We start from the raw sequence: 55,683 nt of genomic DNA, 5'->3' as shown, positions 1-55,683 counted from the left end.
AGATGATCACCATCCGCACACTGAAACAGTCCCGCTTTCATAAGAGGCCCATTCTCCAGATCAATACCCGCTTGAATGTCCGTTGCCTTGGCTTCCACAACCTGCCCGGTGTGTTGCTCCTCCTTGAAGTCGAACACATCCAGCGTGAACAGCCCGCCTTCCTGAATCGCTCGGTTCCGTGCGCTGAACCCTTGTTTCGTCTTACGGAATACCATTCGCAAAGCGTCATGATGCTCGGCCAGCTTTTGCAGTACATGTCCTGCCGTTTCTTCGTCGAAGCGTTCCTTCCGGTACAGCATCACCGACTGATTGAAATGATGTGCATCCACAAAAGAGCTCTCGAAAAACCATTGCTGGATCGGCGTCAGCACTGTTTCACCCGTTATTTCTCCTTGATCAATGGTACGTCCAATGGTTTTCACATGCAGACTGAGCTGTGAGATCGTTGGATATTTGAACAAATCCCTGATTTCCAGCTTGTATCCGGCTTGATGAAGACGCGAAGATACTTGGATGGACTTAATCGAGTCCCCACCCAGCTCAAAGAAATGATCGGTTACCCCAACGCGATCAGCGTTCAATACGGCTTGCCATACATCGGCAAGGGTCCGCTCCACTTCATTTCGGGGAGCAACGTACTCGCCTCCAATTAGTGCATTTCCTTCTGGGACAGGCAAAGCCTTTCGGTCAATTTTGTCGTTCGGTGTAAGGGGCATCCGTGGAAGCTGAACGAAATGCGCCGGAATCATGTAATTCGGCAAGTTTTGCGCCAGCGTGCTTCTCAGTTCACCTAGTGTAAGCGGGTGGCTCGCGACCAGGTATGCGCACAGTTCTTGACCGCTTTTGCCTTCCCGTGCCATCACGATTGTCTCCTGCACGGAGTCAATCTTCAGAAGTTGCTCTTCGATCTCTCCAATCTCGATTCGGAATCCACGGATTTTCACCTGATGGTCGATCCGGCCCAAATACTCCATATTTCCGTCTGGGAGCCAGCGGGCGAGATCTCCCGTACGGTAAAGACGTTCTCCCGGTGCAAACGGATGTTCCACGAACTTCTCTGCTGTTAGCTCTGGTTGGTTCAGATAACCTCTCGCAAGCCCCACTCCCGCAACGCACAACTCACCTTCCACTCCTGGAGGTACAAGTTGCAGTTGAGCATCCAAAATAAAAATCTGGTGATTCGCCAGTGGCCGCCCGATCGGAATCACTCTGTGTTCCGACTGCTCCTCGTCTGCATCCCAAAGTGTCGTAACAATGGATGCTTCAGTAGGGCCATAAGCATTGAAATAGTGGACCTTCGTTTTCCACTGTTGCACGAATTCGGCTGATACCGCCGAGCCTCCGGTTACGAGTTTCGTTAAACTAGGGAGGCGATCCGGGTTCAAATAAGCGCTGTACGTCGGCGGCAAAATCGCCGCTGTAATTGCATGCTCATTCATATAAAGTTCGAACAAACGGGTGTCGAGAATCGTTTCGGCCGTAGGAATGTACAAAGTCGCACCAAAATAGAGCGCTTTGAACATTTCCCAGCAGGATGCATCGAATGACAGGCTGGCGAATTGAACAATTCGGTCTCGCTCCGTAATACGAAGCCTGTCTGCGAACATCAATTTCAAGCTTACCAAGCCCCGATGCTCCAGCATAACCCCTTTGGGTTTACCTGTTGTACCTGACGTATAGATGACATAAGCAAGGTCATTCGGGCCGCTAGATGGCTCCAGGTTCGCCCCATCGTTGCTATAGGAGTTCTCGTCATCCAGTGCAAGTACAGTCCCTTTGAAAGGTACCTGGTGCATCAGTTCCCTTTGAGTTAGCAATAGTTGCGCGTTAGAGTCCTCCAGAATGTAACGGATTCGTTCTTCCGGGTATTCGGGATCAATGGGCACGTAAGCACCGCCAGCTTTTAGAACTGCCAAAATACCAACAACCGTCTCCAGCGATCGCCTTATCATCAAGCCGACCAATTGATTGGGTAACACGCCGACGGATCGAAGCGTTCTCGCCAGCCGGTTGGCCCGTTCATTCAACTCCGCATATGAAAGTTGCTGATTCTCAAAAACAACTGCTGTTGCTTCTGGCACCCGCTGTACCTGTTCTTCTACGAGTTGATGAATTGTCCATTCCCAGGCATAGTCCTGCTTGGTATCGTTAAAGCTTTGGAGCAATTGAAATCTCTCATCTTCGGACAACATATCAATCTTCACGATGTCCAGTTCCAGCTCGTGGAGACCCACAGTTAGCAAGCTGTTGAGATGACCAACAACCCGAGTCATGAATTCAGAATCATATAAATGCTCGTTGTATAAAAGAGCTAGCTGTATTGTCCCGCCGGTTATGCTGAACTCAAAAGAACAATCCGTGACCGCATATTGTGCGATTTCATCCGTATGTAGCTCCTTGAGAGAGACTAGTGTATGGATGATGGGCTTCCCGTCCGCATATTGTAGGTCCAGCTTCTCTGTCATTTTCGAGAACGGAATATGTTGATGCTGAATCGCTTCCGGTAAGGAAGTCCTCAATTCACTCAGAAGTGTTTTAAAAGTCGCGCCCGCCGAAAACGAGTTTTTTAATATGACAGTATGATTAATGGATCGGCGCTGTTCCGTTTTTTTCGGTACAACTGGCATACCAACCAAAATGTCGGAAGCGCCTATATATTTATATAAAAGTGACTGAACACCAGCAAGCATAATCATAAACGTTGCCAGCGGAGCTCCCTTACTCATTTGCAGGACACGCTGCGATGCTTTCTCTGAGAGCGAACCACTAATGGTTGTCATCATGGGTCTTAAAGGGCTTTGAGTTTTGCTGTAAGGCAACCGCGTCAAAATATCATCATCACTACCGAGTTTTTCGTTCCAAAACAACGTTTCTTTTTCAAAAGCCACCTGGATCGTTCCCCTCTCTTCATCGGTAAAAGCAATCCGGCAGAGCCTATGCCGAAGCAACGCTCCCCGCCTTTTCAAAATGTGACAACAATAGCAATGGCTTATGCCAAATCACCGCTTTGCTTGTCCAATCGATCGCATATGACAATCTTCTGCCTGGCAACTGTCCCGAACGACTCCCATGCTTGAAAAAATATAAAGACATCGTTTACGCAAAAGGCGCAGCTGTTACTGGCTCCCTTGCTTCAATATGTTTACTGTGAACACGGCCGTCCGAAAACGGACCTTGAGTTAACCTTGGATTCGGAATTGGAATTAGAGGTGGACAAGGGAGGTTCCTCCCATTGATGTAAGACGTGCTGTAGGATTCCAGTAGGCCGGCAGGAAATTAGCCGTACCTCCGGATTTAGCAACGGAGTTGCCTTGATCAAAACCTATGTTAAGGGGCATGGATACACTCTATGTACGATTAGTGCATTCCCCCGCAGTCCCGATGTGGATAAGTCAAGATCAGGCTGCGGGGTAGTGATCTTTTCCCGATGATTACATGTGAAGATGGTATTTCATGAGACTCCCAAAAATGCTCTTTATTCGATGAATGGTTTAGCTCTAGGATTAGCAGTGAATTCCCATGTTACCTGACGGTACCAAGGAATTTCTCAGTGGAATTCCTATAGGAGCAAAACATCATCTGAACACCAGTGCCGAGCAACCCCTCAAAGAAATTTCCATTCCTATTGTCGGAAGTGCCTATCCGTTTGCCCAAGCTTAGGTCGTTACCAGCAAACGCTGGGCCTCTTGAGAGATTACCTGCTGAATACTAGACTTGATAATATTGCAACCAGCAGCCAGATTCTCCATGGAAACAGTTAGCGGAGGCATGATTTTCAAGACAAGGTCCCCTCTGCCAGCCCTTTCAATAATAAGTCCTTTCTCGAAACTGATCTCCGACATTCGCTTCGCCCCTGCTTCATCCGTGAAGCCCGAAACGTCAATGCCCCAGATCAGGCCAATCCCGCGGATGGTGATGGATGGATGTAGAGGTTTGATTTCTTTATCAAGGAACGAGCGCACGAACTCTTCCTTTTGCTTCACCTGTTCTTCCAAATCGGCTCTATCCCGGAACTCAAGAGCAGCCTTGGCAGCCACAAAAGCGAGCTGGTTGCCGCGGAAGGTACCGTTGTGTTCTCCTGGCGTCCAAAGATCCAGTTCAGGCTTCAAGAGCAGAAGGGACATTGGCAGGCCGTACCCGCTGATCGACTTTGACAGGGTAACAAGATCCGGCTCAATCCCCGCACGTTCGAAGGAGAAAAATTCACCCGTTCGACCGCAGCCGACTTGAATCTCATCGGTAATGAGCAGTATATCGTGCTTGCGGCAAATCTGTTGCAATCCACGTAGCCACTTTACGTCAGCGACATGAATGCCGCCTTCAGCTTGTACCGTTTCAAGCAGAATGGCAGCCGGTTTATCGACTCCGGAGTGCGAATCATTCAGGATATTCTCGATGTAACCGAGTGTATCCATCTCTGCGAAAGCCCCACTCGGGTGTGGTATGAATGTAACTCCATCCAGAGGAAGTCCCGCACCTTCTCTCATCGACTTGGAGCTTGTTGCCGAAAGGCTACCGAGTGACATGCCGTGGAAACCACCCATGAATGCAAATATGCCAGTTCTTTTCTTCGCCTTGCGTGCAAGCTTAAGTGCCGCTTCCACCGCATTTGTGCCCGTCGGACCGCAGAATTGAAGCTTGTAATTCAGCTTCTTCGGCTCCAGGATCCGCTCCGAGAAGCTCTGGATGAATTCTCGCTTGGCCATTGTGTACATATCCAGACCATGCATAATCCGGTCGGATGTCAGGTAATCGAGAATCCGCTCTTTAATATAATCGTTGTTATGACCGTAGTTCAGTGCTCCAGCACCTGCAAAAAAATCAATATATGCTCTTCCATCCTCAGCATATAACAGGTCTTCCTTGGCCCGGTCGAATACTACCGGAAAGCTTCTGCAGTAAGATCTTACGTTAGATTCCAGCTTTTCAAAAATGCTCACGCGCTTCATCCTCCATCGTAATTGGGATAAGGTTAGCTTCATTCTTTCTGAACCTTCTGGCGTCATCGAGCAAAACATTCTCGGCTGTCATTTACCACAATCGTCGGTCCTCGCATGCCGGCTTGCTGGGTATCCAGTGGACTGGTCTCTCGCACACAGCTTGGGTATGTATAAAAACCCACCAATTCTATTTTATTGCATAATTGGAAGGTCGACCTGGGTAGAATTATATCAAATTTCCAAAGAATGTATAGTAAAATTTTGGTTAAATTAGGTCTTTGAAGTATAAAGTGTTAATATTTCGCCTTAAATTAACACAATTAGGAGCATTACAAGCACAGTTTGTCATCTTTCGAGGAATTAAATAGGGGAAAAAGTCCAAATCACTGAATACCATTAATGGTATATATTACCTTATATATTCTCTGTCAAAATTTTGATTCCTTTCACTTTACAAAAATTTAACAAAATTATCCTAAATCACTTTCGTTAACTTATGTAAGCAGAAAAATGTAAGAAATTATAATGAGCGTCTAAAGAGTGGGACGTTTACAAATGCTCATGTAATAAAAACTTGGGACCCTGAAAGGATTCCAACGTCTTTCTTTTTAAGGTAGAGTGGGTATTTATACTTTTCATTTTAACTTTAATTTTAATTTACTTTTGTTTTGTAAAGATTAGCAGAGTTGAAAAATACATCGTTGTCGATTTAACAACTATTTTACGAAATACATTTGCTTGCAATTTCGCGATACGGAAGTTAATCCCTCTTCTTCGTTCGGTCCCTTGCATTTTCATTATGACGAATAATCAAGATTGCATAGTATATTTTAGAGAACTAAAAAAGGGAGCCACGAGTCAATCTCTCGGGCTCCCTTTTCGATCTTAAAACCATTTATCATACATTTTAATTCAACACTCTGTTACTGGTTCATAACTTTTTATCACTGACACTCTTGTTTGTTCATTCAAGCCTAGATTTTACTCAACCGTTACACTTTTCGCCAAGTTACGTGGTTTATCGACATCGTGACCCAGAGCGAGGGAAGCGTAGTATGCCAGCAATTGCAACGCTACAACAGACAGAGCTGGGCTTAGAAGCGGCAATGTCTTAGGAATCGCAAACGCTTGGTCAACGGATTTCAGCAATGGAGCTACGTGCTCTTCGTAGGTAATCGCCAGAACGTCCGCACCACGTGCTTTTACTTCTTTGATGTTACTTACCGTTTTCTCCAGTACGTTCTCCTGTGTTGCCAAGGCAATAACAGGGATACCGTCTTCGATCAGCGCGAGTGTACCGTGTTTCAACTCACCTGCAGCATATGCTTCAGAGTGGATATAAGAGATCTCTTTCAGCTTCAACGAGCCTTCTTGGGCTACCGCATAATCGAGACCACGGCCGATGAAGAAGAGATGTTGATGTTTGGAGATTTGCTCCGCATATCCTTTAATCGCATCTGCCTGCTTCAGCATGGATTCCACTTGCTCAGGCAGTGCTTGCATCGCTGCCAATGTATGTGCAATCTCATCCTGAGTTTGTGTTCCACGTACTTGTGCAAGGTATAGACCAAGCAGGTTGAACGCGATCAGCTGGGAAGTATATGCCTTAGTGGAAGCTACGGCGATCTCAGGACCAGCCAATGTAGCAATCACATCGTCTGCATCACGTGCAATCGAGCTACCCACAACATTTGTAATCGCCAGTACATGCGCACCGTTAGATTGAGCTTCACGCAGTGCTGCCAGCGTATCTGCTGTTTCACCGGATTGGCTCACGACAATTACAAGCGTATCTTTGTTTACAATTGGTGAACGGTAACGGTACTCGGAAGCTACATCCGTTTCAACCGGAATACGAACCAATTGCTCAATCACTGTACGTCCAACCAGACCTGCATGATACGCCGTACCACATGCAATAATCTGAATGTTACGAATGTTTTTAATTTGCTCTTCCGTCATTTTGAGCTCAGGAAGCTGCACTCTTTTGCCTTCATTGTCGATGCGGCCCAGCATTGTATCACGATATGCTTTTGGTTGCTCATGAATCTCTTTCAACATAAAATGCTCAAATCCGCCTTTTTCCGCGGTTACTGCATCCCAATCGACACGAATCATTTCCCGAGAAATAAAATTGCCCTCAATCGTCATCAATTCGACAGCATCATGTGTCAATACAGCCATTTCACCGTCATTCAGAATGTACACATTACGTGTATGTTCCAGAATTGCCGGGATATCGGAACCAATGAAGTTCTCGCCTTCACCAACACCAATAATCAATGGACTAGCTTGACGCACAGCAACGAGTTTCTCAGGCTCATGCTCTGTCAATACACCCAGTGCGAATGCACCACGCAACAACGTGATCACTTTTTGCACAGTTTTAACAATATCACCATTGTATTCACGTGCAACCAGGTGAGAAATGACTTCTGTATCCGTCTCGGAAGTAAACGTGTGACCTTGAGAGATCAGCTCATCCTTCAGCTCCAGATAGTTCTCAATAATACCGTTATGCACAACGGAGAACTTCTGGCTTCCATCCGTGTGTGGATGGGAATTCTCGTCCGAAGGTTTACCATGCGTTGCCCAGCGAGTGTGTCCGATACCGGCATTACCTACCAGCGGAGCACCATCCAGCTTTGCTTCAAGGTTCGCCAAACGTCCTAGAGCTTTAGTGATTTGCAGACCTTGCGGTGTAAATACAGCGATCCCTGCAGAGTCATAACCACGATACTCGAGCTTTTTCAATCCTTCGACCAATACCGATTGAGTGTTCTTATTACCAATATATCCAACAATACCGCACATAATTTAGTTCCTCCGTTTGTATATGAATACTGTGTCTGGAAGAGAAACAGGCAGAGGTGGACGTATTGGAAAATGATAGATTGCTTACCGTATCATGAATATCATTTCCTATTCAGTTATCAATGATCAGAACGGCCATCTGCCGTCCCGCTGTGTTCATGCTCTATTACGAATGCAATCATGAATGTACATCATTTTCCCGTCCGCGCACTGTTTACGCTCTTCACGCACATTCATTTTAATTTTTATCTGATCCTCTGCACCTACCGGCGCGTTGTGTGGACAGTCACCCATCCATTTTCCGCGATCCGGTTTACGGCTCTGGTGCATCACCGGGAGGTCCCCGCCGAACAATCCGAACACCTCCACCTCGTCAGCTTGATTGCCGTCCATGTTTACTATGCTCTCTCCTGATTAGCAAAAGAGACATCCATCAACATGCGTCCCGCGCAACTCCAAGCTCTGGCGCTTGTGTAACTGTAACCTTACAATCCTCACTTTCCGTGTCTGAATGACGACTCCACTTATTATATGCACCTTAAGTCCATTTTGCAATGGAGCAAAGTACCTGTAACCATTTCAGCATATTTACCCACGCTCCTGGCCAAATAATCAGACCCATGGTCTTACCCAGCCAGGACGCAGGAACAATGAATCAATCGTTAAAATATGGAATTAAATCCGCTTCTGTATAAACATATGCCAAGAAATCAATTTTGTGAAAAATAACACTCAAATCGCATGACAACAGGCTTTTTTCAGTAGACTATACCAGTTCTTTTTGCACAACATCTGCAATCTGGGATACGAACTGCTCTAGCTCATCTTTATCTGGCCCTTCAGCCATAACACGGATCAAGGACTCGGTACCCGATGCACGAACAAGCACACGACCATTATCCCCCAGCTTTTCTTCTACTGCAGCGATTGCTTCCCCGATGGCGACATTTCCTTCGTATTTGCTCTTGTCTTCAACACGGACGTTAACCAGCACTTGTGGGTACTGTGTCATGATTGCTTTCAACTCACTCAGCTTTTTACCTGAAGCCTTCAATGTGTCGACAAGTTGAATCGCTGTTAGCATGCCATCTCCCGTTGTATTGTAATCCAGGAAAATAACGTGACCCGATTGTTCGCCGCCCAGATTATATCCTCCACGACGCATCTCTTCCATCACGTAGCGGTCACCAACAGCCGTTTTGGCCGTTTTCAGCGCAAGCTTCTCTGTTGCTTTGTAGAAACCAATATTACTCATAACGGTAGACACCACCGTGCTGTCTTTCAACTTGCCTGCCCGATTCATCGCGTCTCCGCAAATGCACAGAATAAAGTCACCATCCACCTCGGCACCTGTTTCATCAATAGCAATCAGACGATCGGCATCCCCGTCAAAAGCAAGGCCAAGATCCGCTTGATGTTTCAGCACCTCTTGCTTTAAATGCTCCGGATGAGTCGAACCGCACTGCTCGTTAATGTTCAGACCGTTCGGCTCAGCGCCAATGGCAATAACTTCAGCACCAAGCTCACTAAATAATTTTGGCGCCAGTTCATATGCTGCACCATTGGCACAGTCGAGTATAATTTTGAGACCAGAGAACGACTCAGATACGGTTGTTTTCAGATAATCCAGATAACGATAGCGAGATTGCTCATCCATCGTCACGGTTCCAAGACCTGCACCAACGGGGCGTGGCAGTTCATCTTTTACAGCATCCATCAGTTCTTCAATCCGGTTCTCCGTCTCATCTGACAGCTTGAAGCCATCTCCACCGAAAAATTTGATGCCGTTATCCTCAACGGGATTGTGGGAAGCCGAGATCATTACACCCGCGTCTGCTTTGAGCAAACGAGTAATGTAAGCGACACCTGGAGTAGACACAACGCCCAAACGAATAACGTCGGCACCAATAGACAACAGACCCGCTACGAGTGCTGATTCCAACATAAGCCCGGAGATTCGTGTGTCCATACCGATCACTACTTTAGGTCTTTCCACTCCACCTGCAAGCACATAACCACCACAGCGTCCGATGCTGTACGCCAGCTCCGCCGTCAACTCTTTATTCGCAACCCCTCTGACACCATCTGTACCAAAATATTTACCCATGATCTAACTCCTTCTATTTCATCATATATGAGCACATCAATATCATTTTTAAATTTTAAAATAAAAAAATGCATAATTACGGTTACGGATTAGAACCAGATTTACTACCGTTGTTGTTATTACTTGTATTGTTGTTTACACTACCACGACTGGTTGATGAACTTCCCTGCTGGCTTTGATCCTGCTGTTCCGTATTCGATTCGTTTGGCTCTTCTACAGGATCCGTGTTTGGCTGTCCATTCTCAACTTCAGCTGGTGATGGATCTGGCCCTGATGGATTATCTTCACCTTCACCCGAATTTTGCTCAGGAGGAGCAGTCGCATCTTCCGCTTTCTCACTGATCTTAACCGTAGCACTTAAATTATTGGATGCCTCATCCAGCTTGGCAAACCGGGGCAAGTCAGCTTCCAGTTTAATCTCATGTGTGCCCACACCAAGTCCCTGGAGATTGGCCGTAAGCTTGATGTCATCACCACTTAGACCTTCAAGCATGCTTCGTGACCCGCTTAGCGTAATGTTCTGCCCACCACTTTTTGGAGTAACCAGCTCACCCTCCAGCCCGTTTCCCACACCCGTTAAATGAATCGGCACGTTGGGAAAGACTTTGGTCGTTTTTTCCACCTCATCATATGGGGACACCGTTACCTTGATCTGAATCGAACTAGGCTCGATTTTCTCAGAACCAGAAGGCGGCGTCAAGTCCACGTTAACTGTAGAGGTACCAGACTCCGCAAATTGCGTAAGATCAAGAGTAGCTTGGTCGTAGGACTGTATACCTGCAAGTGCTTCCTCACTCCCATAAATCGAGACTTCTTTCACGCTCGGCTCGACCGATGAGAGCACCAGACCCTCCGGTAACTGTCCTGAATATTTGATCCTCAAGGGAACTTTTGTGTAGGGCTGATTGACTGGTACTCGTACTTCAACCGTTTGGGGTGATATAGTTGCATTCTCGATGAATTTACCCTCGGCATCATATGCCTGAAGCTTCACTTTTTTCTGAATTACATCTTCCTTCGCATCTTTCACACTGACACTGCCCTGAACACTCGCTACAGCATCAAGCTGTCCTTCCGGCAAAGTTACCTTAACCGGAGCAGAAGGCTCAACCACGGGCGTTCCAGCCGTATATCCAGCCGAAGGCTCTCCTTCGGGTACAATATTCACGTTAAACGATTTGGTGCCCAATTTCTCCACGTTCACCGTCACCATGGACGGTTCCATGCTGACCACTTCAACACCGGAAGGCAGATCAGGTACAAGCGGCAGTGTATTCGAACCATCCTTAACCTGACTCAAATCAACCAGAACCTTATAATCATCATTAGTAAAAATTGATGTCAGCATCGAACGCTGCCCTTTGATCTCAAGTCGCACCTCATCTGTGCTAAGTGACGTAAGAACATAAGCATTACTATCCAGCCCGTAAGGCTGAACAGGCACAGTACGCTCAACGACCTTGCTGGATATCCCCGTTGTAATGGTTGGCGTTGTTGGTACCTCATCCAGATGAATCATGAACCAGAGAAGCAGGCTCACCGCCAGTGCAAGTATTTTCGCAAAGTTATTGTTGTTAAACCATTTATCCATTGTTACGTCCCCCCTTCCGTTTCCAGAAGGTTGACCATGCATTCTTTTTGCTCAAATTGGAGGTTGGACGCAATTCCTCATACAGCTTCGCAATCAGCGACTCTTCCTTGATATCACGAACTACCTGTCCGTTCATCGCCAGTGAAACTTGCCCTGTCTCCTCCGAAACAACCAGACAGATTGCATCGGCCACCTCCGTTATTCCAATCGCCGCACGATGGCGTGTTCCCAATTCCTTGCTTATAAATGGATTTTCGGATAATGGCAGATAACAAGCTGCTGCAGATATTTGTTTTCCTTGTATGATGACTGCCCCATCATGGAGCGGTGTGTTGGGAATAAAAATGTTAATCATCAGTTCAGAACTGACAAGAGATTGCATCTTGATCCCGGATTCCGTGTAGTCATTCAGTCCTGTTTCACGCTCGAAAACGACAAGTGCCCCAATTTTACGGCGGGACAAATAATTAACGGACTTAATAATTTCACCAATTAACACGGTTAATTCTTCATCACTTGCGGCGGCTGAGCGTCCAAACAGTTTACCACGACCCAATTGCTCCAAACCACGACGGAGTTCCGGCTGGAATATGATAAACACTGCAACAACCCCAAACGTAAACATCTGGTTCATTAGCCATTTAAGTGTATACAAATTTAGCCATGTGCTTAACGCCCAGATCAACACAAGGAACAAAATTCCTTTCAGAAGCTGAACCGCGCGTGTACCTCGCACAAGCAAAATCAGTTTGTACATTATATAGGTAACGATCAATATATCGATAACGTCCTTAATGGACTCTTTCCACGTTAAGTCAGCAAAATAATTCATAAGCCAGCCCCCGCTATCCCATTGATGAGTAAACTCTGATCTCATATTAACCATTCGGGATTTTGTATAATCCCTTCTTCGCATTTATTCAATGCTTATCTATATGTAGTATGTTCTCATTACTATCTAGGTTATAACGTTACCGTTCAGGTTGCAAGTTACTCCAGTCACAAACTGCATATAAGCTTCCTTTTTGCACTTTTTCTGTCATTTAGGCAATAAAAAAAGAGTACCCCACGCAATTCGGAGGTACCCTGCTTGGTATATACCCGTGAAGGTTTACCCTCACTTAGCGGTAAGCCACTTCATTTACCATATTGGTTATTTTGTACCAAAACCAGTCCAGCGCCTGATCAATACTTTTCACCTGACCTGAGACGTGCGCTGTAGAAGCTTGAAACAGTTGTCCGTCGATGACCGTCAGATTGCCATTCACATCTCCATATACCTGAGCGGTTCCATTCTCTATCGTAAGATCGCCAGCAACTGACTTACCTTCTGGAACAATAACCGTGTTGCCTTGAATCACGAGCTGATCCAGACTGTTCCCCTTAACGACCATTTCGTTGTTCTGATTCCAGAAATTGAAGGCGCTAAAGAGCATCACGACCAAAAAGAAGGCTGCCGCCGTCAGCGCGGGGTGTCCTTTGACCCATCTGAGCCATACTTGCTGTCTCTTGGGCTGTGGCAGAGCATTCATAATTCGATTGGTCAGCTCATCCGAGGCAGACGGTGAATAGTGTTTCATGGCAAAGAGTAGCATTTCCGTCTGTTCCAACTCTTTAAAGCGCATGCGACAATCCGGACAGATCAACAAGTGGCTTTTCAATTCAGTCTTCTGTTCCGGGGACAACGACTCATCCAAACATTCATGCATTAAAGAGACGGCCGAGTTGCAATCCATATGAGAGCCAATCCTTTCCTTAGACACTTAGTCCATGCACCTGCAAAAAGCATGCATAAGACTTGCATACATTTCATACGCACCCGTTTCAGATATGTTTCAAATTATTTTGCCCAAAATTACGAGTGATCGTGGTTATAACTTATATTCTAGCTTTTTGCGCAGAAAATCACGGCCCCGGTGCACCCTTGTCTTGATCGTTGTTACGGGCATACCTGTGACATCACTGATCTCCTGTAATGACAAGTCCTGTAAGTATCTCAAAACCATAACGGACTTATACTTGGCTGGTAAGCTATCAATTGCCTCACGGATGAGGGTTTGCGTCTCGGAAAGCAGTGCTTCACTCTCCGGTGTTCGATCATCACTCGGAAGCATCGCATAACCGTCAGATCCTTCCTGATCATTCAGCTCAGCATCAAGTGAATAGGAAGGTTTCTTTCTACGTAACCGGTCGATACACAAATTTGTTGCAATCCGGTAAATCCATGTCGAGAATTTCTGATTCGGATCATACTTTTCCATATTTCGAAACACACGCAAAAACGTCTCCTGAACAACGTCCTCTGCTTCGTGACGGTTGCTCAGCATCCGATATGCCAGATGAAACAGCTTGTCCTTGTATAATTCAACGATTTCTGCGAAGGCTCTCTGGTCACCCTTGAGTACCAGCTTCACAAGCCTGTTCTCCAAATTGTCCACCCTGATTCCCCCAGACATGCTGATGGGTCTTCCGTCTTCTGATACCCGTCCACACTTGTAATTCACCAATCAAATCGTAAATCAACTTTGGTCAAAAATCAAGACTGTATGTCAAATATGCTCCAAAAACAGTAAAAACGGGAACTCCAGTAGGAGTCCCGTCTAGTCTCACCTTTAAAAAGGAGAGATGGATATATATTTTGTTGCATAAATCATTCACCATATAAATGGTGTGAATGATCACTGATCAAACATCAACCTGTATTCCGCAATCCTGCTGCAATACCATTAATGGTCAACAATACTTCCCGAAGTAGTTCGGTATCATCCTCACCACGTTCACGCATGTCACGCAGTTCACTGAGCAACTGTACTTGCATGTAGGAAAGTGGATCAACATACGGATTACGCAGACGAATTGATTCCTGAATTACCGGTACATCATCCAGAATTTCAGCCTCACCCGTAATTTTCAGGATCAGCTCTTTAGTCAGCTTGAATTCAGCTTCGATCTGACCATAGATACGATCACGTGCCTCTTTGTTGGAGGTCATCGCCGAGTATTCTTTGGCAATTACAAGATCTGCTTTGGCAATCGCCATCTGCACCGTATCAATCAGCGTGCGGAAGAACGGAAAGTTAGCATACATGTCTTTCAGGACGTTCAGGTTTTCCTCTTTGCCCTGATAGTAACTTTGCAGCCCCGTACCTGCCGCATACCATGCCGGAAGCAAGTAACGACTTTGGGTCCAGGCAAATACCCAAGGAATCGCACGCAAGTCTTCAAACTTGTCACTGCCCTTCCGTTTGGATGGACGTGAACCAATGTTGAGTTCACCTACTTCTGGAAGCGGCGTAGACTCCTTAAAGAACGTGAAGAAGTCCGGGTCACGGAAAATGAGATCCTGATACTTCGTCAGTGACACTTCCGAGATGTCTTTAATAATCTCATCCCAAGCTTGCTCAGACGCTGACTCTTGCGGCTCCAGACCATTCAAAGCCGCTGTGATTAGCGCCGAAGTAGCCTGCTCCAAACTGCGGTAAGCAATTCCTTGGAGAGAATAACGAGATGAAATAACTTCACCTTGTTCCGTGATCTTGATCCCGCCGCCAATCGTATGAGGAGGTTGCGCAAGAATACTACGGTTCAGTGGCATGCCGCCACGTCCGAGCGCTCCGCCGCGTCCGTGAAAGAACTTCAGCTTCACACCATGCTCATTGCCCACAGCCGTAATCGCGTTCATCGCTACGCGCAGTTCCCAGTTTGCCGTAACTACACCGCCATCCTTATTACTGTCGGAATATCCAAGCATAATTTCGTGTAACTCATTACGTCCAGTCACGCTTGCACGATATATAGGTAAGTTAAACAACCGTTGCATAATTTCGGATGCTGCATGAAGGTCGTCAATCGTTTCAAACAATGGTACAGCTTGCAGTGTAGAGATCACTTCACCGTTTGCGCCTTTGGAGAACAAACCAACCTCTTTGGCAAATACCATCACTTCAAGTAGATCACTTGCTCCTTGTGTCATACTGATCAAGTAACTCGTGATACAGCCTGTACCGAATTCATTCTGTGCACGCTTAATTGCCCGGAAGACATCCAGACACTCTCTCGTTCCTTCCGTGTACTGATGATAAGGAGAAGTAAGCGGTCTTGGATCATCCAGCAAACGAGCAAGCAAATCGATTTTTCCGTCTTCTGTCAGACGGGCGTAATCATCTACAATATTCATTTTCGCCAAAATTTCCGACATTGCACTTTCATGCTCCTTGCTGTGCTGACGCACATCCAGCGCTGCTGTATGGAAACCGAACAGCTCTACCTGACGAATCATTTTGCGAACGGTTGTATCCGCTACATAGTCAGCAAAATGGTGACGCAGGCTGCGGTCGATAATTAACAGATCATCAATCAGGTCCTGAGCATTTTTATATCGATCCGGCTGACCTACCTTGTTCTCATCAAGAACATTATTCAGCTTGGCAATCATGTAAGCCAGTTTAATGCGATACGGCTCTTTTTCATTACGCCAAATGTCCACTTTTTTCAAAGCAACACAGTTGCGATCCTGCTCAATCGACTGCGCCAGTTCATCCGAGATATGGATGATGTTGGTGCTGAAGCTGAGATGACCCATAAGTTCAATCATAATCCGCTGATACTCACGCAAAGCTAGCTTGCGTTGCATGAGAAGCGTTTGCCATGTTACATCTGAAGTTACCGATGGATTTCCATCCCGGTCTCCACCAATCCAGGAACCGAACCGCAAATACGTCGGCACATGCCAGTCATGGTCTGGATAAAATTTATTCAGGCAGCGTTCCAGCTCCTGATATACATCCGGAAGTACATGGAACAACGTTTCATGAAAGTAATACATCCCGTTTCGCACTTCATCGAGTACGGTCGGCTTGCGATCGCGTAGCTCGTCTGTCTGCCAGAGCGTAATAACCTCATTCAAAAGTTTCTCACGCAGTTGTTCACGTTCACGCAACGTCAGCGTAGGATTGTCCAGCAGCATGACATCTTCTGAAATCCGTTTATGAATATCCAGAATAACCCGGCGCATCGCTTCTGTCGGGTGAGCTGTCATCACGAGTTCCAGTGATAAATCATCTAGAATCTCCTCTACTTCGGTATGAGACAATCCACGTTCTTTTAAGTCCTGCACTGCCTTTTCAATCGAACCTGGCTGTACAGCATCTCCTGCAGAACGCTCATAATCCCGTTTACGCCGAATCCGATGGTTTTGTTCAGCAATATTAACTAATTGAAAATAAATTGCGAAAGCTCGAATAACCTGATGACGATTGTCCGAGTCTAATTCCTGGATCATCGTTTTGAACTCTTCATACAGTTCTGGCAAAAACTCTGCACGCAACGATTTGCTCGTTTCCCGAATCTTCTCAACGACATCTAGAAGCTCCGTGCCGCCTTGATGGACAAGAACTTCTCCGAGTATGTTGCCCAGGAACCGCACGTCTCGCCGAAGCAGGTTGTTGGATTGGCTTTTGCTGGCGGTTACCATAGTTTCAGTCATGCTTATCCTCCCATCTGATCGTTCCATTCGTACACGTAAATTTGACACCTTCATAACATCATACAATAAAATGGTACGAAAATCTTTATTTTTCTACTAGTAAAAATGGGGATTATCCCCGAAATACATCACAAAAACACGCTTTTTTATTCATTTTCTTATTCTGCTTCTATGAATAGCCATATGCTGTCGCATGATACCTTTTTCACGTACTTTTTACACCTTGGACGTCTCATAACTAATCTAAAAAATTCATAATTATGCAGTCTGATTATTTTAGGTTTGAAATACGGAAGTAAGCTTTCAATTCTCCAGCTTTAGCTCTCATTGATAAACAGACGTTCCAAAGAAACATGACCGGCAAAGCAAGCTTTTGTATACTTTACCACACTGACGTAATGAATTAAAGAGAAATTTCGATATTCTAACACTTACCTTTGTCTTTCGGCTTATTTCTTATGTATTTCACGGCAACTTTGTTCGTCCCCCATAACTTAACACTCCGCCTGCTACATAATGTTCTTGTGAGTTTGGGCAGATTACTTGATAGTTCGTACAACATAAAGGAGGAGTTCACATCATGAAAAAAGCCACAACTATTATTGCTTCTATGTTAGTTGTTGCCGCAATGGCTGGTTCTGCAGGTGCTGAAGGGCATATGAACAACGGAATGGATACCAACGGTTCACGTGTCAAGTCTTATCAGAACAGCAACTACATGGACCGTACAAACAGCAACTTGAACATGAACATGGATGGTAACTATCGTACGAATGGTGATTACCGAAACAATGGGGATTACCGCACTAACAGTGTACGTACAAATGCAGCTACAACAACAGACCGCGACAACGGAATGGACTGGGGATGGCTTGGTTTGCTCGGGTTGCTGGGACTGGCCGGTATGCGTAAGAGAGCAACAGATCATCACGAGCGTTAATTTATTGATGTTTTTGTAAAAAAGATCTTCGCTACTAAGCTGGTTATCACTGACCTTTAGCGTAAAGCAACTATAAGAGAGCCAACCCCTTTGTGTGAAGCGATACACAAAGGGGTTGGCTCTTGAATACATACAAGGCAATCTGTGCCTCAGATCGCCCCTTAACACGACATATCAACATCTCAGATATATTATAGAATATGCAAAAAAAAGTCCCTGCTATAAATGCAGAGACTTTTTTTGAATCAGTAAGCGGGTGATGGGAATCGAACCCACGCTATTAGCTTGGAAGGCTGATACTTAGCATAGAACACGCATCACTGATACGAAATAAACAGCATATTAAAAGGAAGTTAAATTTCTTCAAGCACGATTAATACGCATATGACGAATATGTATTACCATCAACGGACACCAAAAGGACACCTATCACAGAGTACATAACCCGCATTTATTGTAAAGTCTATATCGTCAATTCCCCTCCCCACTGCCTTGGTTATTTTCCCTGCCATTCTAGTTGATAACTTCCCTGGATCATTTTCAAATTCTATCATCCTCTGTTCTGTTACGCCTATAAGCCTAGACATTTGTTCTATAGTAAAACCTGCTTGTTTTCTCGCTTCTGCAATTCCAATCCTTTTACCCTCACCCATGATGATAACACCCCTTTTTGTCTTTTGATGAGAACTTGTGTTCTTATTTTAATTTAGTTTTCCTGTATTTTCAATATAAAGCAGAATTACCGCCATACTCTTTTACAGTTATTTTCTCTGTGCTATACTCATTTCGATGATTAGGAAATATTTAGCTTAAAAGGAGCGTAATCTTTGAAAGTCTCCCGCGGGAGATGCCGAATAGATATTCTACTCAAAGAACGCGGATTGAAGCGGAGAGATCTAGTGAACGCCACTGGTTACAGCCGACACCTTATATCCAACTGGGCAAACAATCACGATAAAATGTCTGCAGATGCGATGCTTACTGTCGCGCACGCCATCGGCTGCCAAGCTGAGGAACTCTACGATCTTATCTTTGAGTGAGCCGTCGGCTCTCCCCCGGGATTTTTGTATGGTTAAGCCATACAAAATATTCGGAAAATTAATGTTTATCATATGAAAATAATACCTTTTTCCTAAGACTGTTTGTGTCGTAATGTGTCGAACGTCCCGAAGGTAAAACTTTACATCTCTAAACTTCATGAAACGGCTCATTAACTTTGTAGCAAAGATATACCTATCATCATACACGGAACACACGTTCCTGTGAACCGATATCATATTGTCGAATACATTCTACATTGTATAGTATACTTATACTCTCAAGGTTGTTTTTTGGGATGATTTAGGGATGGTTTTCAGCATTTTTCTAGACGAGAGGAATACACATCTATGAACCTATACAGAATGGAAATTATGGAAAACGGGTTCTCTCTTCACGTTTTCTATAGTGAGACTGAGGATAGAGGGCTTAAACAATGCAAAGAGTATGCGTCATCGTTTCAGCGGAAGGTTAGTAACATGGAAATAAAAGTCATTATCCAGAAGAGGGACAAGCAAGCGAATAGATGGAATTATAAAGGCGTGCCATTCGAATATTATAAAACCCTGACGAAAAAACCTTTGAAGCCGAAAGAGAAAAACCCACCGGAATGACCTGGTGGGTTCAAAACTTCATTCATATGGTCTATACTTCTCACGCAACTCTTCCGCCTCTCGCTTCCGTTCCTCAACATCTGATCTGAGAAAGAGACGAACTGACCCGGACTCTTTAATTGGAAGCAGCTTCTTACGCTTCACCAGTGAAGAAAGGTTCTGCTTTGATCCACCAAGCATTTCCACCGCTTCGCTTGCTGTTAGTACATTCTCTTGTATGATGCGGATCAGATCGTCCCGTTTCATCAAATCACCTCATAAGCAATATTACGATTGTAGCAACACTGAGCCCTAAAGAAAGCAAGCTAAGAAACAAAGTCACTTTAGTTATTCTTGACATACTCATGATTATACATGCTCCCTTCGCGCTATGCTATAATAAGGGAGAGAAAGAGAAGGAACTCACACGGTCGGCCTTTGGGATTAACCGACCGTGCTTGCCCTCAAGTCCCGCCTATCGGCTAAGGACTATGATGAGGTTGACTACTGCGGTGACTAAGCTGACGATGGCCGTGAGAAGCGTAACCAGCTTGTCTACCGGGAGTTCCTTTTTCTTTCTCTTTCTCTTTTTTCTCTTCATGTGCTCACCTCCTATATATAATATACCATACCTATTTACCTAGGTCAATAGGTATTTGCAAATATCTATGCTATTCTTGAGTGATTTTTGACTCCTCAAAGTTGAGGGGTCGAATTACAAGGATGAACGCAAAAAAGGCCCCGCCAGCTATATACTGGTAGGGCCTTTGATATTCCCAAGCGTTTGGGATTATTCCTGAGTTGCTTCGATCTGTTTGAGTCGCTTATCCAAGTCAGTGACATCCCCGTTCACCTGAGCTAACAAGGCCAGTAAATTCTTCCTGAGCCTGTTCACCACGATTCCAGCTTCTTCCCTTGTTATGGTCGCCCCTGGACGTGTGCCGTCGAAATATCCGTTGGCTGTAACCTCTTCCCATGTAACTGCTGCCCACGGGCTGACAATGTTGATATCCCTTTCTGGCACTGGTTGTGTCACTGGCTTATCCCCCTTCACTGGTTCATTCTTCTTTGAATACTTGGCCCGTAACTCTGCAACCGTGCCGTCAAATTCGTTCAGATCCACCGCACCGCTAATTCCGTCAACCTTACGATTCCCCCGTGGCAGATAGCCCCCTGCTGATCCGTCCGAATATTGCCAGAAGTCCCAACGAGTCCAACCAGATGCGTCAGCAGGCGTTTGCGCGCTGTAGCGTGCAATCCATAATGGGTAGCCGCTCAGACCGCTGAAATTGTCAATGAATGCGGGGTAAGTGTAGACCAATGGCTTTACCCCTGTCAGCTTATGAATCTCTTCCAGGAACGTCTTGGCTACTGCGGTAATCGTCGTTTTGCTGTAGCCTTTTTTATTGGACTCATAATCCATAACTGGTGGTAGATCGAACACGCCGATCCCACCAGCATCCTGAATGGCTCTGTAGAAATTCTGTGCTTCTGCCTTAGCTGCTTCCACACTCCCCGCCGAATCATCCACGTAATGGTAAGCACCGATCAGAAGGCCAGCCGCTTTAGCATCCTTCACGAATTGCAGGAACTTTGATGAACGAAAGGACTTGCCTTGTGTGGCCTTGATAAATACGAAGGAAATCCCATCCGCTACCACCTTTTTGAAGTCGATATTTCCGTTATGATGTGATACGTCAATGCCCTGTGCATTGCCCTGTTTACGCGTCTGCATCTGTACCAGCTCCCTTTTTCGTCTGCTTCACCAACTGATTACCATAGACAGCCACAGCGCCCACTAGAACGCCCTGTACCACGCTCTCGACGCTCAGGCCAAGCATCAGGATAGAAAATACAATAGCCACACCAGAAACGATATAAATAATAGTCCAATCCTGCACCTTCGGCGTCTTCTTGAGAACGTACCCGATCACCCAGCAGGCTGCCAATACGATCAGCAACCTACCATCAATTAATCCCTGAATGATATCCCATTCCACAATTACATTCCCCCTAACTTAATAGCTGCCCACACCGCCGTAACGATCAGGCCAGTAACACCAGTCAACACCGCACCGTACACTGTGCGTTTGAGCCACTTCTGATCCTCATCATGTTTGTTCAAACGGGTTTGCGAATCGACTGAGTTGCGCTTGGCTTCATGGGCCACATCGGCAATTTTTTTCAATTCGGCTTCAAGCTCAACACTTCGGATTGCCACTTGCTGTGCTGTCTGCAAGGCTTCTTTGGAAACGTCCCGCACTTCTGCCAAACCTGGAGCCAATGCCGCCAGCGGCTTTAGAGCTTCCTCGATCCGCGCTAGTTGAACCTTTAAGTCCACAATCGTATTTACATCCTGAACCTGCATGTCGTTCACACCTCCTGCTCCTGTTCCCATTCGTCAATCCCCCATCTCTCTCTGTATATGGAAAAGCCCTCTGACCACTCCAGAGGGCATAAAAATAGCGCACTACTTGGGTACGCCTGTTACACGATATTTCCGTTTTGGTCCATCTCTGCCGCTTCCAACGCAGCAGCCACCTTCTCCCGGCTTCCTACTGGCACTTGCTCCAGCTTGATCAATCCTTTATGAATCATCATTACGTATACAGCTAACATCGTCTCACCTCCCCTCATGAGTGCTACAGCCCAATGAATCAGTAACCTAGCAAGCTTAACCCTCATCTGGTGTCACCACACTGAGCACAAGCATGTGTAACTCCATAAGAGCAAGTTGATTGGCATTGCTCTCTTGTGCTAAACGTTTGTTCTCGGCTTCCGATTCTGCCAGCCGTTGTTTTAATAGATCAAGTTCGGACGGTTCTTCTGGCTTCGGTTTTGTCAGCTCGTCAATCTCTTCCTGACTTAATCCCTCAGTCCATAGGTCAGGAAAAGTTTCCTGTACTGCGTCCTGGTATGCTTCCCATGCCGCCAAATCAAAGCGCGGGTGAAACAGGCCAGCCGGAACCGGCACACCAACCAGATACCCCGCAATCGCTGGCTCAACCTCTTCCTCCGGGGCTTCCGGTTGCTCGATCAGATCGGGATCAAATACCACAGGCTCAGGCTCCGCATAAAAAGGGACGACACCACTAAAGGTATCATCCACCAACTCGTCCTCTATATAGAGTCCGTCTGTATTTACTTTAGGTACGGCTTTCATCGCTCATCACTCCTTTATTGTTCAGCTAGGTAAGCTATGCCACTGAGACTTATCCACTCAGTCCCAAAGTTTGAAACGGTAACATCACCGTTCGAACCTATCTGCACCCAACATTGCACGGTGTTAGAGGTGTTGGATGATAAAACACCTATTTGCAGATTGGATGCTGGTCGATAACCAATGGGCAATTTTGCTATTGTTCCATTTACAACAGCTTTGGGTAGTCCCCTAAATACGACTAATCCATCAGTTAACTTTTTGTATTGCAATGATCCTGTTGCGCCGTTAATGAGTGTTGCTGTAATCCAAGCAGGATTATCTTTCTCAGCCTTCTTGCTCTCCAGTACAGATATCCGCGTTGTATTCTCCTGAATCGACTTTACAGTATCTAACAACAGAGCTTTTTCATTCTTTGCATACGTACCAGTAATATCCACAGCTGGATACTTGTCTAACATCAGGTATGTGACGCTGTAGGACTGGGTCGAGTCGAAGTTTTTAGAGTTCTTGTATAGGCGCTGTGCCCCCCAACTATCAGCATTGGTAGAGGTTGACCAATCATATACTTGTCGGCTATTTGCATACACATAAATGAATTTACTTACCTTGTACGCAAGTTTAGTTGCAGCTGCCTGACTATTAACATAATAATTGTTGTCAGGGGTGAGTAAAGCAGGTTTGACGCTTTCACGCAGTACAATCCCCGTACCTACTTCAATCTGATTATCCCCGTCAATAAACGTCAATTGCCCCTCAGACGTGAGGGGTTCGACAACTGGCGTTGCTAGTTGGTATAGGAATTGATATGGCGTCCAGTTTGGCGCTAGTGTAGTAGGAAGCGTGGTCGTTACACCTGAATAATCAGAGTTTAATGAACCAGATACGCCATTGTTGCGATACACCCAGTACCTAGTACCAGTTCCGTTATATGTGTTGATAGCTTGCACTCCGTCACAGATTTTCCATCCCAAAAAGTATGCCTTAATCTCATCATCGCTTGGATTGTATGATGCCCCCCACCCACTATCCACGTTAGAAATAGAAATTTGAAAATTATCGAATACCCCGTTAGCGCCTGATGAGCCAATATTTAAATTATCCGGTGCGCTGTTTACGGTATTGTAATCAGTCTCTTTGATCACCTTGCCTTGATACTTCGTCAGCGTACCTGATCCGTCAATGGCTGGTGGCCCCGGTAACATTGCGTTAACAACTTTAAAACCAGTAGCACTCCCCCACAATGTAAAAGTTAGAGCCGCATCCAATGAAGCCTTGCGCCACTTAGCCAATTTGTAGTACTGACCTTCACGCTCAAACACATTATCAGGGTTTGCTCCAGTGTCTGGATTGGCGTGTAGCTCTGTTTGCAGGGCAAGCATGGAGTCTTCGCGCGGTTTGAACGGCAAGGTGGTAGAGCCTATATTGAGCATTGGATTTGCAATAGAATACGCACCATTAAGAACACTTGAAGGCGTAGTATTACTCCATATAACTTCAAGATAAACTGTATTTGTCGGTACTGTAATCACGCTTGAATCTATTCGGGATGAAATACGTGTTTTGCTAGCATCACATGCATACAAGTAAAGAGAACTATTAACCACCGTGGCCGAAATGCTGTAGACCTGACCAGCTAAAACTGGGATGTAAGTACGCAAATATTTAATGGTACTGTCTGATACAGATGCATTCGCTTTGTATTGATCAGTTACATTGCCCATACCGGCTAATTGATTATCCCATTCGTAGAGTGGTGGCAACAGATTCGTCCCATACCGGATCACATACGGGTTAAGTACCCCATAGATACCGATCTGGCTTTGATAGTTAAGCACTGTCCGGCCTTGCAGTCCCGCCAGCTTAATCGCTGCATCTTGATTGGCATCAACTACACGTACACCGGGTTGCAGTGTTATGGATGCACGTTCTGGAGTGTCCAGCCGATCCTTAATTATTCCCACCTGATTATCTGTGTAGTCCTTGGATACTTCCTCTGCGGCATCTGCTTTAGCCTGGGCCCCCGTCTTAGATTCCCCATCCACTCGGACAAACTTGGCATCTGTACCGCTCATCAGGCCGCTGGCTCCGTTTGTAACGGCATCAGGAATTACATCTGATCCACCAGTGATATGAGAGGATGCATGAGCACCAGGCGTAGCGGTTCCCGTAGCTGTCACAGTAACTCGCTTAGAAGCTGGATCGGTTGTAACGGTAATCCCGGTTCCCCCTGTCAGTTGCAACGTATCAGACTTGCTGGAAGCTTCTACATCGTTAACTTTTGCAAATGCGTTCTGATTGACTTCGGCCCCCTCTTCGATTCCATTCAGTTTATCCTGATCCTCTGCTGTTACATGGATATCCGTATCCGCTGCATGGCTGTCCAAATTGCTTTGTACGGCGTCCGTCTCAGCTTTACGTGCAATGTCATCTGCTACCGCTGGAGCGGCTACCTTGGCACGACCTGCGGCGTCACGTTGCATCAGCGTGTCCGGTGTTGCGGCGTTCGTGCTGGCATCCATTTTGAGCTTGTCGGCTGAACTCATAAAGCCTGCCGCATTTCCCTTAGCATTGGGATGCTCATCTGCCCCGCGTGCTTTGTGGGCTGTCAGAGCGGCATCTGCCGCGGCAATGGCTGCTGTCTTAGCGGCGTCTGCTTTAGCCTGGGCGTCTGCAGGTGTTCCTTTGGTATCCATCTCAGTTTGTACACGGTCAAAGGCTACATTGATAGTTTGAAAATCCTCACTGATCTTTTTCGTTCCGACCAGGTTCCCGTACCGATTCGCCATTCGTAACAACTCCTTTCAGTAGCTTATCAATATCCGTTTGAATCGTGCGAAGGAATGCCACCTGAGATTCAAGCGTGGGCAGCGTATCCAGCATGGCACGAATGACTAAAGGGCACTCACGGAAAATGTCTGTAATATCCACAGAGAGTTCAAGCACCTTTTTAACTTTCAAATAATGCACCTCCAAAGGAAAAACCTCCCTTTTTATCGAATTATTAGGACGTTACACCTAACAACTTAGAAGGGAGGTTTTAAATGTGAGCAAAAATTTTGATGATTTCAGGAATGGTTTTCAGAGTCTTGATTTTGAACTTCTCGCTGAGAAAATAAATGATCTAAAAATTAATTCCGGCATCCCTACTACAGAAGAAGGAATGAGACAGTATACTACCGGTATTATGGCCGCTTGTATGACAGTTACTTTTGATCTTCTTGAGTCTTATCATCTGTGGCTGAACAGCCCCGAAAATGAGGATCGAGAGTAGCAGCGAGTTGTTTCTTATCAACTTGAATAGGGAAATGCGTTTCTCCTACATGTGTAACGGAAAGAAGCTGATCTGTAACTAATCCAAGAGATTGCAGTGAACCTATTGGACTGATTAGTTCCGGTTTACCTTTTAGCCGTTCCTCGTGAGCGGCTAATTCCTCACGAACAACCTTCCTGATTAAATCCGTGAAAGGTAATTCTGATCCCTCTACAAACTCAATCTTGATAGGAACGATAACCTCTCCAGCCAGTACCTTTATTCCTTCTGTTGATTTCATGTAAATCCCTCGTTTCATTTGATTTGATCTAAAGGTTGATTGGTTGATGATTCATATTTTTCATGATTTCAAGCATGGAGACTTTCATCTGGTCATTGACCCGGATTGTGATTGTTTCAGCTTTGATCCGCTCATCATGGGCAATCAATTCTTCACGGATGATCTCACGTAAACGTTGTTCTTCCATGTCTTCACACCTTTCTGAGCAACAAAAAAAAGCCCACGTCAAAGTGGACTCTCGTTTATGCGATTCTATTATTTAGCTGTTAAGAGTGCTTCATCAATCAGTTTTAAGTCGGCATTTGCCTCAGCTAGGATTTTATCATACGAAGCTAGCTGCTTTTCTTTGTCGGCTAATACAGGAACAGGAATGCCTTGGGCTTCCGTCTCTTTAAGTATTGCCATTTCTTTTAGAAGCGCCTCCCTGCCTTCAGTTGCTGGCTTAATAGTATTGTTGATTTTGCTCTCTTTCAGTTCCTCTAAACTTTTCTTTGTACCGCCTATATACTTATTAGTAGATTGTGTGGGGTTACTTACATTTGATACGTCATCACCCGAGATTGAATTTTCGTCTTGAGAAGTAATGGTAATTGTTCTTCCCTCCACTTTAACATCAGCTCCTAACGCTTGGGACAGGGCACGCGCTGGGACATTGGCTTTGGAATCAATGACGGCACCCTTGTCCGACAATTTCTTGCCATCGACAACAATCGTATATTCCCCTGTAACCTTTTTCCCTACAAGAGATTTTACCTGATCAGCAAACGCCCCTGCTGTTGTCGAAAAAACAATACCTATGATAATACCGCCAGTAATGTACGCAACTTTGTGTGAAAACTTCTTCATATCGCAACCTCCGTATTGGTGCTATTTTCCTATTATGATACATTACGGAGTTGAGGTCGTAAAGGTTCCACCGCCAGATGTAGCATTTTGCGGATTACCATGGTTATGGTTCGGTACAGAAACAGTGTGTGTATGATTGTTAAGAGAGTATCTCAAATTATCAATTTGATTTTGTAAAGATTGCAATTGACTAGGTAGGCCGTTCACTTGATTGATGCCTAGATTCAAACCACTCACATTTCCAGTAAAGTTTATACTACCTTGTAGGGTTGTGGTGCCTCCTGAAACAGTACCAAGTCGTAATCCATTAACACCAAACACATGGAGTTCATCGGATACGGCATAGACAAGTCCCTGTGATTGACTACTCGAATTGAAATAAGTATGCCCCGATATGTTAGCTTGGCGATTGGTACCTAGTGATACGCGTTTTGCGTTGTTGCTGTCAAAGAACTCAAATCCAAGTGGGTCAAGTACAACCCGTTCCCCGCTTGCGGCGGTTCTTATTTTTGAACCAAGTATATCGGCACCCTCGATGTATGTTCCGATGATTTCTCCGCCCTCTACCCTTCCGGCCACCAATGTGCCATGAAAGGTGCCGCCTGCAGCTTGAAGGTTTCCACTGAAAGTTCCACCTGCGGCTTGAAGGTTTCCTGTAAACGTTCCGTCAACACCTTGAAGTGTTCCTGTAAACGTACCGCCAGCCGCCTGCAGGTTTCCGCTGAAAACCCCGTCCGTGGCTTCCAGCGTACCTATGAACTTGTATTTGCCTGCAATCGGATCAAAGTACAACCTATCCTGCCCATCGGCCTGAAAAGAAAGCTTATCACTGTTCAGGATGACTTTGCTCTTGTGATCTTCTCGCTCAATGGTCAAACCCTCAGTACGTGTGATCGTTGCCCCGTAATAGGACTTGCCTTCCTTCACAACTTCCTTGTTCAGCTTATTGACTGCGGTTGTCAGTGTACCATCCACTACAAATTCACTTTGCTGCTCGGATACCGATGGAGCTTCCAGCTTCATCTTCAATCCACCAGCAAAGTTGAAGACTTGATGAAGGATGACTGTCTTGTATCTGACGATTCCATCCCACGGGATATGCGTATCCTGCCATGTTGAAACTGTTTCGTCCCACGATGTCCCTTCCTGCTGTTCAAACCCAATAACATCCCCCTGTTCAAGCTGAGGGAAGCCCCGCGCATCCATCGTAAGGGGTAAATAGGAAAATCCATTCAAAGCCGCCAGAAGGCCATTGGTGACCGCCTGTGTAGCGAATGGATTTTCGACATACAGCGTGTGATTCTCATCCCCTGTTCCGGCTTCGTATTGCAACTCATCTTCTGTGTTGTATGTAACCACAACCCGAGTATACGTTTTAACAGGATTGGTTTGCTTCACCTGAACGTAATCAGCCGTGGTCATATCAAACACTGGTGTATCAGTAGCCGTGAACCGTTTGAATTTTACGGTGCCTGCCTTATCGATGTAAATACTCGCACTATTGGCAGAAGCGATATAGGCAAGCACTTGACGCATCGTGTACCCGGCTGGCCCCGCTTGGATCTGATACGCTGGATTGATGACCACACTACTGTCATACGTCCATCCGAGCCGGTTGCAAATCTCGTTGAACACCGCACGTTGCGTGGTCGGATAAGTCAATGACGATACGTAGGCCACATCCGCAAAAACCAGCTTGTCGTAACAGGTGAATGTCCAGACATCATTGATCTTCTCACGACCATCAACGTAAAACTCTCCCAGCGGTAGCCAATCCGTTCCGTCACCCGTCCAAGACACATGCATATCCTGCCATGGGTACTGCGCCTGTAGCCAGGTCATACCCGCCATAGTTAAAGAGAGGTAAGGCACGATACGTGCATTTGCCGGGATGATTTCATTCGTTCGTAACCTGATCGTAAGTTTGCTTGGGATAGCCGTGCCGATCTCGAAACCATTGTTCAGGCTCAAGCTATTTTCAATACTTAAGTCCACAATTTTACTGCTATCATATTCCTCTGACTGTACCAAAGCTTTGACAATGAATTCCCTGTCTGGACGTCTTAAATAATCTGTATAGAGCGGCGATATTGGATACATCCGATCACCTCTCTGTCAGCGTCAGTTTAAGTCCGTTCCAGTACATGACGCCGCCACTCATCACACTGAACGGTGCAGGCCGATTACCGACATACATCCGCTTCGTTTCATGTTTACCCGTCATGGGGTCAGGATAGGTGCAATCAAAAAACACATTGGACATGGATTGAAGGATGGCGGACATTTCTGCCCATGTTAGCATCCCCCAAGTCATGTCTATCTGCCGTTTGACCGCTATCCGATCCCTGTTCAAAGTACCGTTAGCTGTACGCACGGATGAATTAGCGTCATCCAAGTCAAGCACCGTTACCTGGTACGTGGAGGGATAAGCGGCAATTTCCTGACCATTAATTTTGATTTCCAACTATAATCCCTCCTATGTGGTTAATGGCGATCGGCCTGTACGCCTTGTGATGTCGTTTATAGCACTTACAGCAGCACGTCCCAACTCCGTACCGTTTAGCTGGATGACGGTCTGCTTGTCTCCATTTCGGATAGCATCCAAGATCAGCAAGAGAACTTCCACCATCGGTTGATTATTCCCGCTAATTATGTCCTGTAGCTTGGATAACGGTGACACCACCTCCGGGTCTACAGAAGCCCCTCGGTTATCCCCGACCATGGCAAGTGTCGGCCCATAAGCCAAACCACCTTTCGCCAGTTTCGGTATCTTCGGAATGTTTGGTAAGCCGATAGAACCGCCACCAACTTTATTCCCAAACACCTCGAACTCAGGAATACTTACACTCAGGCTGTTAAACCCTTCAATGACCTTATTAATCCCATCAATGATCAGATTCAGCGGTGCTTTGACAAGTGCATAGAGCGAATCGAAGATACCGCCAAAGATGTCTTTAACACCGTTCCAAGCCTTTTTCCAGTCTCCGGTGAAAACCCCGGCTACGAAATCAATAATCCCGCCAAGTGTTTTCAGAAGCCCCTTGATGATACCGCCAATGCTTTCTACAACCGTTGTGACTATGTTCAGCACAATGTTGAAACCCTTTGTAAAGCTTGGAGCAAGTTTGTCAATGATATAGCCAATCAATGGCACAATGAACTTGTTGTATATATCAAGTGCGGCACTGATCAGTTTAGCCACAACCTCGCCTACTTGCTTAATGATCCCTTTGATTGTGCCCTCCCAAATTTCATCCAGCTTCTTCAAAAAAGGCTCTATGATCGGTTTCAACACATCGTCCCAAAGCTTCTGGAACAACTTACGCGTGTTCTCCATCATTTCGGTGATCTTATCAAGGATGTCCTTGCCGTACTTATTCCATAGATCTTTTACAATCTGTAGCGTATCCATGACGATTTTTTTGATCAGATCGAAAACGGGTTTCAGCACAGTGTTATAAATGTCGTTCATCATGTCCACGGCCCACTCGAACGTATTGGCGGCTTCTTCAAACGCCTTAACCAGTACATCCGTGAAGATCGGGACAAGTGTATCCGTAATCTTGGAGGCAATCGGGATAATGAATTCATTAAGGATATAATCCACAAATGGCTTGATCGAGCCATTCAACAATTTATCAAAAGAATCACCGATCTGCGGAATGACATCCAAGAACATATCTCGGAATTTCTCCAATGAAGGGTTTAGCGTACCTTCCCACAGCTCATTGATGTGGTTAACGGCATTATCAAATGTCTTCGCAAACGTATCAATTGCCCATACCAAAGTGTCGGTAAAGATGGGCACTAATGTTTCTGTCAAAACTGTAGATATCGGGATTGCAAAATCGTTTGTCATGAAATCCGTGAACGGGTTAAGCGTCCCATCCAGCAAGCTTTGTAAGGATGCCGCAATGAGGGGCATGTTGGTTACAAATGCGTTCTTAACCTTATCCAGACTCGGCAACCAGACCGTATCCCACAGCTTAATGGACTGATCCGTGGAATTCCGGAATGTCCGATCCAAGAAATCAAATGTCCATACAATCTGCTTTGCAATCACTGGAGCGAACGACTTCACAAAGCCTGTGACGATACTTGGTATGAAATCGCCCAAAATGTACTTCGCAGCCGGGATAAGCACTCTGTCTTTCAAATCCAAAAACGTCTTGCCCATGTTGGACACAGATTGTCGGATAGGCACCATCATGTCAACAAACGGTTGTAACGCTTGACGCATCTCACCAGATCCAGAAGACAAAAACGACCACAAGTTTGCAAAACGACTTTTGACGTCATCGATGAAAGCAGCCACTTGTTGCTTAATCGGGTCTACCTCAATAGTCGGCGTACCTAAATCAAGTTCACCGAAGTTACCCAAACCACCGAATCCCGCTCCGATCCCTTTGCCAGCTCCTGCAGCTTTTGATCCGGCATCGCCTAAAGCATCTGCCGTAGACTTTGCCAACGTGTTTAGTTGGTCGAAGCTTGCCAGGCTCCCCTTCATTTCCTTGGCAGCCTTCTTGGTTTTCTTGCCTGTGCCCTCTGCAGCTTTGCCCACATCTCCCACTGCTGGAGCCGCTACCTCGGCAGCTTCCCCCAAACCACTCATAGCATCAGTTGCTACAACGCCCGCACCGCCAGCATTAACAGCATCACCAAAGATGAGTTCGGTAAATGCCCGAAAGTATGCCGCTGCTACCTGTAGTTTGGCAATGATCCAGTTAAGTCCTCTCAGGATCGGGGTCAGAATGTTTATGAATCCCGCACCCATAGTGCCTTTAAAGATGTTCCACTGCTCGGACATCATACGGACTTGGTTCGCCCAAGACTGACCGTTACGCGCAAAGTCACCCTGGGCATCCGCTGTCACCTTGAGCAAATAGCCGTACCGTAAAAGCGTCTGCTCTTGCTGAGTCATTTTAACCCATGACTTGTTAATACCTTGCGACATGGCGTAGGCTTCCATGTTGACGACTGACATGTTAACGCCGAGCTGTTTTAGCGGCTCGATCTCACCTGTCAAACCAGAGAAGACCTTGTAAAAGGCTTCATCGTTTGTGATGTTATAAAAAGAAGCCATGTCTGCAGATAGTTCTGTCATTTTGACAGACATCTGTTTCATGGCTTCCCCTGTAACTCCTGACGATTTAAGCATGGCCCCCATGGTGGATACATAGCGTTTACCGGACAGCTCAGACAAGCCAAAAGACTCGATCAGGTTAGATGACCAGTTATTAATCTGGTTCGTCATGCTGCCAAACGTGACGTTCACCACGTTTTGGACTTCTGCCAGATCCGATGCAAGGTTGATGGCTTCTTTACCAAACTCCTTTATACTGTGAACCGCAAAAGCTCCAGCAACAATCACACCCAGCTTTTTGAAAGCTCCACCGACCAGATTGGTAGCTGTACCAGCGATTCCATTAAGCTGACTTTGAAACGGCCCATAATTTAGCCCTAAGTCTATCTCTATGCTTCCTGCGCTTGACATCTATCCACCTCCAAAGGCCCGAGCCATTGCGGCTTCCAGATTCTTCATCTCCTGATCCAACTTAACAGGGTTGTCCAACTGTTTGACTGCCTGCCGTTTACGCCAATCATTGTAGATACGCCGCTGGTCTACGTTGAACCCCTTGATAGTCTTAGGGTCTTGTTCTGCCCTGATCGACACGATGCTTCCCAGCGGCGTGTCCGGCATCAGGCCTCCGACCAACGTACAAAATTCTTCCCAAGGCATATCCCCGTGTTGGCGTATGCGGATTCCATATTGCTTGGCTAAACTCGCTTCAATCAGCGGCCAATCTTCATACAGGTCATACCAGCCATCAGGACTGGACTTCCCGCTGAAATCGCGCATTCGCTTCCTCATAGGTGATGTTCATCATTGCTGCAAGAACAGCCGATGACAAAACCAAAATATTCCCCATGCTCATGTCCTCAATGCCCATTTCCTTGTATGCCTTTTTGCCAAATGCGCCTTCCAAGGCTTTCAGGATGCCAGAAGTTCCACCCGTTGCGGCGGCTTCAAACGCCATCATGGCAGATACCCCATTGTTGACCGGGTACAGCTTATCGCCAATTTGGATGGACGGCAGTTCTTTAGAAAACTTATCTGTGATATTAATAACTTGTGACATAGGTTAATCCCCCTTGGGTTTATGAATTAAGGTGTAGCTGGTGCCGGTTCAAATTCCGGCTTACCATCAGAAAGCAGTTCAAACTCCAGACCGTCAATGTTCGTCGAATCGCCGCCTGCTGGTGTGGTCAAGTTAATGACGCAATCCATGGTCAGCTTCGCACCAGAGGGCATTGTCCATTCAAAGATGGTTTCTACCTCTTGCCCTGTGCCAAGCATCAGACCCGCAACATAATCGTTACCCGGATCACCATAGTTCCGCTTACCACTGAAACTAAATGACAACGACTTGCCTGTTACTGCACGTCTTGTCCATCCTCCTTGATCCATCGAACTCCATTCTTCCGTGTTGCCGTCGATGGCAGGCGCGAAGTTTTCCAAATCCTTGATCGTCTTCATATCAGACGCTGTAGAAGCTCTCCCCTTGACGCCTACTTTGAAAATATTGTTGTGAACCGGAAAAACGCCTGTTGTTGGCATTTCAATCCCCTACCTCTCGTAATAAATCGTTGTCTCAATCACATATTCGTAAATCCCGGCATCATCTGTGCCCACATCAATAGGCCACGGTGTCCGCATCTCAAAGGCAATAACCCTATGTCCTGCAATTTCACCGTCAGTACGACCAAATAGCGCAACGTAGACCTCGTGGGCCTTACGCTCCGCTGTATCTGCATTCTTTGACCAATGCACCAGTATGGATATGGACTTGCTGGCATAGCTGGTATTCTCCAACCCTCCGATGGCTATGTTTGGCTGTCCGGCATTCAAGTTGTAAATCCCTATGGACTGTTCCTTTTTCCCATCGATCTTGCCAATGTACCAGTTTGGAGAATCTATCTGTGTTCTCAGCCAATCCCGAATCTCAGATAGCATCATTTGATTGAGCCACCCCCAAACTTCTTGATCAGCTTTTCAATGGTCTTACGAATCCAGCCTTTCTGTTCCTGTTGCCAAGCTTCCAGCCATAGCCCTTGTGCATTGGCGTTCTTATCTTTCCTGAAATTGTATTCGGGGTGAAAGTACATCCGGCGTGCATAAGGCGTATCATAGACAAGCTTAACCTTGCCCTTTTTAATTCCGGACATATTTACCCAAGCGCTTCTCTCCAACTCACCCGTCTGCTTTGGAACAACCTGAGCACTAGCTATTTCGGTCAGCAGGCTTTCCGCCTTACCATTCACCGCCTGTTCCAGAGCACGAAGCGGGGCGCTCTCAATATCACGCATCGCCTTCCGGTTCATTGTCACTTTGACTTTGACCATCTATGCCAACTCCAATTCTGTAGAAAAGACGCTACCATCTGGATGCTGTGGACGTGACGCGCTGAATATAATCCGATCGGTACCGCCAACCCGGACGAAGCCTTCAATCAACTTACCCGGTAATATGTCATCCTTGATGATCACCTTACCTGACAGCGTGACCAAACGGCGCTCCTTATCCAGCTTCTGCCGCATCTTCTCGTCATAACAAGCAAGCCCGTCAAAGATTAGTTCCTCGACAGGCTCACCATTCTCTGAAAGCTCTGTGCGAAACACCTGGACAGGCGTTTTGAGAATCCAGTGCGGAAATGGAAACTTACCTTTCATCAGCAAAGCCCCCTATTCGCCAGCCCTGTAGCCCGTAACAAGCTTGTCACGGCTTCGGTAGTCTTAACCCCTCCGGGGCCATCAACGGCCTTAAAAGACACGCTGACACTCCCAGCAGAGTATCCAGCAAGTGGAAAGTCCAAGTAATCACCATACTGATACTGGAAGTCAGCTTGCTGGCACACCGCCTTAACCACATTCAACCGCTGGAAGGCTGTCAAGCCGTCCAGTTTCGATTGTACGATGCGATTATAGGTCAGGCTGTCTATTTGATCGGATGCCCGGCTAAGAGCCTTATCCAAGTCCTCAGCCGGGATGGTTCCATCTCCATACGTCTCATATTCTTGTGTCGTTACATACGACATGTCTTCACCTACTTGTCATCGGCTGCGGATTTCTTAGCCGCTTCTGCGTCTGAAAGTTGCTTTTTCAGTGTTTTGATTTCCTTGTTGGCATCATCCAATTGTGTTTGCAAGCCCTTCATGGCTTGTGATGTGCCAGAACCAGACTCCGCAACCTGATTTCTCAATTCTTCATTCTCTCTTAGAAGGGCTTCATATTCCTTCCAAGACACCTTTTTACTTGAAGAGTTCTCTACCACCTCAAGCGTATTTCCCGACTGTTCAGCGATATCGTAGCCGAGTTTAAGATAGGTATCCCGGTCAGCATCGTCAATCTTCAACTGTGTATTTCCCTTAACTGCAATCAACATGTGATTTGCCCCTCTCTATTGGCTGTTATTTTTAGGCTTGAACGTTCATTTGGATTGCTGCGGCTTTGCGCTCGATCAAGAACAGATCCGTGTAACGGCGGTTTTGGTACAAATACCCATCACCTTGTGTATGGCTACCTGGCTCCCACAGATAAACCGCACTGTGTTTGATCGGCGCCAACACGCACTCAGGATGAACAAGGATCAAGTTAATCTGTTTTGCACCCACACCCGCCACAGCACCGTTTGTGAAGTCATATACCGTCTTCATACGGCTGGATGGTACGGATTTCAACACAACCTCGTCCAAGCTGCGTACTGCCCGGTCAATCACGCCGCTGTTCTGACCCACGGTGACGATCTGGCGAAGCTTCTCAGCGGATTTCAGCAGCTTCATATAGGTTGGAGTTACGTACATGATCCGGCCTTCCTGTGGTACCTCTGCCTCGTCCATGTTCATCATCATTTCGTCGAACACTTCCAAGGCATTAGCAGCATCCAAAACGGTTGTATCAGGTGTGTAGCCCATCGCCACATAGTCTGCATACATTTTTGAGAAGCGGTATTTATCAAGCTCAGGAATGGCCTGTTCCTTCTCAAAAGTGGCTGTCAGATTAGCAGCAGCAACGACTTGATTCGTTTCATCTACGTTCATTGCGTCAACGAAGAACTCGACGTCACGGTCAAATTCCAAGGTCAGATTCACGAAACTATTGCTCACTGCCTGACGGTTCCAGCCTCCAGAACGGTTGTGGTTCTTATATCCCGCTACATCCAAACTCGGTACCTGGATTGTTTTGGTATTCACCCAGATTGCATTTTGCGTGGTCAGGGCATCGGAAGCCAACTCTTTCGTATACTTTTGCTGCAATGTGGTCAAAAAACTTTCTACATAGTTAAACGCCATGTGTTCATCTCTCCCTTAAATTAGTAAATTGGTTTATTACTTCGTGTCAGCAACCCCGAAAATGTTTGCCAGTTGTTCATTTGTGGCTTGCCCTGTTCCTTGTCCCGGTGTACCAACACGGAAGCCACCAGCACCGCCGTTGCCCCCGCCCCCGCCTGCTTCATCCGGTTTGAACAAGTAAGCGTCCGACTCTTGCAGTCCCTTTAGCTGCTCTTCCAGACCAACCACCTTGTCGTCATCACCGATGACCAACTTGGCCTTGTCGATCATGCCCATAACCACTTTCTCGTTGTGAACCTTACCGTTAAGCGCCGATGTGATGGCGTTACTCATCCGAATATCCTTTAAATCAGATTCGTACTGTTGCTTGGCTGTTGTATTCTCGCTTTGTAACCGGGCAATCTCTGCTTTTAGCGACTCCGAAGCGCCCGCATCCTTACTGAGCGTTTCAAGCTGCGTGTCTCGATCCGTGATGTCCTTCTCTAGCTTCTTCTTCACATCCGCCAGGTCGTTGTACTGCGATTTGGGAACAAAATGTTTTGGGAGCTCCTTGCCTGCATCCGTCACGATCCCATCAATCTTTGAATCATCCAATCCCGCATTCTTCAACAACGTTTTCAGCCAGTCCATTTATCATCAACCTCCATAGATTTATATAGCTGCTCTCCAGCTAGGGGAGTTAACCGATATGCTCCGGTTACTGAGCAGTGAGCTCCAAAAGTCTCATCTGGAGCCCATAAAAAAAGCACCCTCTGCATGAGAAGGTACTAAGTAGGCGGTATCCTGAGTTTTTCACGTTTATAATCGCGGCGTAAGTAATCATGGTCTTTCATATGTTGCCCTAATTGCCCCTGCCATTGTCTGACTTTTGCTTTGTACTTGGCTCTGTTCTCATCATCTACACTGCCCTCGCTGAGCCGTCTGTATTTACGCACCTGACGTTCCATGTACCGCTGTTTCTGCTCCGCCTGATATCTAGCCAAGGCTTTCTCATCATCAGCAGGAGGGGGCAACGTGCTACTACCAGGAATGAACGTGGTCATGTTATGGCGACAGTTCGGATGAAACAACCCCGCTGCAATGGCTCTGCTCAGTAGCGGGTATTTACCATCTGCAGGAGTCCCGCCGCTGTATACATCATCAATGAACACCTTGCCCTGATAGGGCAGACATAGCTTCGAACAGTTACCATGTGACGATATGACCACAGTTCGGATGCCTAACTGATCCCGTTTTGCACCCTCTCCGGCAAACACCGCACGCTGGGAAGATGTACGCAACACCATTTCCGCATAAGAAGCAATGTTCACCCGGCGTCCATTGGCATAGGTGATATTGTCAAACCCCTTCTCCAGAAAGTCCTTCGTTGCCCTATCTATGGCCTGTTCAAGCGAAGCGGCGCCACTGTTCAAATACACTTGGGACTTGAAGATGGTTTGTCTATACACGTCATCTGCCTGCCTTAACATGGCATGACGGGCAATTTGCAGATTGTTTTTGACAGCATCAGCCAAGGCATTTACCCGCTTCTCGTTGATTTTGAAGAAACTGCGGTCTGATCCATCTTCTAGTTCGATTCCAGGCTTCTTACCTGTAATCTTGTTCCACAAGTTCTTAACCGTGTTCTTTACACGATCTGCCCCGCGGCGCCAAGCCCCTTTAACCTCTGCTTCGGCAGCCTGCATCACTTCCGGTTCGTACTTCTTGGATACCCGGTTTATTTCCTTCCGGTACTGCTGTATGTCCTCCAGCTTCCGTTGCTGCCACTGCTCCCATTCCTTGCCTTCCTTTTCCTCGTCAAACTCATGACGTTTTAGGTTGCGTTGCATGGACTTGATCAGATCCATTTCCATGTCCGCGAAGATTTGCCGAATGTCATAATTCTTCATTCAGCATCAACTTCCGACTCTTCATCAGGATCAGTATCCGGTGGGTCATCCCGATTCAGTGCCGGTTCGTCTAAAGTGTATCCCTGCTCTGCTTTTAAGCGCGCCACCTCTTCGGCCTTCTCTTCATCCGTCCAGGTATCACCATACATTTCTTCGACCGCACGCTCTACGCTCATCACACCGAACGTCCGGGCCTTGCCTACCGTCTCCACCACAGCATCGAAGGATGGGCTGGCGTATTCTCCGAACTTAACCGATACGGTGTATTTCCCGACTACATGGCCTTGCATCGTATCATGTACCTTCAATACAGTTTCAACCAGACGGGGCAACACCTCATTCAGCGCATCAATGATCTTGCCACGAGTGTACAGGGTGGCTTTCTCCTTCTCCCGTTGCGCTTCTGCGTTGTCCGTTTTCTTCAAGTCAATGCCCAGCGTGGAAGGTGACATGATGCCCTGCAAGCACATATCCAAAGCGCTGGCATATGACCCCACGAACGCTTCATACAGGATTTGTGGCTGCAGCATCGTAATTTGGTCTTTGGCATCCTCTGCCATTGAGCTACCAATCTTGATGAACTGATTATCAAATGGGTTAGACCTCATCGGTACCCCGGTTTCGGGATTCTTCGGTACCAAGTCATCGGGAATGTACTTTTGCACCCGGCCTGCCCGGATCGCATCCCACCATTGGCTAACCACCTCGTCCAATGCGTCAAAGTTGTCCGACTTACTATCAAACAAGGACTTCCCTCGCCCTTCCCACTTAGAACTGCGGAAGATCATAAGCGGCACAGCCATAATAAACTTGCCATCGTATTCAATGTTCGCCAGTTTAGCCGTATCAGGCAACGTGGTAAGCGGAACGCCTTTGCCGTAAGCATCATAAAGCTGGTACCGGATATATCCCGCCCCATATGTCTCTTCCAAACGGTAATCCTTACCCTTTAGGGTGTAGTCCGTGAAGAAGACTACTTCATGAAGTCTGCCACGGTTCCGTCTGTACTCCACCTGATCCCCACTGTAAAACTCAATAATGGGATATTTCGTGACCGCTGTATCCACGGTGATCTTGTATGCTCCATCCCCCGCTACTAAAGCGTCTATGATGTTTTGACCCAACAACTCAGCAAAATCATTGTCCTCACTGATATCATCCCATGAGGTTTCCTTATCGACCTCAATGGCTTCCAGGTCAGCAACGACGATATCCGATAGACGCTCTGCAATCATGGCAGGCATACCGGAATGGATTTTCCTAATCGTCATGTTGTGGCTGGGTACCGCTGCCCAAAACCTTGCCTTCCCGACAGCGTCCGTTCCTGTCTGCTTATAGAACTGATCCAGCTCGGAAGCATCACCCCGGAACCACAGGCGGTTACGCAGTACGTTCGTTCGATATGAGAGCGGTTCTGTGATCGTGACAATTCTGCTCTCAGGTGCTGGGTTAATACGCAGCATCTTCATAACCATATTCTTGATCCACCCCATTTCTATACCTCCAGTCCCTTCTTGAATGGCTGTACGGCGTATTCACTACTATCCAAGCAGTCTACCGGGTAACTTCCGTCATCGGTTCTTACCCATTCGCCTTTCTGGCGCTCTGTCTCGTCCCATGTGGCGTTCTCAATGGCTTCAATCCAGTGTTTCAAATGTGCCATGATCTTGTACCGCCCTTGGTTGATTAGAACGTTCGTCAATCTGATCCGGTCAACGATGCCCTCTTTCTTGTAAGCAGGCACGACCCGGATGTGTATCCCCCGCCGCTTCAACTCATTAGCCAGCGCCTGCCGGAACAGCTTATCAGCAGATTCAGCAAAGATATGAGTACACGACAAAAAAGCCGGATAGGTTTCCGACCACTCTACAATCTTTTCGACAATCTCTTTAGCGTAACGGTCATGTGTATAGCCGTTCTCTTTGCCCTGCTTGTGGTAATAGCCGTCCAGCAGTATGACCTTGCCATATCGTGGCGTGAATCCCGTGAGTGTGGCAACCGTAGCATCAGTGCCCCCAACGTCTATACCGATGGAAAACTCAATGAACCGTTCAGCCAAGATATGCTCTCGGGTAATGATGACATCCTTGACAGTGTAACCCGTGTATATCCGACCTGTAGCCGCTGTGCGTTCTCCCTTAATTTCTGACTTATACCACAAACTGGTCTTGTCATAGGTAAGCAGCAACGCCTTTAGACGGTCATCCGGTATGCTCAGGTTGTCAAACACGGTGAAGTGCTGATAATTGTACCCTGCGTTCTGCCCCTGCTTTAACAACTCATCCTGAAAGTCCAGAATGTCTGCATAGAACCAATGGGCTGGCGGCTTAGGGTTAAGATCAAAGAACAATTGCCGCTTGGTGGATGCCAACGTCCGGTCAAACACTTCCTTTACGAACGATGGATGACACTCGTTGACCTCTGTTACATAGGCGGTACCATAGGAATTACCCTTGATTAGCGCGGCGTTATTAGCCTTACCACCGCCTGCAATGATGACGATCTTCTCACCAGTCTTGGTTTGAATGAAAAGCGCGGCACGATCCTTGTATTCACCTTCTCGGCAACGGCCCTTAAACAGCCATTGCAGACCGAACCCGTTCGAATCTATGGCATTCATCTTGGTTGCTGCCATACTCACCCCAGCGACCAAATGAAGCTTGTCCGGGTGAACCTCCAGACACATAGCATAGGCAATCAGATTAATGATGTTCTTTCCTGCACGTTTGCCGCCCTCGGCTACATTAAGCCAGGAGTCTTGGCAACGCCGGATATACTCCGACTGCTTGGTATTAAACGGTGCATATGGGATCAAGGCCGTATCAGTCATCATCTATCACCCGTTCCGGCACAGGGTTGTTAATCAAGTCTGCCAGTGCGGTGATTTGCTGGTTCAGGTCAAGCTTACTGTTATCTGGAACCTTGCCGCGCATTACGGCAATGCTAGCCTTGATCTGCTCCAAGCGTTGTTTCTGCGCTTCATTCACCTCATCCGGGGTAGCCAGCCGCAAAACGTCTTCATACTTCTTGATACTGCCGCCCAGCGCTGTCCATGCAGCAGCCATGGCTTTCAGGCTGTTCGCTGATCGATCCCATGCAAACTGAAACTCATATTCCTGTTCGGTTACCATTTGTTCAAGCTTAGGCTCTTTCTTCGTACCTGTGTTATGGACTTCAAATTTCTGCTTTTTGATTTCCTTAATCATTTCATCCTTGCCCGTCACATGCTGTGTCTTCAAGGCACGTATGATGTTGGTGAGCTGGATGCGTATGCCCTCCCACAATATATCAAGCGTGGTGAGCTCGGCTGTCGTGTCGTAAATCTCCCGTGTTTCTTCATCATCTGGCAGGAACTTGCGGAACAGACCGTGTTTAACGGCCTTATCATTGCCAATCGGCCCGCCGTGCCCACCTCTATTACCTACCGCGTTCCGGTTACCCTTGGGCGCTCCGGCTCGCGGCTCAGGCTGTTTCTCCCATTCATCAAGGCTTTTCCATTTACGAACAAGCCCATCACTGATTCCAAGCTTTTCAGCAATCTCTTTTGGCTTCATTTCCTTGCCACTGGCGAACCACATTGCCATTGCTTTCTTACGATCCGGGCTTCTCTCTCTAGCCATTACACGTTCACCTCACCTCCAAGTACAATTTATGCACGTTTTATGCACAGACATATGTCTAAAACCCTGAGTTTTGTACATATGTACTTTCCCATGATCACGCCGAAAACCCTGATTTCACGGGCTTTTTGGCACCTAAACGAATTATGTTGATATACATAGTTTATGCATAAACCCGAAAACCCGCGTCATTACTGGATTTTTCACTTTATCGGATTTTGATTATTTCCCGACTTATTGCCTACAAACGGGACGTTTATTCATCGATTATACAGCCGGAATTGAGTTGGTTTTCTTAGAATGAGTCTAAATAGATAAATATCTAATTGTTTTTCTTCAAATCCAACCCAAAATAAAAACCATTTTTGATCCATTTATAACCAATTTAAGTAAGTAGAGTGAAACATAACTCTATTTCTGTTGCACTGGAGAAAGATTAAGAATCCGATAAGATCAAGCTTTGTACCACTCCCCCATTTGAGTGCAACATCAACCGGATTGTGTATAACTCAAACGGCGTATTGCATCATCCATAGCGTCCTGGGTGATACCCAAATACAGCAAAGTGGTCACCATATCCTCATGTCCTAGCATCTCCATTAGTAACGCTAGATTGCGTGGATCGTCGTTATAAAGGTGATAACCCCACGTCTTTCTGAGTGAATGGACACCAATGTCTGTAAGCCCAAAGCGCTTGGCTATTCCACTGATCATTTTATAGGCTGTTATCCTATGAATAGGCTCTCCCACAGCTCCTGTGATCGTCTTCCGTTGTCTGCTGGGGAACAAATAATCATCATCGTCCATATCTTCAATGTAAATCATTAAATCATCGTAGATATCCGGGTGAATGATGAACTTTTTACGTTTGCGCTTCTTACGTTTCCGGTTTTTGGTCTTCTGAGCCACATAATTGATATGCTCCTGATCACGAACCGAAACCACTTTGAGCTGCAATAAGTCAGATACCCGTAATCCACTATGAACGCCCATACTAAAGAAAATGTAATTACGGAAACTGGTCACCTTTAGGTAATTTTTGATTTGTTCAACAATGGCTTTATCCCGAATTGGTTGAACCTCGTTCATACCACCACCTCGATTAAATAAAGATGAAATTTAAAAAAGCGCCTTTATAATAGGCGCTCGTCAATTTAACTAACCTGCAAAAAGCTTTGCAACAATTTTGTCAGTTATTGGTTTTGCAAGGTCAGTACCTTTCTTCCATTGCTCAGAACCTTCGTTGAACAAAGCTTCATTGGTAACCAATGCATCCAGATCAATAGCATCGGCTTTTTTTTCAGTACCCTTGATGAATGCATCAAATGCATTAACAAAATCGTTATGTTCTTCTGCAACAATGCTGGGAACATTCATTCTCAACATTTGTTCTTTACATTCTTTATATTCTTTAAATGAATTTGAGTATGATTCTTTTTTATGCTTAAGCATCTCGAAAGTCGTGGCACTTAAACGATTGACTTCACCAAATTTTTTCGATATTTGTTCGATTTTTTCGCCTATTTTTCCTAACTCTAGAGCATATTTTTTGTACTCTTCTTTCATCTCTATCACCTCCTTATCACCTTCTTTCGACAATTAGGAAGGAATTCCCTCTTCTGGTGTCGAAAGAACTAGGACGAAAGGAGGTCAGGCGCTTGTTTGAACGATTGTATGATGAAATCGGAAAACCACTTTTACTACGCTGTGTTTCCCTTGCTGCTGTACTTGTCTTTTTATACATGATAGCTCAAGCAGTCTCAAATTAAGTCGCTAATGCGGCTTTTTTTCAACACCGACTCCGTGCTACCTGAAGAACCGGCTTACGATTCAGAACTTGATGCTGCATCGGTAGTGATTTCGGTAGATCACGTAAGCGAAGCGGCTTTGTCTTCACAGGCTGCTCATCATATGACTCGATCAGTTCCAGCAGATCAATGACTCCCTGACGCTCCTGAATCGCATTGGCGAAGTTTGCGAAAGATTCGCTCAAGCGTACAAATGCTCGACGCATCTTTTCAAACATGTGCTTATGCCGATCGTTGATCCGATCCGTTTCGCTATTCATTCCTTGCTACCGCAGCATTCGCCCAGAATACAGCCTGTTCCAGATTCGTTTGTGCCAACGATTGCTCACGTGACTTTGGTGTCTGCTCATCGATCAAGCAGGCCAGCTCCTTCGCCTTAGCCCTGATAGCTTCGTATTTGGCTGGCTGACCCTCTTTAGGTGAATGATAGCTGAAATTGTTCTCAATCTGCGGATTCTTCATGATTTCGACCTCCTGAATAGTTTTGCGGAACGCAAAAAAGCCGCCGTATGGCGACTCATGATTAATTGTTGATGTCAGGAAAATTTTCCTGAGCTGTTTGGCTTTTTCTTTCTCCACTGGCCGCTTTGGTCAATGAATGCTCCCTTATACCTTCCCGCTTGTAACTGAAGTATCATTTCATCATCAGGCACATTCATAATTCGAGCAAGTTCATAAGAAGAGTAATAATCTCTGTCGTTAAACTCGAAAGGTATTTGTTCACTCATCTCATAAAAGAAAGTGTACATGTTTTCAGAAGTTATAGGGCCAAGCTTTGCATCCTTGAACAGTTCGTTCCAGTTGTGTTGTGTTAACTCCATCAACGTAATGTTTGTTCCAAATGACCGATGCAATCGACTAATCATTGCAGTATTTAGTGGAGTCTGTATCAATTCACTACATCCATACATATCCAAGGGCAGAAACGGCTTACGAAAAGCAATACTTTCTTGAATAGAGAATCCACGATCAGCCATATCTTTTAAGTGCACCTTGAATTTCTTGTAATCCATGTACATTTATATCACCTTCGCAAATCATGCTGTGTTTTCCATATTCTACAGGTTTAGTTTCCAAAATGTACAATGGTAATTAATTCCTACAATTGATTTTCCCAAGCAGTTGGGAAAACGTAGCCTGCCATGAGAATGAAAAAAAGACGGGGGTAACCTTTGGTATGAAATACCTCTGGTGTTCCTCTCGTCCTATTTCCACAATACAAATATATCATGCCTAAACCAAAACGGCGTGCCAATTTGCGGCCAAAATCCTGCCAAAAATGTTTCACTTAGCGGCCACTTTTTTTTCTTCGATATCGATCGTTTCTAACGGATCAACCAGCACTTCAAGTCGAAGAGATAGCGACAATTTATATATTGCCCTAGCTTTCATTCTACGGAAGGAACGTTCCCCCATATTCATATCAGCACAAACGTTGTAATCAAATACGTCCTCGTCTTCTAAAAATCGCCGCTCGATCAGTTCTCTTTCTTTCCGGCTGAGCTTCTGCAGCGCACGATCCAGCATGATCGAATGTTCCTCCAGCTCTGCTTCCTTATCCACGTTCCAAATAGCTGTGTCCTGTGTTGCCATACTAATTTGATTGGTGCTGCCGTGTTCTCTTGGAGAATAGTTCGGCGTTGTGCCGATTTCCCTGCGTGTCATACCGATCTGCCGATAGATACGGACAGTCTCCAAACGATCCTCCACATTGCGGCGGGTTTGTTCACTGTCCAGCGCCGGCAGACCCAAAGTTAATTGTACAGTTTTCTTTGTCATATAATCCCCTCACCTGTGGTATAATTGGGTGAGTTGTTATGTATCACTAAATCCCCCGCCTGGCCGCCAAGCTCGCGGGGGATTTTTATGTTCAAACTATGATGCCCTGATCCCTCAAACTGAGGAACATTTTATGAAATGCTCTCTTTCGAACCTTTGTGTATGTGTCCTTGGAGATTGGTGGTTCCATATATACCGTGTATACTCTGAGGTCTGTCCGATAGAAGTCAATTAGGTACCGTTCACTAATCAGGTGGCTTTCCACTTCATTGAGAGACTTTACTGCTTCGTCAATAGCTTCCTTAAATGCCTTATACTCCGGGTTGTCAGTCAAACATTTACACATATCGTACTGTTCAAAGACACCCCGCATTACTTTTGCTACTTTTTTATGGTCTACAGTTGGTATGACCGATTTGACTTTCATTTCCTTCCCTCACCCCCTAAACTTTAATCGTGAACGGTAGCTCCATACCTGCAGGAAGTACCCAAAGATGATACATATTCGTTTCATCTACCAGATCTGCGGATGCTGGGAAGACCTCTATAGCAGTTCGTTCTGTTCCCAATAGCTCATTCTTGATTCGCTGTTTCTCTGCCCAAGATATATCTGTACCGCCTACGTTTCTGATACAGGCATGAATGACTTGGCCCCACTCTGTTTCTACAGGTCTTGTCATAACGGCATACTGACCATCCTCGCTACTGTACACCCGGTCCAGCTCCGCAAACCATCCGCTACCAGCTCGCAGACTTTTTGGTGAAGGCCGCCCAATCCACTTTCCCACTGTATTTACTCCCTTCTTTTTCGACTATGAACCTGTCTGATTATTCAACGAATTTCTCAACTTAGCTCTATCAAAATATGATTGAAGGTCGTTACGATTTTTTACAGTGTAATGACGGGCTGATTGTGTTTTGATAATAGACCTGACTTCACGTTTAGCCTGGCTGAAATAATGTATCAGCCCGAGTTTAACCACAACTTCATATAGCGCACGCCACTGCTCATTCTCTTCCTTTGCATGTCTCCGTCTTCTCCTGTTTTCCTGGTACTGCCAAAGAAGTTCTGTAGGGTCTATCTCTTCGGGGCCTAATAGTTCAAATGCATGTGTTAAATCTGCCGCCTCTCCATCGCAAGCTCCTATACTACTTGCGGTGTGATCGAATTGATCTTTGATGTACTTGACCAACTCGTGAAGCTGATTAGCTGCGTCTTTAGGTGATGTTGCTATTGCTGGTTCCATGTTCTCTGTCCTCACTTTCATTGAGCTGCTTACACAGCCCATCGTATTTATCCATGGCAGGTATTCGGCGCGGATCATCAGGAGCAAGAGAGTCGATAAACTCAGCTCCCTTCAAAATCCGGTGTCGCAACCGTTCTTGATAATAATTGACCAGTTCGCGGAAGATGACTTCGAAGTGGTCTAGGATTTCATCCCGTGTTTGATAGATGCACCCCTGACTTTTTAGGCGAATGGCGGTATGTTCGTCCACCTGTCCGTTAATCAAAGCTGTTTCAATATGCTTCACCAAGATTGTTTGGTATTGCATAATGAGTCTCACGTTGTTTTCTAACTCCAGATGTTCTGACGAACCCGACATACTATCCCGCCTTTCTCGTCAATAATCGATTCGTGTAATATCAACAAACTTGCTTAAATTCTTCAAATACGCCATCTCAACAAGTCCCGTACCTGTGTTTCTCCCCTTGGCTACGATGATTTCAACAATATTTCGCTTTTCCGTCTCGGCGTTGTAGTAATCATCCCGATACAAGAAATCAATCTCGTCTGCATCTTGCTCAATGGAACCGGACTCCCGTAGATCGGACATCATTGGACGCTTATCCTGTCGCTGTTCAACGCCCCTGCTGAGCTGAGACAATACCTCTACCGGACAATCATTGTCCCGGGCTATCTGCTTTAAGTAGCGGCTGATATAGGCGATTTCCTGTTCACGGCTTGAGAACTTTTTGCCTGAGTTAATCAACTGCAGATAGTCAATCTGAATGAAAATTTCGCCGTATTCCTTCTTGAGCTGCTTGGTCTTAGCGGCTATCTGCTGAATAGTAATCCCCGGTGTATCGTCAATTACAATAGGTAAGCCGTCCAGAAGCATACGGGCGTTTGTGTAGTCCCCCCATTTTTCTGGACTTAAAAGACCTGTACGAAGCATATTTCCATCAATGTTCCCTATGTTCGCAAGCATCCGTTCGCCCAATTTCTTGCCGGGCATTTCAAGACTGAATATGCCGACTGTCGTACCAGCCTTAGCCGCCGCTTTGGAGTTGTTGAGCATGAAAGCTGTTTTTCCCACCGATGGCCTTGCAGCCACAATGATCAAATCTTGCTTCTGCCTGCCACCTGTAAGCTTGTTCAAGTCATACCCACAAGTGGGCACGCCTGTTATCCCTTTAGATTTACTTCTGGTGTCCAGGTCATCATCATGACCGTCCATTACTTCGCTGATTTTGATCATGCCCCGATCCGAAGGGGAACGTTCTGATAATTCTTCCGCGCCTGCCTTGATACCAGCAATTACTTCTAGTGGGTCTGATGACTCTTCGAGTGCCTGACGTTGTTCCTCAAGCAAACGTAGTGCTTGGCGTTTCAGTCCAAGGCTCTGAACAATTGAAATGTATTCCTTGGCATTGGCTGCCGTAGGTACCGAGTTAACCAGATTGCCAAGATAGTCAATGCCGCCTATATCTTCCGCAACACCCCGCGTTTCCAAATCTGCATAGAGCGTAACCAGGTCAACGGCCTGCTCTAATTCATGCAGGACAATTACCGACTCGAAGATAAGACGGTGCTGTGCAGAAAAATCATGGGGAGTAAGAAGCGCTACAGCAAGTGCTGTGTTATCTCCTGATCGGTCTAGCAGTAGGCTGCCTATCACTGCCTGTTCTGCTTGAACGTTGAAAAGGTTACTCATGGTCGTCACCTGATTTCAGCAGCGGAACGGCGTTTTGTTCCCATGATTCCATAAGAGCAAAACACTGCTGAGTTTCTATCCGAAGAATATCACTTGTCGTTGATGTATTCGCCCTGATATCGGCTATCGTAGGCGGCCACTTTGATGTCTTGATGTGGTGTTTCAAATTTTGAAGTGCTACAGTTTTTGATATATCCGATAGCATCTCTATCCACAAGTTAACGATGTCATCATTCAATTCAACTTGGGGGTATGCCGTAATAATTAGTGACATCAATTCGATTGTTTCCGTTTCTTTCATGTTGACCCTCCTGCATTCGTGAAATTAACAATTCTTTGTTCTGACTGAACCTTTTGTTCTGAATATTTGTAGCTGGAACGTTTGCCGTTTGAACCTGTGGTTCAGTGAAATCAGCATATCGTTCGTTTTTTGGGTTTAAAAAGGTGGAACCATGCATGATGAAATTTGTTTCGGTTTTGTTCAACAAACAATGCTGTGCGTAATGCTGTGAACATTGAATTAAAAGTTCGGGTTTGACCTTTGCTTTTATTGCTCGATCCCACATGTTTTGGGCTGCTTTTTTTGCGGCCTTTTTCGGGTATGAATTCCAGAATGATTCAAAATCAGAAATGACCATATCTTTACTGTCTTTATCTTTTAATGTCTTTAAACTGTCTTTAGAAGCCCCGGAAGACGCGTCCTGTATAGGCTCAATGGATGTTGTGGTTATTGTTTCGATAACTGGCAGTTCTTGTTTTAATAACTCGTTTTCATTTATGGTTATCATTTCAATAACTGCCCCTGTATTTTCCGGTTCTTGTTTTGATAACTCAATACCTAAGTCATTAGTTATTGTATCGATAACTGAAGATTCTCTCTTTTCCGCTTCAGGATCGGTTATCGTTTCGATAACTTGACTCGCCTTGGATTCATTGAGGTTTAACCTGATCAATCCTTTGAATCTGTCATCATCCCACCTTTTTACCAACGTTACTTTCCAAATTTCAAAATCTTCGTTAAATGAGAATTTATTGTTTGAACGATTCCAAGTAATCACTTTGCATTCTTCAAGGAGTTTCAATTCTTTTGTAATGTTCGTTTTCCCGACACCACACAGTTCAAAATCTCTTAGTTGAGGGATGAGGGCGGTCTTGCGATTACAACCGAAGGATAAGCGCCAGACAAAGAACAAAATGTCCTTCTGGCGCTTAGTGAAGTCCCGACGAATGACCTCATCCCATATCTCGTTAGCAATAGTTATGAATCCTTTTCTCCTGCGAGAGTCGGTCACCCGTCTCACCTACTCTTTCTTTCCAAGCTGAATCAATTTATCGGAGTGGCAAAAGTCACATTCAGGAAGTTAAAAAGTGTTTCCTTCATATCCGCTTCACTCTCCTGCTTCCCGAGCCAACGGTAAATACACTGTGCTGTTAAATCCATATACTCATCAAGAGGTACTTGTCCTTTTAACTCACTAAAAATGTGTTCAACGACATCATCCGGATTATCACCGTTTGCTTTCCAGTTAAAGTTTAATGATGTGTATTTGCCCTCATATTCACTGTCTGGTACCCTAGGATGATTCTCCAGCAGTTCAATCAACATCATTGATGCTATTGACATAGGGCATCCCTCCCGTCCTCATACCAGCCACATGTGACTTCTGTTACCATATGCCCTTTATGTTCAACCGGACGAGAAAACCATTTAGCATAATGGTCATATTCTTTTGATGATGCCAGGATGAACGGAACATTCGTTTCAGGATCAATACCAGCATGAGTAGAAATCTCGACGCCGGAAAAATGAGGGATATGCTGAATAACTGTGGCAGTTGTACCAAGCAAGAAATGAAGATACTTTTCCTTCTCATCAGCCGTAATAACTTGAAGCGTAGCGGCTTCTTCCCAAAGCTGGATAGTACGTGAAACACCATGTTTCATAAGGAATTCTTTAGTGACAACTACAAGTTCACGTAAAGTTTCATGACTTAATTCAATTGACATATAAACTCTCTCCCTTTTAGGAGAGCCCTTGCGCTATAGGAAAATATGATGTTATAATGTGCGCGAAGGGACTTCTCCCTTTGATTTTGGTAGCCTTAACCGCCCCGCCAAGAGAGATTAAGGCTCACCATGGATGATTATCTAAGATGACTGACAGAAGCTGTGTACGCCGCTGTGATGGCTGACATGGCTTCTTTTTCGCGCACATCAACAATGGCAAGGATTTGGGCAAGATCGTTATTAATGCGGTCTTGGGTATAGTTCTCTTCATTCGAAATCGTAAAGATGAGGTCTAGGAGTTGTTTTTTCATTTCCCAATAAGCCATAAGTTCTGTGTGCTGATCTGATGTGACTGCTGGAGTTTTTATATTCCATGTTTCTTTTCGAGCCCCCAAGACATTCTCAGCCACTCCTGAATAAATGTGGCATCTGTCGGTACCGTAGAAGGTACAGAGTTTTACAAACTCATCAACAAAAGCCTGGCTTGCGTCGACTTCTAACTCAAGAATACGAGCCGCTGATATACCTGACTTTTCCGCAACTTCTTCGATCTTGTAACCAAAATTTTCCCGCGCTTCTTTCAACGTCAATTTCTGAGCAATAGAGATTCCGTCAGATCCGATCATCAGCGATTAACCCCTTTGTTTTGTTTTTGAATGTTACGTACAATGATGGCATGTTGCAGAGGGTATCCGAACCACAGTCGGGCAAGCTCAGGGAGAGTCATGAACTCACCTTCCCAACATAACCCACAGTTAATACCTGATTTCCGTCACCCAACACTTTCACAGCCTTGATGACTCTTCCTTCACGAATCAGATCGGTCAAGAATTGAAAGGCTTCTTCAAAGTGTTTTGAACCGATATCCATATGGATAACCTTGTCATTAAAATCAGGATCGAATGCTCTGGCTTCATCCAGTACGGCTCGTCTCATTATCACAGTGCTGAATTGTACAGAAAGGCACTCCGACGAAATGATGATGTCGATTGTCTGCTCAGAGATGTCGTAATCAAATCTGTGTGAATTTAAGTTAAATGAAAATTCAGCTTCACCAAGAACAACAATCATTGTTTGGTCTTCTGGAGCACAATCCAAAACACAATCCACACTGACAGGTTGATAATCACTTAATCCCATGATCGGGTCGGCCTGCCCCGCTCTAATTTCTGCACCACACAGCACTTTATGGTTCTGCATAACATTGAACAAGTGAAGTGCGTGTGATGGAGTAGTGTGTTTCCATTCAGTCATGCTTGTTCACTCCTTTGCTTTAATCTTTGGAGAAAATCAAAATACTTGTCATACTTGTAAATCCGTAATACATAGAGATGAGCCAACGTATTATCTACGGCCATCCACCAGTTATGTTCATAACGTTTATAGAAACTGTCTGATTCCATTGTCAGGGCATCAAGCATTAACTTTTCGCAATCATGTCCATCCTCGTAAAGAAACTCAAACCACTGAGACAGCCTTTCAATTCTGCTTGGTTTCGGCAGTATGTTAAGTACAAGCCATTCCACACCGTCTATCCCCTGAGACAGCTTATCAGCAATAATCTGATTTTCCATTTCAAAAGCTGCCTTGTTTTCTTGGTACCAATCAGTAAAATTTTTGATCATCTCAAGTCCCCTTTCCCTTTGATCCTCGTTCCATCACGTTGTTTCAGTTTTGTTACACTGTTCCAGTACACTGTTCCTGAGTGGTAATCCATTCATCCAAAGCGGTTTGCCGGAATCGATAATCCGTTCCAATCTTATAAAACTTGATTTCTCCCCTCTTACACATAAGCTGCAACATACGATCACTACAATTGAGATATGATGCAGCTTCTTGAGTTGTAAATGAGTTATGTTTAAGCCTTTGAACAATCAGCGGTTCAAACTTATCCATCAATCGTTGAAACACATCTTCACTCACTTCCGCTTTAAGTGATTCAATAAAATCCGAAGTGGACAAGATTACACCCCCTCACATCCTTTAATTCCACTTTAAGTTGACTTAAAGGTAAAACTAATCTCTTCATAGTTGATTCCAACCAGATTGGCAAATGCCATAACTTTTCCCAAAGTCATATCAGCAGCATCCTTTTCCCATTTACCAAGGGTTTGTCTGTGTACTCCAAGCTTTATAGCAGTTTCTTTTTGAGAAAAACCTCTCATAACTCTTGCTTGTTTCATAGTTAATTTCTGTTCAACTGGCATTCAACCCAATCCTCCTTTCAGTTGATTTAAGACAATCCTACTCGACTAAAAGTTGAATGTCAACATCATAATTCAACTTTTAGTCCTCTATAAGTTGAATTCATTCGACTTGTCTGTTATACTCACCTTATAGAAATCACAAAGAGCGAGGGATCGAATCTAAATGAATGATCAAGAATATGAATTCGGTATAGCTGAAAACTTAAAAATCCTTAGGAAGCGCTATGGAATTACTCAACAAGAATTAGCTGAGATAGCAGGCGTAACCAATAGTGCAGTTTCGGCTTGGGAAACTGGCGTCAAAGAACCTAGAATGGGGCCTATTGAAAGAATCTCACGTCATTTCAACATAAAAAAGAGTAATTTAATTGAAGTCGGAGGAATGGATCTTATTTCCTTTGATTTGGCAAACACTGTATCAGAACAATTTAAAGGCGAACATTTTTCTAAAGAAGAGATACAGGACATTATCGATTACATTCACTTTGTTAAATCCAAGCGCAAATAAAACTTACATACATATTCATTTTTAAATCATTTATCAGGAACTTGAATTCCTCTCGCACAAAACAGAACGTATATTCTTATTGGAGGTGAACTTTAATATGTACTTTAATTTTTAGTTTCATATAACAACGAAATGAGGAGATTTCAACATGGCTAATTGGATTGATAAAGGTAGCGGAAGGTACAAACTTATTGCTGAGTTGGGCTATGACGCTAAGAACAAACGTATTCGCCGGTCAATGACGATCACCTTGGATCGCAAACCACGTAAAGGTGAATTGGACTTAGAAGCAGCAAGGTTTGAGGAATCAGTAAAAAATGGAGATTGGATCAAACCAAACTTGATGGGTTTTGAAGACTTTATTAAAGAGTGGAAAAAGAATCATGCTGACCTTGTAATGGGAGAATACACACGAAAGATTTACATGTATTTTATCGAAAGCAGGCTCATTCCCACTTTTGGCCGGTATCAGCTTGATAAAATATCAACTATTCAGATCGTTCGTTTTTTCGCAGACTTAAAAGACCCATCCTCCAGACAAGACGGAAAGAACAAGCCCCTTGCAACAAATACCATACTCAATATTTACAAAGCACTAAAGAGTGTTTTCGACATGGCTCATGAATGGCAGATGATCGCAAAGAACCCAATGGAAGGTGTTCGCCGTCCTACGGCCCCGAAATCAGAACAGAGAGAGATTAAACATAGAAAGAAGTCTTACACTCACAAAGAAGCCGAAACAGTAATTACGGCGCTATACAGTGAGCCTGAGAACTGGAGAATGTATTTCATAGGTGTTTTATTGGGCGGGTACCGTAGAGGTGAATACCTTGGCGTCGAGTGGCCAGAAGTCGATTTCGTAAACAATAGGATTTTAGTTGAAAAACAGATCACATTTGATGAGGATGGAAAATCAATAGAGGGTGAACTAAAAGCAGTTGAGCATGAGGGATATGTACCTATGCCTGCCTGGTATATGCAAGAGCTGGCGGCGTTTAAACAGAAGCAGCTACGTGAACGTATGAAGATGCACCCGAATGACTGGAAAGGTGAAAATAAGGATTATGTATTCCGGAATAAATACGGGGCAAAATACTACCCCAATACTCCATCTCTGACTTGGAGAAAGTTTTTGGACAAACACGATCTACCACGAATAAGGCTCCATGACCTTCGTCATACGACAGCCATGTTGCTCCGCAATTACGGTGCCGATCTAAAAGCCATACAAAGTCAACTGAGACACACTAAACTTGCAACCACCTCAGATATATATGTGGAACGGGATGTACATGCTGCAGGAGGAGACAATCATTTTGAAGTTCTAAACCCCAAAAAACCTCTTGGACACCAAATGGACACCACATCATAAGATGTAGTGCCCATTTGTCGAATGATACTATTACGCTCAAACCTTTGCGCCACAAGGGTTTGAGCTTCTTTTTTAGGGAAAGCGGGTGATGGGAATCGAACCCACGCTATTAGCTTGGAAGGCTAAAGTTCTACCATTGAACTACACCCGCATAAACAAAAATCGGGATGACACGATTTGAACATGCGACCCCCTGGTCCCAAACCAGGTGCTCTACCAAGCTGAGCTACATCCCGATATGAAAGGTAATAATGGCGCGCCCTGAGAGATTCGAACTCCCGGCCTTTTGATTCGTAGTCAAACGCTCTATCCAGCTGAGCTAAGGGCGCAAATATTGGAGCGGAAGACGGGAATCGAACCCGCGACCCTCGCCTTGGCAAGGCGATGCTCTACCGCTGAGCCACTTCCGCAAAATAAGGGATGCGCGTGGAGGGACTTGAACCCCCACGTCAAAGACGCTAGATCCTAAGTCTAGTGCGTCTGCCAATTCCGCCACACGCGCATATAGTAAAAGTGAGTCATGAAGGATTCGAACCTTCGACACCCTGATTAAAAGTCAGGTGCTCTACCAACTGAGCTAATGACTCATATTAAATGGCTGGGGATATAGGATTTGAACCTATGCATGACGGAGTCAAAGTCCGTTGCCTTACCGCTTGGCTAATCCCCAAAAGTAGATGGTGGAGGCTGAGGGGATCGAACCCCCGACCCTCTGCTTGTAAGGCAGATGCTCTCCCAGCTGAGCTAAGCCTCCATAGGTATTGCTATGACCCGTAGGGGATTCGAACCCCTGTTACCTCCGTGAAAGGGAGGTGTCTTAACCCCTTGACCAACGGGCCCCATTTGCAGAGCTCTCAACCGGGATCGAACCGGTGACCTCATCCTTACCATGGATGCACTCTACCTACTGAGCTATGAGAGCAAATGGCTCCCCGAACAGGACTCGAACCTGTGACAACTCGATTAACAGTCGAGTGCTCTACCAACTGAGCTATCAGGGAATAATATGCATTTGCAGTGCAAATGCAATTCATCATACAATATCCACATGCAGAGCCTGTTTTCTATGTAAGATGAAAGAGTTCGCTTGGCGGCGTCCTACTCTCCCAGGACCCTGCGGTCCAAGTACCATCGGCGC

General features: G+C 45.5%; 66 protein-coding genes and 11 tRNA genes (1 of these 77 only partly in view). 5 read left to right on the top strand and 72 right to left on the bottom strand.

Going from position 1 to position 55,683, the window contains the following annotated elements; all coding sequences use genetic code 11:
• The 11 genes from ABIE27_RS29780 to ppc form a co-directional block, all read right to left on the bottom strand.
• Positions 1 to 2,948, bottom strand: part of the annotated coding region (locus ABIE27_RS29780; protein ID WP_429352151.1) for an amino acid adenylation domain-containing protein (this coding region is incomplete at its 3' end). The annotated region extends 6,483 nt beyond the left edge of the window; 2,948 of its 9,431 annotated nt are in view.
• Positions 2,935 to 3,093, bottom strand: a complete 159-nt coding sequence (locus tag ABIE27_RS29775; RefSeq protein WP_161556996.1) for a hypothetical protein — start codon at positions 3,091 to 3,093, stop codon at positions 2,935 to 2,937. The genes ABIE27_RS29775 and ABIE27_RS29780, both read right to left, overlap by 14 nt.
• 563 nt (positions 3,094 to 3,656) lie before the next feature.
• Positions 3,657 to 4,940, bottom strand: a complete 1,284-nt coding sequence (ectB, locus tag ABIE27_RS29770; RefSeq protein ID WP_429352150.1) for a diaminobutyrate--2-oxoglutarate transaminase — start codon at positions 4,938 to 4,940, stop codon at positions 3,657 to 3,659.
• Between the two features lie 981 nt (positions 4,941 to 5,921).
• The gene (glmS, locus tag ABIE27_RS29765; RefSeq protein WP_123065965.1) at positions 5,922 to 7,754 is read right to left on the bottom strand and encodes a glutamine--fructose-6-phosphate transaminase (isomerizing); all 1,833 of its coding nucleotides are present in this window, start codon (positions 7,752 to 7,754) and stop codon (positions 5,922 to 5,924) included.
• Between the two features lie 156 nt (positions 7,755 to 7,910).
• Positions 7,911 to 8,147, bottom strand: coding sequence for a hypothetical protein (locus ABIE27_RS29760; protein WP_123065966.1), 237 nt, complete (start codon positions 8,145 to 8,147; stop codon positions 7,911 to 7,913).
• A gap of 373 nt (positions 8,148 to 8,520) precedes the next feature.
• Positions 8,521 to 9,861 (bottom strand): phosphoglucosamine mutase, encoded by a 1,341-nt coding sequence (gene glmM / locus ABIE27_RS29755; RefSeq protein ID WP_429352149.1) that lies wholly within the window; start codon positions 9,859 to 9,861, stop codon positions 8,521 to 8,523.
• An 82-nt stretch (positions 9,862 to 9,943) separates the two neighbouring features.
• Positions 9,944 to 11,452: a CdaR family protein gene (locus tag ABIE27_RS29750; RefSeq protein WP_429352148.1), complete on the bottom strand. Its 1,509-nt coding sequence runs from the start codon at positions 11,450 to 11,452 to the stop codon at positions 9,944 to 9,946.
• Positions 11,445 to 12,284: a diadenylate cyclase CdaA gene (gene cdaA / locus ABIE27_RS29745; protein WP_090924354.1), complete on the bottom strand. Its 840-nt coding sequence runs from the start codon at positions 12,282 to 12,284 to the stop codon at positions 11,445 to 11,447. Before cdaA ends, ABIE27_RS29750 begins: the two co-directional genes overlap by 8 nt.
• A 289-nt stretch (positions 12,285 to 12,573) precedes the next feature.
• A complete protein-coding gene (locus ABIE27_RS29740; protein WP_123065969.1) occupies positions 12,574 to 13,188 on the bottom strand; it encodes a zf-HC2 domain-containing protein in 615 nt (204 codons plus the stop codon).
• Positions 13,189 to 13,323: 135 nt separating this feature from the next.
• A complete protein-coding gene (gene sigW / locus ABIE27_RS29735; RefSeq protein WP_090924356.1) occupies positions 13,324 to 13,890 on the bottom strand; it encodes an RNA polymerase sigma factor SigW in 567 nt (188 codons plus the stop codon).
• A gap of 254 nt (positions 13,891 to 14,144) precedes the next feature.
• On the bottom strand, positions 14,145 to 16,937 hold the full coding sequence (ppc, locus tag ABIE27_RS29730) for a phosphoenolpyruvate carboxylase (RefSeq protein ID WP_123065970.1): 2,793 nt from the start codon (positions 16,935 to 16,937) through the stop codon (positions 14,145 to 14,147).
• Between the two features lie 580 nt (positions 16,938 to 17,517).
• On the opposite strand from ppc, the gene ABIE27_RS29725 reads away from it, so the two are divergent.
• On the top strand, positions 17,518 to 17,877 hold the full coding sequence (locus ABIE27_RS29725) for a WGxxGxxG family protein (protein WP_123065971.1): 360 nt from the start codon (positions 17,518 to 17,520) through the stop codon (positions 17,875 to 17,877).
• A gap of 404 nt (positions 17,878 to 18,281) precedes the next feature.
• Here the strand turns inward: ABIE27_RS29725 and ABIE27_RS29720 are convergent, their stop codons facing one another.
• Positions 18,282 to 18,530, bottom strand: a complete 249-nt coding sequence (locus ABIE27_RS29720; RefSeq protein WP_429352147.1) for a helix-turn-helix transcriptional regulator — start codon at positions 18,528 to 18,530, stop codon at positions 18,282 to 18,284.
• Between the two features lie 174 nt (positions 18,531 to 18,704).
• Between ABIE27_RS29720 and ABIE27_RS29715 the strand changes: the two genes are divergently transcribed.
• Together ABIE27_RS29715 and ABIE27_RS29710 are read left to right on the top strand one after the other, a co-directional pair.
• The gene (locus ABIE27_RS29715) at positions 18,705 to 18,917 is read left to right on the top strand and encodes a helix-turn-helix domain-containing protein (RefSeq protein WP_429352146.1); all 213 of its coding nucleotides are present in this window, start codon (positions 18,705 to 18,707) and stop codon (positions 18,915 to 18,917) included.
• Positions 18,918 to 19,394: 477 nt separating this feature from the next.
• Positions 19,395 to 19,529, top strand: coding sequence for a hypothetical protein (locus ABIE27_RS29710; RefSeq protein WP_429352145.1), 135 nt, complete (start codon positions 19,395 to 19,397; stop codon positions 19,527 to 19,529).
• Positions 19,530 to 19,547: 18 nt separating this feature from the next.
• On the opposite strand, the gene ABIE27_RS29705 is transcribed toward ABIE27_RS29710, so the two are convergent.
• The 49 genes from ABIE27_RS29705 to ABIE27_RS29465 all read right to left on the bottom strand — a co-directional run bounded on the left by ABIE27_RS29705 (position 19,548) and on the right by ABIE27_RS29465 (position 52,665).
• On the bottom strand, positions 19,548 to 19,775 hold the full coding sequence (locus tag ABIE27_RS29705; protein ID WP_429352144.1) for a helix-turn-helix domain-containing protein: 228 nt from the start codon (positions 19,773 to 19,775) through the stop codon (positions 19,548 to 19,550).
• Between the two features lie 208 nt (positions 19,776 to 19,983).
• Positions 19,984 to 20,109 (bottom strand): hypothetical protein, encoded by a 126-nt coding sequence (locus tag ABIE27_RS29700; RefSeq protein ID WP_429352143.1) that lies wholly within the window; start codon positions 20,107 to 20,109, stop codon positions 19,984 to 19,986.
• Between the two features lie 189 nt (positions 20,110 to 20,298).
• Positions 20,299 to 21,243 carry a glycoside hydrolase family 25 protein gene (locus ABIE27_RS29695; RefSeq protein ID WP_429352142.1) on the bottom strand — a complete coding sequence of 315 codons (945 nt, stop codon included), beginning with the start codon at positions 21,241 to 21,243 and terminating at the stop codon, positions 20,299 to 20,301.
• Positions 21,230 to 21,508, bottom strand: coding sequence for a phage holin family protein (locus ABIE27_RS29690; protein WP_429352141.1), 279 nt, complete (start codon positions 21,506 to 21,508; stop codon positions 21,230 to 21,232). Before ABIE27_RS29690 ends, ABIE27_RS29695 begins: the two co-directional genes overlap by 14 nt.
• A 2-nt stretch (positions 21,509 to 21,510) precedes the next feature.
• Positions 21,511 to 21,906 (bottom strand): hypothetical protein, encoded by a 396-nt coding sequence (locus tag ABIE27_RS29685; protein WP_429352140.1) that lies wholly within the window; start codon positions 21,904 to 21,906, stop codon positions 21,511 to 21,513.
• Positions 21,907 to 21,995: 89 nt separating this feature from the next.
• Entirely contained in the window at positions 21,996 to 22,127 is a 132-nt protein-coding gene (locus tag ABIE27_RS29680) for a hypothetical protein (protein WP_429352139.1), read from the bottom strand.
• A 55-nt stretch (positions 22,128 to 22,182) separates the two neighbouring features.
• The gene (locus tag ABIE27_RS29675) at positions 22,183 to 22,671 is read right to left on the bottom strand and encodes a hypothetical protein (RefSeq protein WP_429352138.1); all 489 of its coding nucleotides are present in this window, start codon (positions 22,669 to 22,671) and stop codon (positions 22,183 to 22,185) included.
• Between the two features lie 14 nt (positions 22,672 to 22,685).
• Complete coding sequence (locus ABIE27_RS29670) at positions 22,686 to 25,457, bottom strand: hypothetical protein (protein ID WP_429352137.1); 2,772 nt, start codon at positions 25,455 to 25,457, stop codon at positions 22,686 to 22,688.
• Positions 25,411 to 25,629, bottom strand: a complete 219-nt coding sequence (locus ABIE27_RS29665) for a hypothetical protein (protein ID WP_429352136.1) — start codon at positions 25,627 to 25,629, stop codon at positions 25,411 to 25,413. Before ABIE27_RS29665 ends, ABIE27_RS29670 begins: the two co-directional genes overlap by 47 nt.
• Positions 25,630 to 25,874: 245 nt before the next feature.
• On the bottom strand, positions 25,875 to 26,222 hold the full coding sequence (locus ABIE27_RS29660) for a hypothetical protein (protein ID WP_429352135.1): 348 nt from the start codon (positions 26,220 to 26,222) through the stop codon (positions 25,875 to 25,877).
• Between the two features lie 28 nt (positions 26,223 to 26,250).
• Complete coding sequence (locus ABIE27_RS29655) at positions 26,251 to 26,409, bottom strand: hypothetical protein (RefSeq protein WP_429352134.1); 159 nt, start codon at positions 26,407 to 26,409, stop codon at positions 26,251 to 26,253.
• 68 nt (positions 26,410 to 26,477) lie between these two features.
• Positions 26,478 to 27,068: a copper amine oxidase gene (locus tag ABIE27_RS29650; RefSeq protein ID WP_429352133.1), complete on the bottom strand. Its 591-nt coding sequence runs from the start codon at positions 27,066 to 27,068 to the stop codon at positions 26,478 to 26,480.
• A 42-nt stretch (positions 27,069 to 27,110) separates the two neighbouring features.
• Entirely contained in the window at positions 27,111 to 29,168 is a 2,058-nt protein-coding gene (locus ABIE27_RS29645; RefSeq protein ID WP_429352132.1) for a hypothetical protein, read from the bottom strand.
• A 4-nt stretch (positions 29,169 to 29,172) separates the two neighbouring features.
• Positions 29,173 to 29,532 (bottom strand): DUF6711 family protein, encoded by a 360-nt coding sequence (locus tag ABIE27_RS29640; RefSeq protein WP_429352131.1) that lies wholly within the window; start codon positions 29,530 to 29,532, stop codon positions 29,173 to 29,175.
• A 12-nt stretch (positions 29,533 to 29,544) separates the two neighbouring features.
• Positions 29,545 to 32,562 carry a phage tail protein gene (locus ABIE27_RS29635; RefSeq protein ID WP_429352130.1) on the bottom strand — a complete coding sequence of 1,006 codons (3,018 nt, stop codon included), beginning with the start codon at positions 32,560 to 32,562 and terminating at the stop codon, positions 29,545 to 29,547.
• Positions 32,563 to 32,928: a Gp15 family bacteriophage protein gene (locus ABIE27_RS29630; RefSeq protein ID WP_429352129.1), complete on the bottom strand. Its 366-nt coding sequence runs from the start codon at positions 32,926 to 32,928 to the stop codon at positions 32,563 to 32,565.
• A complete protein-coding gene (locus tag ABIE27_RS29625; RefSeq protein WP_429352128.1) occupies positions 32,897 to 33,208 on the bottom strand; it encodes a hypothetical protein in 312 nt (103 codons plus the stop codon). The genes ABIE27_RS29630 and ABIE27_RS29625 overlap by 32 nt, the downstream gene beginning before the upstream one ends.
• 26 nt (positions 33,209 to 33,234) lie before the next feature.
• Positions 33,235 to 33,687 carry a phage tail tube protein gene (locus ABIE27_RS29620; RefSeq protein ID WP_429352127.1) on the bottom strand — a complete coding sequence of 151 codons (453 nt, stop codon included), beginning with the start codon at positions 33,685 to 33,687 and terminating at the stop codon, positions 33,235 to 33,237.
• Positions 33,688 to 33,696: 9 nt separating this feature from the next.
• Positions 33,697 to 34,086 carry a minor capsid protein gene (locus ABIE27_RS29615; RefSeq protein WP_429352126.1) on the bottom strand — a complete coding sequence of 130 codons (390 nt, stop codon included), beginning with the start codon at positions 34,084 to 34,086 and terminating at the stop codon, positions 33,697 to 33,699.
• Complete coding sequence (locus tag ABIE27_RS29610; protein ID WP_429352125.1) at positions 34,083 to 34,472, bottom strand: hypothetical protein; 390 nt, start codon at positions 34,470 to 34,472, stop codon at positions 34,083 to 34,085. The genes ABIE27_RS29615 and ABIE27_RS29610 overlap by 4 nt, the downstream gene beginning before the upstream one ends.
• Positions 34,473 to 34,799, bottom strand: coding sequence for a hypothetical protein (locus ABIE27_RS29605; RefSeq protein WP_429352124.1), 327 nt, complete (start codon positions 34,797 to 34,799; stop codon positions 34,473 to 34,475).
• Complete coding sequence (locus ABIE27_RS29600; protein WP_429352123.1) at positions 34,799 to 35,164, bottom strand: hypothetical protein; 366 nt, start codon at positions 35,162 to 35,164, stop codon at positions 34,799 to 34,801. Before ABIE27_RS29600 ends, ABIE27_RS29605 begins: the two co-directional genes overlap by 1 nt.
• An 8-nt stretch (positions 35,165 to 35,172) precedes the next feature.
• Positions 35,173 to 35,511: a hypothetical protein gene (locus ABIE27_RS29595; protein WP_429352122.1), complete on the bottom strand. Its 339-nt coding sequence runs from the start codon at positions 35,509 to 35,511 to the stop codon at positions 35,173 to 35,175.
• 31 nt (positions 35,512 to 35,542) lie between these two features.
• Positions 35,543 to 36,418, bottom strand: a complete 876-nt coding sequence (locus ABIE27_RS29590; protein ID WP_429352121.1) for a capsid protein — start codon at positions 36,416 to 36,418, stop codon at positions 35,543 to 35,545.
• A 36-nt stretch (positions 36,419 to 36,454) separates the two neighbouring features.
• Positions 36,455 to 37,048 (bottom strand): phage scaffolding protein, encoded by a 594-nt coding sequence (locus ABIE27_RS29585; RefSeq protein WP_429352120.1) that lies wholly within the window; start codon positions 37,046 to 37,048, stop codon positions 36,455 to 36,457.
• 137 nt (positions 37,049 to 37,185) lie between these two features.
• Positions 37,186 to 38,307, bottom strand: coding sequence for a phage minor capsid protein (locus tag ABIE27_RS29580; protein ID WP_429352119.1), 1,122 nt, complete (start codon positions 38,305 to 38,307; stop codon positions 37,186 to 37,188).
• Positions 38,304 to 39,800: a capsid protein gene (locus ABIE27_RS29575; RefSeq protein ID WP_429352118.1), complete on the bottom strand. Its 1,497-nt coding sequence runs from the start codon at positions 39,798 to 39,800 to the stop codon at positions 38,304 to 38,306. Before ABIE27_RS29575 ends, ABIE27_RS29580 begins: the two co-directional genes overlap by 4 nt.
• 2 nt (positions 39,801 to 39,802) lie before the next feature.
• Positions 39,803 to 41,137 (bottom strand): terminase large subunit domain-containing protein, encoded by a 1,335-nt coding sequence (locus ABIE27_RS29570; protein ID WP_429352117.1) that lies wholly within the window; start codon positions 41,135 to 41,137, stop codon positions 39,803 to 39,805.
• Positions 41,130 to 41,927, bottom strand: coding sequence for a phage terminase small subunit (gene terS / locus ABIE27_RS29565; protein ID WP_429352116.1), 798 nt, complete (start codon positions 41,925 to 41,927; stop codon positions 41,130 to 41,132). Before terS ends, ABIE27_RS29570 begins: the two co-directional genes overlap by 8 nt.
• Before the next feature lie 489 nt (positions 41,928 to 42,416).
• Entirely contained in the window at positions 42,417 to 43,016 is a 600-nt protein-coding gene (locus ABIE27_RS29560) for a tyrosine-type recombinase/integrase (RefSeq protein ID WP_429352115.1), read from the bottom strand.
• A gap of 69 nt (positions 43,017 to 43,085) precedes the next feature.
• The gene (locus tag ABIE27_RS29555; RefSeq protein ID WP_429352114.1) at positions 43,086 to 43,493 is read right to left on the bottom strand and encodes a hypothetical protein; all 408 of its coding nucleotides are present in this window, start codon (positions 43,491 to 43,493) and stop codon (positions 43,086 to 43,088) included.
• A 223-nt stretch (positions 43,494 to 43,716) separates the two neighbouring features.
• Positions 43,717 to 43,995: a hypothetical protein gene (locus ABIE27_RS29550; protein WP_429352113.1), complete on the bottom strand. Its 279-nt coding sequence runs from the start codon at positions 43,993 to 43,995 to the stop codon at positions 43,717 to 43,719.
• Positions 43,988 to 44,197 carry a DUF7681 family protein gene (locus tag ABIE27_RS29545; RefSeq protein ID WP_429352112.1) on the bottom strand — a complete coding sequence of 70 codons (210 nt, stop codon included), beginning with the start codon at positions 44,195 to 44,197 and terminating at the stop codon, positions 43,988 to 43,990. Before ABIE27_RS29545 ends, ABIE27_RS29550 begins: the two co-directional genes overlap by 8 nt.
• A gap of 74 nt (positions 44,198 to 44,271) precedes the next feature.
• Entirely contained in the window at positions 44,272 to 44,748 is a 477-nt protein-coding gene (locus ABIE27_RS29540; protein WP_429352111.1) for a hypothetical protein, read from the bottom strand.
• Positions 44,749 to 45,019: 271 nt separating this feature from the next.
• Positions 45,020 to 45,514, bottom strand: coding sequence for an ArpU family phage packaging/lysis transcriptional regulator (locus ABIE27_RS29535; protein WP_429352110.1), 495 nt, complete (start codon positions 45,512 to 45,514; stop codon positions 45,020 to 45,022).
• Between the two features lie 91 nt (positions 45,515 to 45,605).
• A complete protein-coding gene (locus ABIE27_RS29530; RefSeq protein ID WP_429352109.1) occupies positions 45,606 to 45,941 on the bottom strand; it encodes a hypothetical protein in 336 nt (111 codons plus the stop codon).
• A 16-nt stretch (positions 45,942 to 45,957) separates the two neighbouring features.
• Positions 45,958 to 46,302: a DUF7694 domain-containing protein gene (locus ABIE27_RS29525; protein ID WP_429352108.1), complete on the bottom strand. Its 345-nt coding sequence runs from the start codon at positions 46,300 to 46,302 to the stop codon at positions 45,958 to 45,960.
• Between the two features lie 24 nt (positions 46,303 to 46,326).
• Positions 46,327 to 46,761 carry a hypothetical protein gene (locus ABIE27_RS29520; protein WP_429352107.1) on the bottom strand — a complete coding sequence of 145 codons (435 nt, stop codon included), beginning with the start codon at positions 46,759 to 46,761 and terminating at the stop codon, positions 46,327 to 46,329.
• The gene (locus ABIE27_RS29515) at positions 46,733 to 47,068 is read right to left on the bottom strand and encodes a hypothetical protein (protein WP_429352106.1); all 336 of its coding nucleotides are present in this window, start codon (positions 47,066 to 47,068) and stop codon (positions 46,733 to 46,735) included. Before ABIE27_RS29515 ends, ABIE27_RS29520 begins: the two co-directional genes overlap by 29 nt.
• 69 nt (positions 47,069 to 47,137) lie before the next feature.
• The gene (gene dnaB / locus ABIE27_RS29510) at positions 47,138 to 48,451 is read right to left on the bottom strand and encodes a replicative DNA helicase (RefSeq protein WP_429352105.1); all 1,314 of its coding nucleotides are present in this window, start codon (positions 48,449 to 48,451) and stop codon (positions 47,138 to 47,140) included.
• Positions 48,444 to 48,752, bottom strand: coding sequence for a replicative helicase loader/inhibitor (locus ABIE27_RS29505; protein WP_429352104.1), 309 nt, complete (start codon positions 48,750 to 48,752; stop codon positions 48,444 to 48,446). Before ABIE27_RS29505 ends, dnaB begins: the two co-directional genes overlap by 8 nt.
• Entirely contained in the window at positions 48,691 to 49,743 is a 1,053-nt protein-coding gene (locus tag ABIE27_RS29500) for a replication protein (RefSeq protein WP_429352103.1), read from the bottom strand. Before ABIE27_RS29500 ends, ABIE27_RS29505 begins: the two co-directional genes overlap by 62 nt.
• Positions 49,744 to 49,775: 32 nt before the next feature.
• Positions 49,776 to 50,075: a hypothetical protein gene (locus tag ABIE27_RS29495; protein WP_429352102.1), complete on the bottom strand. Its 300-nt coding sequence runs from the start codon at positions 50,073 to 50,075 to the stop codon at positions 49,776 to 49,778.
• Positions 50,066 to 50,458, bottom strand: coding sequence for a hypothetical protein (locus tag ABIE27_RS29490; RefSeq protein ID WP_429352101.1), 393 nt, complete (start codon positions 50,456 to 50,458; stop codon positions 50,066 to 50,068). Before ABIE27_RS29490 ends, ABIE27_RS29495 begins: the two co-directional genes overlap by 10 nt.
• Positions 50,459 to 50,595: 137 nt before the next feature.
• The gene (locus ABIE27_RS29485) at positions 50,596 to 51,084 is read right to left on the bottom strand and encodes a helix-turn-helix domain-containing protein (RefSeq protein WP_429352100.1); all 489 of its coding nucleotides are present in this window, start codon (positions 51,082 to 51,084) and stop codon (positions 50,596 to 50,598) included.
• Between the two features lie 97 nt (positions 51,085 to 51,181).
• Positions 51,182 to 51,712 carry a hypothetical protein gene (locus tag ABIE27_RS29480; RefSeq protein WP_429352099.1) on the bottom strand — a complete coding sequence of 177 codons (531 nt, stop codon included), beginning with the start codon at positions 51,710 to 51,712 and terminating at the stop codon, positions 51,182 to 51,184.
• Positions 51,709 to 52,083 carry a hypothetical protein gene (locus tag ABIE27_RS29475; RefSeq protein ID WP_429352098.1) on the bottom strand — a complete coding sequence of 125 codons (375 nt, stop codon included), beginning with the start codon at positions 52,081 to 52,083 and terminating at the stop codon, positions 51,709 to 51,711. The genes ABIE27_RS29480 and ABIE27_RS29475 overlap by 4 nt, the downstream gene beginning before the upstream one ends.
• 52 nt (positions 52,084 to 52,135) lie before the next feature.
• Positions 52,136 to 52,420, bottom strand: coding sequence for a helix-turn-helix domain-containing protein (locus ABIE27_RS29470; RefSeq protein WP_429352097.1), 285 nt, complete (start codon positions 52,418 to 52,420; stop codon positions 52,136 to 52,138).
• Positions 52,421 to 52,452: 32 nt separating this feature from the next.
• Positions 52,453 to 52,665 carry a helix-turn-helix transcriptional regulator gene (locus ABIE27_RS29465; protein ID WP_429352096.1) on the bottom strand — a complete coding sequence of 71 codons (213 nt, stop codon included), beginning with the start codon at positions 52,663 to 52,665 and terminating at the stop codon, positions 52,453 to 52,455.
• A gap of 163 nt (positions 52,666 to 52,828) precedes the next feature.
• On the opposite strand from ABIE27_RS29465, the gene ABIE27_RS29460 reads away from it, so the two are divergent.
• Complete coding sequence (locus ABIE27_RS29460; protein WP_429352095.1) at positions 52,829 to 53,173, top strand: helix-turn-helix domain-containing protein; 345 nt, start codon at positions 52,829 to 52,831, stop codon at positions 53,171 to 53,173.
• 148 nt (positions 53,174 to 53,321) lie between these two features.
• On the top strand, positions 53,322 to 54,545 hold the full coding sequence (locus tag ABIE27_RS29455; RefSeq protein ID WP_429352094.1) for a tyrosine-type recombinase/integrase: 1,224 nt from the start codon (positions 53,322 to 53,324) through the stop codon (positions 54,543 to 54,545).
• Positions 54,546 to 54,625: 80 nt separating this feature from the next.
• On the opposite strand, the gene ABIE27_RS29450 is transcribed toward ABIE27_RS29455, so the two are convergent.
• The 11 genes from ABIE27_RS29450 to ABIE27_RS29400 all read right to left on the bottom strand — a co-directional run bounded on the left by ABIE27_RS29450 (position 54,626) and on the right by ABIE27_RS29400 (position 55,546).
• Positions 54,626 to 54,696, bottom strand: a tRNA-Gly gene (locus ABIE27_RS29450).
• Between the two features lie 11 nt (positions 54,697 to 54,707).
• Positions 54,708 to 54,781, bottom strand: a tRNA-Pro gene (locus ABIE27_RS29445).
• A gap of 16 nt (positions 54,782 to 54,797) precedes the next feature.
• A tRNA-Arg gene (locus tag ABIE27_RS29440) sits at positions 54,798 to 54,874 on the bottom strand.
• A 6-nt stretch (positions 54,875 to 54,880) separates the two neighbouring features.
• Positions 54,881 to 54,955 (bottom strand) — tRNA-Gly (locus tag ABIE27_RS29435).
• A gap of 11 nt (positions 54,956 to 54,966) precedes the next feature.
• Positions 54,967 to 55,047, bottom strand: a tRNA-Leu gene (locus ABIE27_RS29430).
• Positions 55,048 to 55,059: 12 nt separating this feature from the next.
• Positions 55,060 to 55,132: transfer RNA gene (locus tag ABIE27_RS29425), tRNA-Lys, on the bottom strand.
• 8 nt (positions 55,133 to 55,140) lie between these two features.
• Positions 55,141 to 55,215 (bottom strand) — tRNA-Gln (locus ABIE27_RS29420).
• An 8-nt stretch (positions 55,216 to 55,223) separates the two neighbouring features.
• Positions 55,224 to 55,299: transfer RNA gene (locus ABIE27_RS29415), tRNA-Val, on the bottom strand.
• A 13-nt stretch (positions 55,300 to 55,312) separates the two neighbouring features.
• Positions 55,313 to 55,384, bottom strand: a tRNA-Glu gene (locus ABIE27_RS29410).
• Between the two features lie 10 nt (positions 55,385 to 55,394).
• A tRNA-Thr gene (locus ABIE27_RS29405) sits at positions 55,395 to 55,467 on the bottom strand.
• Positions 55,468 to 55,470: 3 nt separating this feature from the next.
• A tRNA-Asn gene (locus ABIE27_RS29400) sits at positions 55,471 to 55,546 on the bottom strand.
• Positions 55,547 to 55,683: the final 137 nt, after the last annotated feature.

Origin of the sequence: Paenibacillus sp. 4624, assembly GCF_050435065.1 — a bacterium.
Lineage (GTDB): Bacteria > Bacillota > Bacilli > Paenibacillales > Paenibacillaceae > Paenibacillus > Paenibacillus amylolyticus_D.
This window is presented reverse-complemented; position numbering and strand designations above follow the sequence as displayed.

Bases quoted from the DNA above. Each gene is read 5' to 3' on its own strand.
- ABIE27_RS29775 (WP_161556996.1), bottom strand. From the start codon at position 3,093: ATGTCTTTATATTTTTTCAAGCATGGGAGTCGTTCGGGACAGTTGCCA.
- glmS (WP_123065965.1), bottom strand. From the start codon at position 7,754: ATGTGCGGTATTGTTGGATATATTGGTAATAAGAACACTCAATCGGTA.
- ABIE27_RS29760 (WP_123065966.1), bottom strand. From the start codon at position 8,147: ATGGACGGCAATCAAGCTGACGAGGTGGAGGTGTTCGGATTGTTCGGC.
- glmM (WP_429352149.1), bottom strand. From the start codon at position 9,861: ATGGGTAAATATTTTGGTACAGATGGTGTCAGAGGGGTTGCGAATAAA.
- ABIE27_RS29750 (WP_429352148.1), bottom strand. From the start codon at position 11,452: ATGGATAAATGGTTTAACAACAATAACTTTGCGAAAATACTTGCACTG.
- cdaA (WP_090924354.1), bottom strand. From the start codon at position 12,284: ATGAATTATTTTGCTGACTTAACGTGGAAAGAGTCCATTAAGGACGTT.
- ABIE27_RS29740 (WP_123065969.1), bottom strand. From the start codon at position 13,188: ATGGATTGCAACTCGGCCGTCTCTTTAATGCATGAATGTTTGGATGAG.
- ppc (WP_123065970.1), bottom strand. From the start codon at position 16,937: ATGACTGAAACTATGGTAACCGCCAGCAAAAGCCAATCCAACAACCTG.
- ABIE27_RS29725 (WP_123065971.1), top strand. From the start codon at position 17,518: ATGAAAAAAGCCACAACTATTATTGCTTCTATGTTAGTTGTTGCCGCA.
- ABIE27_RS29720 (WP_429352147.1), bottom strand. From the start codon at position 18,530: ATGGGTGAGGGTAAAAGGATTGGAATTGCAGAAGCGAGAAAACAAGCA.
- ABIE27_RS29710 (WP_429352145.1), top strand. From the start codon at position 19,395: ATGGAAATAAAAGTCATTATCCAGAAGAGGGACAAGCAAGCGAATAGA.
- ABIE27_RS29705 (WP_429352144.1), bottom strand. From the start codon at position 19,775: ATGAAACGGGACGATCTGATCCGCATCATACAAGAGAATGTACTAACA.
- ABIE27_RS29700 (WP_429352143.1), bottom strand. From the start codon at position 20,109: ATGAAGAGAAAAAAGAGAAAGAGAAAGAAAAAGGAACTCCCGGTAGAC.
- ABIE27_RS29695 (WP_429352142.1), bottom strand. From the start codon at position 21,243: ATGCAGACGCGTAAACAGGGCAATGCACAGGGCATTGACGTATCACAT.
- ABIE27_RS29685 (WP_429352140.1), bottom strand. From the start codon at position 21,906: ATGGGAACAGGAGCAGGAGGTGTGAACGACATGCAGGTTCAGGATGTA.
- ABIE27_RS29680 (WP_429352139.1), bottom strand. From the start codon at position 22,127: ATGTTAGCTGTATACGTAATGATGATTCATAAAGGATTGATCAAGCTG.
- ABIE27_RS29675 (WP_429352138.1), bottom strand. From the start codon at position 22,671: ATGAAAGCCGTACCTAAAGTAAATACAGACGGACTCTATATAGAGGAC.
- ABIE27_RS29670 (WP_429352137.1), bottom strand. From the start codon at position 25,457: ATGGCGAATCGGTACGGGAACCTGGTCGGAACGAAAAAGATCAGTGAG.
- ABIE27_RS29660 (WP_429352135.1), bottom strand. From the start codon at position 26,222: ATGAAATCAACAGAAGGAATAAAGGTACTGGCTGGAGAGGTTATCGTT.
- ABIE27_RS29655 (WP_429352134.1), bottom strand. From the start codon at position 26,409: ATGGAAGAACAACGTTTACGTGAGATCATCCGTGAAGAATTGATTGCC.
- ABIE27_RS29650 (WP_429352133.1), bottom strand. From the start codon at position 27,068: ATGAAGAAGTTTTCACACAAAGTTGCGTACATTACTGGCGGTATTATC.
- ABIE27_RS29645 (WP_429352132.1), bottom strand. From the start codon at position 29,168: ATGTATCCAATATCGCCGCTCTATACAGATTATTTAAGACGTCCAGAC.
- ABIE27_RS29635 (WP_429352130.1), bottom strand. From the start codon at position 32,562: ATGTCAAGCGCAGGAAGCATAGAGATAGACTTAGGGCTAAATTATGGG.
- ABIE27_RS29630 (WP_429352129.1), bottom strand. From the start codon at position 32,928: ATGCGCGATTTCAGCGGGAAGTCCAGTCCTGATGGCTGGTATGACCTG.
- ABIE27_RS29625 (WP_429352128.1), bottom strand. From the start codon at position 33,208: ATGTCACAAGTTATTAATATCACAGATAAGTTTTCTAAAGAACTGCCG.
- ABIE27_RS29620 (WP_429352127.1), bottom strand. From the start codon at position 33,687: ATGCCAACAACAGGCGTTTTTCCGGTTCACAACAATATTTTCAAAGTA.
- ABIE27_RS29615 (WP_429352126.1), bottom strand. From the start codon at position 34,086: ATGATGCTATCTGAGATTCGGGATTGGCTGAGAACACAGATAGATTCT.
- ABIE27_RS29610 (WP_429352125.1), bottom strand. From the start codon at position 34,472: ATGGTCAAAGTCAAAGTGACAATGAACCGGAAGGCGATGCGTGATATT.
- ABIE27_RS29605 (WP_429352124.1), bottom strand. From the start codon at position 34,799: ATGAAAGGTAAGTTTCCATTTCCGCACTGGATTCTCAAAACGCCTGTC.
- ABIE27_RS29600 (WP_429352123.1), bottom strand. From the start codon at position 35,164: ATGTCGTATGTAACGACACAAGAATATGAGACGTATGGAGATGGAACC.
- ABIE27_RS29595 (WP_429352122.1), bottom strand. From the start codon at position 35,511: ATGTTGATTGCAGTTAAGGGAAATACACAGTTGAAGATTGACGATGCT.
- ABIE27_RS29590 (WP_429352121.1), bottom strand. From the start codon at position 36,418: ATGGCGTTTAACTATGTAGAAAGTTTTTTGACCACATTGCAGCAAAAG.
- ABIE27_RS29585 (WP_429352120.1), bottom strand. From the start codon at position 37,048: ATGGACTGGCTGAAAACGTTGTTGAAGAATGCGGGATTGGATGATTCA.
- ABIE27_RS29580 (WP_429352119.1), bottom strand. From the start codon at position 38,307: ATGAAGAATTATGACATTCGGCAAATCTTCGCGGACATGGAAATGGAT.
- ABIE27_RS29575 (WP_429352118.1), bottom strand. From the start codon at position 39,800: ATGGGGTGGATCAAGAATATGGTTATGAAGATGCTGCGTATTAACCCA.
- ABIE27_RS29570 (WP_429352117.1), bottom strand. From the start codon at position 41,137: ATGACTGATACGGCCTTGATCCCATATGCACCGTTTAATACCAAGCAG.
- terS (WP_429352116.1), bottom strand. From the start codon at position 41,927: ATGGCTAGAGAGAGAAGCCCGGATCGTAAGAAAGCAATGGCAATGTGG.
- ABIE27_RS29560 (WP_429352115.1), bottom strand. From the start codon at position 43,016: ATGAACGAGGTTCAACCAATTCGGGATAAAGCCATTGTTGAACAAATC.
- ABIE27_RS29555 (WP_429352114.1), bottom strand. From the start codon at position 43,493: ATGAAAGAAGAGTACAAAAAATATGCTCTAGAGTTAGGAAAAATAGGC.
- ABIE27_RS29550 (WP_429352113.1), bottom strand. From the start codon at position 43,995: ATGAATAGCGAAACGGATCGGATCAACGATCGGCATAAGCACATGTTT.
- ABIE27_RS29545 (WP_429352112.1), bottom strand. From the start codon at position 44,197: ATGAAGAATCCGCAGATTGAGAACAATTTCAGCTATCATTCACCTAAA.
- ABIE27_RS29540 (WP_429352111.1), bottom strand. From the start codon at position 44,748: ATGGATTACAAGAAATTCAAGGTGCACTTAAAAGATATGGCTGATCGT.
- ABIE27_RS29535 (WP_429352110.1), bottom strand. From the start codon at position 45,514: ATGACAAAGAAAACTGTACAATTAACTTTGGGTCTGCCGGCGCTGGAC.
- ABIE27_RS29530 (WP_429352109.1), bottom strand. From the start codon at position 45,941: ATGAAAGTCAAATCGGTCATACCAACTGTAGACCATAAAAAAGTAGCA.
- ABIE27_RS29520 (WP_429352107.1), bottom strand. From the start codon at position 46,761: ATGGAACCAGCAATAGCAACATCACCTAAAGACGCAGCTAATCAGCTT.
- ABIE27_RS29515 (WP_429352106.1), bottom strand. From the start codon at position 47,068: ATGCAATACCAAACAATCTTGGTGAAGCATATTGAAACAGCTTTGATT.
- dnaB (WP_429352105.1), bottom strand. From the start codon at position 48,451: ATGAGTAACCTTTTCAACGTTCAAGCAGAACAGGCAGTGATAGGCAGC.
- ABIE27_RS29505 (WP_429352104.1), bottom strand. From the start codon at position 48,752: ATGAAAGAAACGGAAACAATCGAATTGATGTCACTAATTATTACGGCA.
- ABIE27_RS29495 (WP_429352102.1), bottom strand. From the start codon at position 50,075: ATGTCAATAGCATCAATGATGTTGATTGAACTGCTGGAGAATCATCCT.
- ABIE27_RS29490 (WP_429352101.1), bottom strand. From the start codon at position 50,458: ATGTCAATTGAATTAAGTCATGAAACTTTACGTGAACTTGTAGTTGTC.
- ABIE27_RS29485 (WP_429352100.1), bottom strand. From the start codon at position 51,084: ATGATCGGATCTGACGGAATCTCTATTGCTCAGAAATTGACGTTGAAA.
- ABIE27_RS29480 (WP_429352099.1), bottom strand. From the start codon at position 51,712: ATGACTGAATGGAAACACACTACTCCATCACACGCACTTCACTTGTTC.
- ABIE27_RS29475 (WP_429352098.1), bottom strand. From the start codon at position 52,083: ATGATCAAAAATTTTACTGATTGGTACCAAGAAAACAAGGCAGCTTTT.
- ABIE27_RS29465 (WP_429352096.1), bottom strand. From the start codon at position 52,665: ATGCCAGTTGAACAGAAATTAACTATGAAACAAGCAAGAGTTATGAGA.
- ABIE27_RS29460 (WP_429352095.1), top strand. From the start codon at position 52,829: ATGAATGATCAAGAATATGAATTCGGTATAGCTGAAAACTTAAAAATC.
- ABIE27_RS29455 (WP_429352094.1), top strand. From the start codon at position 53,322: ATGGCTAATTGGATTGATAAAGGTAGCGGAAGGTACAAACTTATTGCT.